Annotated in this window: 43 protein-coding genes and 1 pseudogene (2 of these 44 cut by a window edge); 32 read left to right on the top strand and 12 right to left on the bottom strand. The window is 62.4% G+C overall.

Annotation, left to right across the window (positions count from 1 at the left end; translation table 11 throughout):
* From AC07WT_RS37970 to AC07WT_RS37950, 5 genes are all read left to right on the top strand, one after another.
* A protein-coding gene (locus AC07WT_RS37970; protein WP_494950919.1) for a YadA-like family protein crosses the window boundary here: on the top strand, window positions 1-6,883 show its 3' portion. The gene continues 773 nt to the left of window position 1, outside the view; 6,883 of the gene's 7,656 nt are visible here — the last part of the coding sequence; its start codon lies off the left edge, out of view; it ends in the stop codon at window positions 6,881-6,883.
* Window positions 6,884-6,978: 95 nt separating this feature from the next.
* Window positions 6,979-8,109 (top strand): OmpA family protein, encoded by a 1,131-nt coding sequence (locus AC07WT_RS37965; protein WP_494950918.1) that lies wholly within the window; start codon window positions 6,979-6,981, stop codon window positions 8,107-8,109.
* A 433-nt stretch (window positions 8,110-8,542) separates the two neighbouring features.
* Complete coding sequence (locus AC07WT_RS37960; protein ID WP_494950917.1) at window positions 8,543-9,151, top strand: response regulator; 609 nt, start codon at window positions 8,543-8,545, stop codon at window positions 9,149-9,151.
* A 3-nt stretch (window positions 9,152-9,154) separates the two neighbouring features.
* Entirely contained in the window at window positions 9,155-10,852 is a 1,698-nt protein-coding gene (locus tag AC07WT_RS37955; protein ID WP_494950916.1) for a hypothetical protein, read from the top strand.
* Window positions 10,849-11,931, top strand: a complete 1,083-nt coding sequence (locus tag AC07WT_RS37950) for a hypothetical protein (protein ID WP_494950915.1) — start codon at window positions 10,849-10,851, stop codon at window positions 11,929-11,931. The genes AC07WT_RS37955 and AC07WT_RS37950 overlap by 4 nt, the downstream gene beginning before the upstream one ends.
* A gap of 119 nt (window positions 11,932-12,050) precedes the next feature.
* Here AC07WT_RS37950 and acnA read toward each other — a convergent pair whose 3' ends face one another.
* From acnA to AC07WT_RS37920, 6 genes are all read right to left on the bottom strand, one after another.
* The gene (gene acnA, locus AC07WT_RS37945; RefSeq protein WP_494950914.1) at window positions 12,051-14,768 is read right to left on the bottom strand and encodes an aconitate hydratase AcnA; all 2,718 of its coding nucleotides are present in this window, start codon (window positions 14,766-14,768) and stop codon (window positions 12,051-12,053) included.
* Between the two features lie 40 nt (window positions 14,769-14,808).
* Window positions 14,809-16,260, bottom strand: a complete 1,452-nt coding sequence (locus tag AC07WT_RS37940; protein ID WP_494950913.1) for a bifunctional 2-methylcitrate dehydratase/aconitate hydratase — start codon at window positions 16,258-16,260, stop codon at window positions 14,809-14,811.
* A gap of 23 nt (window positions 16,261-16,283) precedes the next feature.
* Window positions 16,284-16,790, bottom strand: a complete 507-nt coding sequence (locus AC07WT_RS37935) for a hypothetical protein (protein ID WP_492596247.1) — start codon at window positions 16,788-16,790, stop codon at window positions 16,284-16,286.
* A 103-nt stretch (window positions 16,791-16,893) separates the two neighbouring features.
* Window positions 16,894-18,081, bottom strand: coding sequence for a bifunctional 2-methylcitrate synthase/citrate synthase (gene prpC, locus AC07WT_RS37930; protein WP_494950912.1), 1,188 nt, complete (start codon window positions 18,079-18,081; stop codon window positions 16,894-16,896).
* A 193-nt stretch (window positions 18,082-18,274) separates the two neighbouring features.
* Window positions 18,275-19,291 (bottom strand): HpcH/HpaI aldolase/citrate lyase family protein, encoded by a 1,017-nt coding sequence (locus tag AC07WT_RS37925; protein WP_494950911.1) that lies wholly within the window; start codon window positions 19,289-19,291, stop codon window positions 18,275-18,277.
* A gap of 226 nt (window positions 19,292-19,517) precedes the next feature.
* Entirely contained in the window at window positions 19,518-20,501 is a 984-nt protein-coding gene (locus tag AC07WT_RS37920; protein WP_492596244.1) for a malate dehydrogenase, read from the bottom strand.
* A 641-nt stretch (window positions 20,502-21,142) separates the two neighbouring features.
* Between AC07WT_RS37920 and AC07WT_RS37915 the strand changes: the two genes are divergently transcribed.
* The 7 genes from AC07WT_RS37915 to gltA all read left to right on the top strand — a co-directional run bounded on the left by AC07WT_RS37915 (window position 21,143) and on the right by gltA (window position 27,139).
* A complete protein-coding gene (locus AC07WT_RS37915; RefSeq protein ID WP_494950910.1) occupies window positions 21,143-21,943 on the top strand; it encodes a GntR family transcriptional regulator in 801 nt (266 codons plus the stop codon).
* 157 nt (window positions 21,944-22,100) lie between these two features.
* The gene (gene sdhC / locus AC07WT_RS37910) at window positions 22,101-22,514 is read left to right on the top strand and encodes a succinate dehydrogenase, cytochrome b556 subunit (RefSeq protein WP_494950909.1); all 414 of its coding nucleotides are present in this window, start codon (window positions 22,101-22,103) and stop codon (window positions 22,512-22,514) included.
* Between the two features lie 4 nt (window positions 22,515-22,518).
* On the top strand, window positions 22,519-22,887 hold the full coding sequence (sdhD, locus tag AC07WT_RS37905) for a succinate dehydrogenase, hydrophobic membrane anchor protein (RefSeq protein WP_492594735.1): 369 nt from the start codon (window positions 22,519-22,521) through the stop codon (window positions 22,885-22,887).
* Window positions 22,888-22,891: 4 nt separating this feature from the next.
* Window positions 22,892-24,667, top strand: a complete 1,776-nt coding sequence (gene sdhA / locus AC07WT_RS37900; RefSeq protein ID WP_492594736.1) for a succinate dehydrogenase flavoprotein subunit — start codon at window positions 22,892-22,894, stop codon at window positions 24,665-24,667.
* 24 nt (window positions 24,668-24,691) lie between these two features.
* Window positions 24,692-25,396, top strand: coding sequence for a succinate dehydrogenase iron-sulfur subunit (locus AC07WT_RS37895; RefSeq protein WP_132383613.1), 705 nt, complete (start codon window positions 24,692-24,694; stop codon window positions 25,394-25,396).
* Between the two features lie 85 nt (window positions 25,397-25,481).
* Window positions 25,482-25,754 (top strand): FAD assembly factor SdhE, encoded by a 273-nt coding sequence (locus AC07WT_RS37890; protein WP_492594737.1) that lies wholly within the window; start codon window positions 25,482-25,484, stop codon window positions 25,752-25,754.
* Between the two features lie 83 nt (window positions 25,755-25,837).
* A complete protein-coding gene (gltA, locus tag AC07WT_RS37885; RefSeq protein WP_341317152.1) occupies window positions 25,838-27,139 on the top strand; it encodes a citrate synthase in 1,302 nt (433 codons plus the stop codon).
* Window positions 27,140-27,288: 149 nt separating this feature from the next.
* On the opposite strand, the gene AC07WT_RS37880 is transcribed toward gltA, so the two are convergent.
* Entirely contained in the window at window positions 27,289-27,552 is a 264-nt protein-coding gene (locus AC07WT_RS37880; RefSeq protein WP_494950908.1) for a helix-turn-helix domain-containing protein, read from the bottom strand.
* Here AC07WT_RS37880 and AC07WT_RS37875 point away from each other — a divergent pair.
* From AC07WT_RS37875 to AC07WT_RS37790, 18 genes and pseudogenes are all read left to right on the top strand, one after another.
* Window positions 27,543-27,683 (top strand): annotated as a pseudogene (locus tag AC07WT_RS37875) (DUF1479 domain-containing protein); the annotation flags it as partial. The gene AC07WT_RS37880 and the pseudogene AC07WT_RS37875 overlap by 10 nt on opposite strands.
* Window positions 27,684-27,880: 197 nt before the next feature.
* Window positions 27,881-29,290, top strand: coding sequence for a 3-isopropylmalate dehydratase large subunit (gene leuC, locus AC07WT_RS37870; RefSeq protein WP_492594738.1), 1,410 nt, complete (start codon window positions 27,881-27,883; stop codon window positions 29,288-29,290).
* Between the two features lie 5 nt (window positions 29,291-29,295).
* Window positions 29,296-29,454, top strand: a complete 159-nt coding sequence (locus AC07WT_RS37865) for an entericidin A/B family lipoprotein (protein ID WP_028196115.1) — start codon at window positions 29,296-29,298, stop codon at window positions 29,452-29,454.
* Between the two features lie 85 nt (window positions 29,455-29,539).
* On the top strand, window positions 29,540-30,193 hold the full coding sequence (leuD, locus tag AC07WT_RS37860; RefSeq protein ID WP_492594739.1) for a 3-isopropylmalate dehydratase small subunit: 654 nt from the start codon (window positions 29,540-29,542) through the stop codon (window positions 30,191-30,193).
* A gap of 65 nt (window positions 30,194-30,258) precedes the next feature.
* Window positions 30,259-31,326, top strand: a complete 1,068-nt coding sequence (gene leuB / locus AC07WT_RS37855) for a 3-isopropylmalate dehydrogenase (protein ID WP_494950907.1) — start codon at window positions 30,259-30,261, stop codon at window positions 31,324-31,326.
* A gap of 345 nt (window positions 31,327-31,671) precedes the next feature.
* A complete protein-coding gene (gene asd, locus AC07WT_RS37850) occupies window positions 31,672-32,793 on the top strand; it encodes an aspartate-semialdehyde dehydrogenase (RefSeq protein WP_494950906.1) in 1,122 nt (373 codons plus the stop codon).
* 140 nt (window positions 32,794-32,933) lie between these two features.
* A complete protein-coding gene (locus AC07WT_RS37845) occupies window positions 32,934-35,582 on the top strand; it encodes a motility hub landmark protein FimV (protein ID WP_494950905.1) in 2,649 nt (882 codons plus the stop codon).
* The gene (gene truA / locus AC07WT_RS37840; protein ID WP_494950904.1) at window positions 35,579-36,391 is read left to right on the top strand and encodes a tRNA pseudouridine(38-40) synthase TruA; all 813 of its coding nucleotides are present in this window, start codon (window positions 35,579-35,581) and stop codon (window positions 36,389-36,391) included. The genes AC07WT_RS37845 and truA overlap by 4 nt, the downstream gene beginning before the upstream one ends.
* Entirely contained in the window at window positions 36,388-37,101 is a 714-nt protein-coding gene (locus tag AC07WT_RS37835) for a phosphoribosylanthranilate isomerase (protein ID WP_494950903.1), read from the top strand. Before truA ends, AC07WT_RS37835 begins: the two co-directional genes overlap by 4 nt.
* 60 nt (window positions 37,102-37,161) lie before the next feature.
* Complete coding sequence (gene trpB / locus AC07WT_RS37830) at window positions 37,162-38,355, top strand: tryptophan synthase subunit beta (RefSeq protein WP_494950902.1); 1,194 nt, start codon at window positions 37,162-37,164, stop codon at window positions 38,353-38,355.
* Window positions 38,356-38,366: 11 nt separating this feature from the next.
* The gene (locus tag AC07WT_RS37825) at window positions 38,367-39,275 is read left to right on the top strand and encodes a DNA-methyltransferase (protein WP_494950901.1); all 909 of its coding nucleotides are present in this window, start codon (window positions 38,367-38,369) and stop codon (window positions 39,273-39,275) included.
* 35 nt (window positions 39,276-39,310) lie between these two features.
* Window positions 39,311-40,123 carry a tryptophan synthase subunit alpha gene (gene trpA / locus AC07WT_RS37820; RefSeq protein ID WP_494950900.1) on the top strand — a complete coding sequence of 271 codons (813 nt, stop codon included), beginning with the start codon at window positions 39,311-39,313 and terminating at the stop codon, window positions 40,121-40,123.
* Window positions 40,124-40,207: 84 nt separating this feature from the next.
* Window positions 40,208-41,080 carry an acetyl-CoA carboxylase, carboxyltransferase subunit beta gene (accD, locus tag AC07WT_RS37815; RefSeq protein WP_494950899.1) on the top strand — a complete coding sequence of 291 codons (873 nt, stop codon included), beginning with the start codon at window positions 40,208-40,210 and terminating at the stop codon, window positions 41,078-41,080.
* Window positions 41,081-41,437: 357 nt separating this feature from the next.
* Complete coding sequence (gene folC, locus AC07WT_RS37810) at window positions 41,438-42,748, top strand: bifunctional tetrahydrofolate synthase/dihydrofolate synthase (protein ID WP_494950898.1); 1,311 nt, start codon at window positions 41,438-41,440, stop codon at window positions 42,746-42,748.
* 29 nt (window positions 42,749-42,777) lie between these two features.
* Window positions 42,778-43,665 carry an SPOR domain-containing protein gene (locus AC07WT_RS37805; RefSeq protein WP_494950897.1) on the top strand — a complete coding sequence of 296 codons (888 nt, stop codon included), beginning with the start codon at window positions 42,778-42,780 and terminating at the stop codon, window positions 43,663-43,665.
* A gap of 7 nt (window positions 43,666-43,672) precedes the next feature.
* Window positions 43,673-44,167 carry a CvpA family protein gene (locus AC07WT_RS37800; RefSeq protein ID WP_492594751.1) on the top strand — a complete coding sequence of 165 codons (495 nt, stop codon included), beginning with the start codon at window positions 43,673-43,675 and terminating at the stop codon, window positions 44,165-44,167.
* 116 nt (window positions 44,168-44,283) lie between these two features.
* A complete protein-coding gene (purF, locus tag AC07WT_RS37795; protein WP_494950896.1) occupies window positions 44,284-45,834 on the top strand; it encodes an amidophosphoribosyltransferase in 1,551 nt (516 codons plus the stop codon).
* A gap of 288 nt (window positions 45,835-46,122) precedes the next feature.
* Window positions 46,123-47,313, top strand: coding sequence for an O-succinylhomoserine sulfhydrylase (locus tag AC07WT_RS37790; RefSeq protein ID WP_494950895.1), 1,191 nt, complete (start codon window positions 46,123-46,125; stop codon window positions 47,311-47,313).
* A gap of 128 nt (window positions 47,314-47,441) precedes the next feature.
* Here AC07WT_RS37790 and AC07WT_RS37785 read toward each other — a convergent pair whose 3' ends face one another.
* Both AC07WT_RS37785 and AC07WT_RS37780 read right to left on the bottom strand, forming a co-directional pair.
* A complete protein-coding gene (locus AC07WT_RS37785; RefSeq protein WP_494950894.1) occupies window positions 47,442-48,221 on the bottom strand; it encodes a helix-turn-helix domain-containing protein in 780 nt (259 codons plus the stop codon).
* Window positions 48,222-48,253: 32 nt separating this feature from the next.
* Entirely contained in the window at window positions 48,254-48,595 is a 342-nt protein-coding gene (locus AC07WT_RS37780; protein WP_027803023.1) for an FKBP-type peptidyl-prolyl cis-trans isomerase, read from the bottom strand.
* Window positions 48,596-48,783: 188 nt separating this feature from the next.
* Between AC07WT_RS37780 and AC07WT_RS37775 the strand changes: the two genes are divergently transcribed.
* Together AC07WT_RS37775 and AC07WT_RS37770 are read left to right on the top strand one after the other, a co-directional pair.
* The gene (locus tag AC07WT_RS37775) at window positions 48,784-49,590 is read left to right on the top strand and encodes a sensor histidine kinase (RefSeq protein WP_494950893.1); all 807 of its coding nucleotides are present in this window, start codon (window positions 48,784-48,786) and stop codon (window positions 49,588-49,590) included.
* Window positions 49,591-49,684: 94 nt separating this feature from the next.
* Entirely contained in the window at window positions 49,685-51,028 is a 1,344-nt protein-coding gene (locus AC07WT_RS37770; protein WP_494950892.1) for a hemolysin family protein, read from the top strand.
* 62 nt (window positions 51,029-51,090) lie between these two features.
* Here AC07WT_RS37770 and treY read toward each other — a convergent pair whose 3' ends face one another.
* The 3 genes in view from treY to treZ are tightly spaced (each overlapping or abutting the next) and all read right to left on the bottom strand, a layout consistent with a single transcriptional unit that may run on beyond the window.
* Entirely contained in the window at window positions 51,091-53,946 is a 2,856-nt protein-coding gene (treY, locus tag AC07WT_RS37765) for a malto-oligosyltrehalose synthase (RefSeq protein WP_494950891.1), read from the bottom strand.
* Window positions 53,943-56,138, bottom strand: a complete 2,196-nt coding sequence (gene malQ / locus AC07WT_RS37760) for a 4-alpha-glucanotransferase (protein ID WP_494950890.1) — start codon at window positions 56,136-56,138, stop codon at window positions 53,943-53,945. The genes treY and malQ overlap by 4 nt, the downstream gene beginning before the upstream one ends.
* Window positions 56,135-57,671 carry the 3' portion of a malto-oligosyltrehalose trehalohydrolase gene (treZ, locus tag AC07WT_RS37755; protein ID WP_494950889.1) on the bottom strand. The gene runs 380 nt beyond the window's last position, so the window shows 1,537 of its 1,917 coding nt (coding positions 381-1,917); the start codon falls outside the window, past its right edge; it ends in the stop codon at window positions 56,135-56,137. Before treZ ends, malQ begins: the two co-directional genes overlap by 4 nt.

Below are 57,671 nucleotides of genomic sequence, written 5' to 3'. Positions count from 1 at the left end.
TGACGATACTGTGTCGATCGGCTTTCTGTCGGCGGATGGCAAATCGCAGTACACGAGACAGATTACCAACGTGACAGCCGGCGCCGCGGGTACCGATGCTGTCAACGTCGACCAGATGAATGCTGCGATCGCAAGCGTCAGCGGTGGCGGCGGTGGTGGCGTTGCCGACAATGCCGTTACGTACGACAACTCCGCGTCCAACCTGATTACGCTCAAGGGCGCAACCGGCACAAAGATCACGAATTTGACGGCCGGCGACATCTCATCCGAATGGAGTACGGATGCAGTGAATGGTTCGCAGCTATACCAGACGAACCAGAACGTGACGAACGTTGTCAATAATGTCGCCAACATATCAGGCAACCTTGCCAACGTGACGAACGTCGTCAACAACATCGTGAGCAATGGTATCGCGGGCTCACCGCTCGTGGTGACGTACGATACATCGGCTCGCGACACGGTGACGCTCGGCGGTGTGGACCACACGAATGCGGTCAAGCTGACAAACGTGGCGCCTGGCGATATCTCGTCGGCCTCGAGCACTGACGCGGTCAACGGCGGCCAGTTGTACACGACGAACCGGAACCTGAACGCGTTGGCAGACAACGTGGGCGGAATTGGGGTGAGCATTTACAATCGCGGCGTCAAGTATTTCCACGCCAATTCGACGCTTGCCGATTCGTCGGCAGTCGGTACGGATTCGGTGGCGATCGGCGGCGTTTCCATCGCGACGGCAAACAACTCGGTGGCGCTAGGCTCGAATTCCATGGCCGATCGCGAGAACACCGTGTCGGTCGGTGCAGCCGGCTCGGAACGTCAGATCACCAACGTTCTCAGTGGCAAGCAGGACACTGACGCCGTCAACCTCGGTCAAATGAATACCGCGCTTGCCAACATCTCGGGCGGCGGTTCGCCTGACGCAGTTATCTATGACACGTCGGCGCACGACAAATTGACGCTCGGCGGCACAGGCGCAACGGCGGCAGTCGGTTTGACGAATGTGGCAGCTGGTCAGATCACCTCGAATAGCACGGACGCAGTCAACGGTTCGCAACTTTACAACACGGCGAACAGCGTGGCGCTTGCGCTGGGCGGTAGTTCAAGCGTGAGCCCGAGCGGCATGGTTACCCTTCCGAGCTACGAGCTCAGCGGCAAGACGTATGCCGATGTCGGCGCGGCACTTGCCGGCGTAGACGCGGCAATTGCCCGCGTAGACGGCACGGTTAGCACGATCAACAACACGATTACCGATACCACCAAGTACATCAAGGTGGTGTCGGGGTCGTCTGGGGCGATTGCGACCGCCGGCGAAACGGTGGCGATCGGCGGCGGAGCGTACGCGGGCGCGACGGGTGCGTTGGCCTTTGGAGCGGGCGCTCGCTCACAGTTCGCAAATTCGGTGGCGATTGGCTCGAATTCGTCGACGACCGGCGTGAACACGGTTTCGGTTGGATCGAAAGGCTTCGAACGCCGCATCGAGAACGTGGCTAACGGCGTTGCGCCCAGTGATGTCGTGACGTTGGCTCAGCTGACCGCAATGCAGAATACCCTCACGCAGCAGGTGTCGCAGCCGTCGATCGGCGTGAAGTCGATGCTTCTCGCGGCAGTGCCGGTCACCAGCTACATCTCGGTAAGCTCAAATGTCACGCAGGGTACTACGACGTCTACAGATAACGCGCTAGACGCGATGGCGATTGGTCCTACGGCGACTGCACTGGGCGAAGGCTCGCTGGCCGTCGGTGCCGGGGCTGGCACGGGGTTTGCCGGCTCTACCGCCGTCGGCACCGGAGCAGCAGCTCTGGCTTTGAACGCGACAGTAATTGGATCCGGCGCGACGACTAGCAACGACGGTACCAATGGTGTTGCGATTGGCTATATGTCTAAGTCACAAGGCGCAGACGCGTTGGCGCTCGGCTCTAGCAGCCAGACGAACGCCTCGAATTCTGTCGCGATGGGTAGCAATGCCTTCGTGGCGACGGTGGCCACGAATTCGATGGCTCTCGGTAGCAATTCCAGCGCCAGTCAGGCTAATTCCGTCGCACTGGGCGCCAATTCGTCGGCGGATCGCCCCAACACCATTTCGGTGGGCAGCAGCACGGCGCAACGTCAGGTTGTCAATGTGAAAGCCGGTACGGTAGCCGCCGATGCGGTTAACGTCGGCCAGCTGTCCGGCGTCCTGACGGCGCTCGGCGGCGGCGCGGCTGTCAATGGTACCGACGGTTCGATCACGAAGCCGTCTTATGCAATCGGCGGGAAGACATACACGGACGTTGCTTCGGCCCTCGCGGCGATTGCGACCGGTGAATCGCCCAACGGAGTGCAGTACGACACGTCGTCGCATAGCAAAGTGACGCTGGGCGGTGTCGGCTCGACGACGCCGGTGACGCTGGCCAACGTGGCGGACGGCAAGGCGAACAACGACGCGGTGAACGTGCAGCAGTTGAAGGAGATGGGCGCGAACATCGACAGCAGCGGCAACGTGACGGGCGCATTCGTTGCCTATGACGATACGTCGAAGAACACGATTACGCTGAGGGGCGTAAGCGGCTCGACGAAGATCACGGGCCTTACCGCCGGCACACTGTCGGCAGCGAGCACGGATGCAGTCAATGGTGCTCAGTTGTACCAGACGAACCAGAATGTGGCGGGCGTCGCGGGCAACGTGACGAACCTCGCCAACATCGTAAATAACATCACCAATGGCGGCACCGGCGTCAAGTATTTTCACGTCAATTCGACGTCGGCCGATTCGTCGGCAACGGGTAGCGACGCCATGGCGATTGGCGGCAATGCGAAGGCGACGGCAAGCAATTCGGTGGCGTTGGGTGCAAACTCGTTGGCCAGCCGCGCTAACACGGTTGACGTGGGTTCGCGACAGATCACCGACGTGGCAGCCGGCACGCAATCCACGGACGCGGTGAACCTGGCGCAGCTACAGGCTGTGGGTGCAAACGTCGACTCAAGTGGCAATATTACGAACACGTTTGTGTCGTATGACGACACGATGAAGAACACGATCACGTTGAAGGGCGCGAGCGGCTCGACGAAGATCACCGGCCTCACGGCCGGTACGCTGTCGGCGACGAGTACGGACGCGATCAATGGTACGCAGTTGTACGCGACGAACCAGAACGTGATGAACGTGACCAACACGGTGAATAACATCACCAGCGGTGGCGGCGTCAAGTATTTCCACGCTAATTCGACGCAGGCAGATTCGTCCGCAACCGGTACGGATGCGGTCGCGATCGGTGGGAACGCAAAGGCGACGGCAAACAACTCGGTGGCTCTGGGCGCGAACTCGGCGACGGTGTCCAATCTGTCTGCCGCCGCGTATCTGGCGACAAGCGGCACACTGTCTGGAACGACACCGGCAGGCGAAGTCTCGGTGGGTTCCGTTGGCAATGAACGTCGTTTAACGAACGTAGCGGCCGGTGCGGCAGCGACCGATGCAGTGAACGTGAGCCAGTTGCAGGCAGCTGTGACCGCAGTCTCCGGCACGGCTTTGGCTAACGCGGTGCAGTACGACACGTCGTCGCATAGCAAAGTGACGCTTGGCGGTGCCGGTTCGACGACGCCGGTGACGCTGGCCAACGTGGCGGCCGGCAAGGCGAACAACGACGCGGTGAACGTGCAGCAGTTGAAGGGGATAGGCGCGAACATCGACAGCAGCGGCAATGTGACGGGCGCATTCGTTGCCTATGACGATACGTCGAAGAACACGATTACGCTGAGGGGCGTAAGCGGCTCGACGAAGATCACGGGCCTCACCGCCGGCACACTGTCGGCAGCGAGCACGGATGCAGTCAATGGTGCTCAGTTGTACCAGACGAACCAGAATGTGGCGAACGTCGCGGGCAACGTGACGAACGTCGCCAACATCGTAAATAACATCACCAATGGCGGCACCGGCGTCAAGTATTTCCACGCTAATTCGACGCAGGCAGATTCGTCCGCAACCGGTACGGATGCGGTCGCGATCGGTGGGAACGCAAAGGCGACGGCAAACAACTCGGTGGCTCTGGGCGCGAACTCGGCGACGGTGTCCAATCTGTCTGCCGCCGCGTATCTGGCGACAAGCGGCACACTGTCTGGAACGACGCCGGCAGGCGAAGTCTCGGCGGGTTCGGTTGGCAATGAACGTCGTTTAACGAACGTAGCGGCCGGTGCGGCAGCGACCGATGCAGTGAACGTGAGCCAGTTGCAGACAGCTGTGACCGCAGTCTCCGGCACGGCTTTGGCTAACGCGGTGCAGTACGACTCGGCGACGCACAACAAGGTCACGCTGGGCGGTGCTGGCTCGACCACTCCCCCTGCTGTGTTGTTGACGAACCTCGCCAACGGCGCGGTCACCTCGACCAGCAGTGACGCAGTAAACGGTTCGCAACTTTACAGCACGGCGAACAGCGTGGCGCTTGCGCTGGGCGGTAGTTCAAGCGTGAGCCCGAGCGGCACGGTTACGCTTCCGAGCTACGAGCTCGGCGGCAAGACGTATACCGATGTCGGCTCGGCACTTGCCGGGGTAGACGGTGCGGTCACCACGATCAACAACACGATCAGCGATGCCACGAAGTACATCAAGGTGGTGTCGACGTCGTCTGCGGCGCTTGCGTTCGGCGCCGAATCGGTGGCGATTGGCGGCGGAGCGTCCGCGATCGCGAAGAATTCGTTGGCCTTGGGAGTGGGGGCTCGCTCACAGTTCGCAGACTCGGTGGCGATTGGCGCGAATTCGGCAACCACCGTGGCGAATACGATTTCGGTCGGCTCGAGGGGCGCGGAGCGCCGCATCATGAACGTCGCTGACGGCGTAACGGACACTGACGCGGCAACCTTCGGTCAACTGAAGGCGTTGCAGACTTCGGTGTCGCAGCAGCTTGCGCAGCCGTCGAGCGGCGTGAAGTCGATGCTTCTCGCAGCAGTGCCGGTCACCAACTACATCTCGGTAAGCTCAAATGTCACGCAGGGTACTACGACGTCTACAGATAACGCGCTAGACGCGATGGCGATTGGTCCTACGGCGACTGCACTGGGCGAAGGCTCGCTGGCCGTCGGTGCCGGGGCTGGCACGGGGTTTGCCGGCTCTACCGCCGTCGGCACCGGAGCAGGAGCTCTGGCTTCGAATGCGACAGTAATTGGATTCGGCGCGACGACTAGCAACGACGGTACCAATGGTGTCGCGATTGGCTATATGTCTAAGTCACAAGGCGCAGACGCGTTGGCGCTCGGCTCTAGCAGCCAGACGAACGCCTCGAATTCTGTCGCGATGGGTAGCAATGCCTTCGTGGCGACGGTGGCCACGAATTCGATGGCTCTCGGTAGCAATTCAAGCGCCAGTCAGGCTAATTCCGTCGCACTGGGCGCCAATTCGTCGGCGGATCGCCCCAACACCATTTCGGTGGGCAGCAGCACGGCGCAACGTCAGGTTGTCAATATGCAAGCCGGTACGGTAGCCACCGATGCGGTTAACGTCGGCCAGCTGTCCGGCGTCCTGGAGGCGCTCGGCGGCAGCGCGGCTGTCAATGGCACCGACGGCTCGATCACGAAGCCGTCTTATGCAATCGGCGGGAAGACATACACGGACGTTGCTTCGGCCCTCGCGGCGGTTGCGGGCGGTGGCTCGCCCGACGGTGTGCAGTACGACACGTCGTCGCATAGCAAGGTCACGCTCGGCGGCATCGGCTCGACGACGCCGGTGACGCTGACCAACGTAGCGGCAGGCCAGGTCACGTCCGGCAGCAAGGACGCGATCAACGGCTCGCAGTTGTACGGTACGGCGAACAGCGTGGCAGCAGCGCTGGGCGGTGGCGCGACTGTGGGAGCGGACGGCAAGGTCTCGGCGGCCTTGTCGCTGGATGGCAAGACGTACGGTAACGTCGCCACGGCACTGGACGCGCTGAACGCGAAGATTGCCACGGGTACGACGGACGGCGTGGTGTACGACTCGGTCGCGCATGACACGCTGACGCTTGGCGGTGCTAATTCGACTACGCCGGTCCAACTGAAGAACGTTAAAAACGCGACCGACTTGCTCGACGCGGTCAACTTCGGCCAGATGCAGGCGTACGTCGCGAACCATGCAAGTAGCGGTACTGCGAACGGCGTGGCCTATGACGACTCAGCCATGAACACCGTGACTCTCGGCGGTGCGGGTCATGATCCGGTGACGCTGACGAACGTGGCAACAGGTTCCAATGCGACCGACGCGGTCAACTTCTCGCAGTTCTCCAGTCTTCAAAGCCAGGTGAACAATCTCGCCGGCGGCGGTGCGGGCAACACGACCTACGTCAACATCGGCACGCCGAGCGCGGATGGTACGGCAGCGGCGGCGACGGGTTCGGATGCGATCGCGATCGGTAGCGGTGCTGTTGCATCGGGCACGGCGGCGATTGCAATCGGCAAGGACACGACGACGGCAGGCGACAACTCGGTGTCGCTCGGCGCGGGTGCTTCGGCTCCGAACACGAACTCGGTCGCGCTGGGTGCAAACTCGACGACTGATCGCAAAGACTCCGTATCGGTGGGTTCTACCGGTGCAGAGCGCCAGATCACCAACGTTGCGGCCGGTACGCAAGGCACCGACGCGGTCAACCTCAATCAGTTGAACAACGCGATGGGTGGTGTGCAGCAGCAGATGCACGATATCGACCGCAGTGCGGCCAAGGGTATCGCATCGGCATCGGCGCTGAACATTGTCACGCCGTATCTGCCAGGTCGTACCACGCTGAACGCGGGTGTTGCCAACTACCGTGGCTACCAGGCGGTTGGTCTGGGCGTCTCGCGCTGGAACGAGAAGGGCACGATCAACTACAACCTTGGCGTGTCCAGCTCGGGCGGCAACAGCACCATCGTCCGCGCCGGCATCGGCATCGTGCTCGGCAACTAAGCGTGGCCGCAAGGCCTTGAATAGAAGCTCGGGACGTTAGCTGTCTGGGTCGCACGGGAAGCTTCCGTGCGACCCTCTTTCCATGAGAAACAGACATGAAGTATTCATTGATTGCCATCGCGCTCGCCGCGATGCTTGCAGGATGTTCGTCGTCTGCGACGCGTGATCGCCTGCAAATCCAGGCCCCCACGGTTTTGCAGACTGGTTTCAGCACAACGCAGAGCCAGGCCGCCGGAGCGGTCACGCCGCAGTGGACCGCAACTTATGGCGGCGTGAAGAACGGCGCGATGCTTAGCGCTGTCCAGACCCGGCTGAACGCGCTCGGTGAGCGCAAAAATAACTATTTCGGCGACAAGGCGCAGTGCTGGCTGAACGCCGCCCGCGACGAACGGTCCAGTCACGACGGCTGGGGCTTTATCGAGGAAGCGCTGGTGGAGGCCAACTATCTGACCACGGCGCTCGAGACCGGTCAGGGACTCTCGGCGAACAATCCGGAGTTGCGGACCGCAGCGGTGATCCGTCCGGATCTGTGGAAACAGGTGCTGGCGGCGAAGACCTCGCCGCTCTTTCCGCAATGCCAGGAAGCGCAGCGCCTGACGGCGTGCTCGGAAGTCGAGTTGATTCATGCCGGCCACGAGGCATGGACCCGCAACTTCGTTGCGAGCCAGCGTCTGGTCGACGGTGTCGAGAAGGGCTTGCCGGGCATTGGCGCGGCGCTCGAGGCCTGCACGCCGCCGCCGGTTGCGGCAGCGGTGCCGGTGATTCCGCAGAAGATGACGCTGCAGGCTGATGCAAGCTTCGAGTTCGATCGAAGCGATTTGCCTGGCATGCTGCCGGCCGGCAAGGCAAAGCTTGACCAGTTGATCAGCGATCTGAAACACGTGGACGACGTGACGGGCATCCGCATCGAGGGCTTTACCGATCGTCTCGGTAGCGATAGCTACAACCGCCAGTTGTCGGCCAAACGGGCAGAGACGGTCAAGCGTTACCTGCAGAGCGGCGGTGTCGCGATGCCGATGATGGCGCGTGGCCGCGGCAAGGAAGAACCGATGGTGCAGTGTCACGACCGGAACCGGCAGGCACTGATTGACTGCCTGGCGCCGAATCGTCGCGTGGAGCTGGACTTTGCGCGCAGCAATGCACAGCCGCAGGCAATGAATTCACGGCAAATGCAGCAGCGCATGCAAGAGCAAATGCCGCAACAGATGCAACGGCAAGAGCAGTAACGGGAGACATCGCCGGACTTTGCCAGTCCGGTGATTCCATTTAATCGGTGGTACTGCGGCATGTACCCACCCGCAGTTTCCACGAGCGCGAATATCGTCGCGCCCGTTTCTTTATCCCGCTCTTTGCGTTTTGCTCGCTCCGAGGTGGAATCGGGTTCGACCCCGCCTCCACCGCTTGACTTGTTTCCACGAGATGCGCCCTCCATTCAGGCGATTCACGCAGTTGATCTCATTCACCATTTACTCGTAGGAAATCCCAAATCGCTGGGTAGGAAAAATCCTGCAAATATTGCGGAACTATCATTCCGCTACCGCGAAAAAATGTTCCGTAGCCGTTGATGCAATTTAATTTGCATTTCCCGGCGGTGGGCTATTCGGTACGATTTTTCGCTCATTAATGAATGATCAGAATGATCAAACAATGGAGTGGTAAATGAAAAGAATCATGATTATCGACGACCACCCAATGATTAGAGGGACGATAGCGAACGTATTGCGCGCCGACCCGGAGCTTGAGCTGATCGGAGAGTGCGGTGACGGTGAGGACGGTCTGAAAATGGTGCTGGATGAAAATCCTGATCTTGTCATTCTCGATCTTGATTTGCCCCGGCTTGACGGTTTATCAATGATTCGCCGTATTCGGGCACACAATAGAAAAATCTGTATCCTTATTCTTTCCGCCAAACCAGAACACGTCATGGCCGGTTATACGCGCGCTGCCGGTGCAAATGGCTATGTCGGCAAAGGGCGCGAGATCGGCGAATTGATTACGGCTCTAAAGACAGTGTTGTTCGGTTATGACTGTTTTCCGGCCGAAACGGCTAATTCGGCGGCAGATAGTGGACTCAGCACCTTGTCGGCGCGTGAGGTGGAGATTTTGCAATATCTTGCGCGTGGCGTAAGCAATCGGGATATCGCGAGCCGCTTATTCCTGAGTGATAAGACGGTCAGCACATACAAGAGCCGAATCCAGGAAAAGCTCGGGCTAACGTCATTGGCCGCACTGATTGAGTTTGCTTCGCTACACAGGCTCATTGACTGAGTCGTGCGGGTTATGAAAAAAATAAGGAAAAAAATAAGCCCGCCTGGTTCTTCAGCGACCGCGCGAAGCCGCCCGTCGCGTTTCTTTCGGGATGCGGGATCCAATTCGATACGCTTCGCGACACTGTTGGGCGGTCTGCTTGCATTTGTATTGCTGTGCATGTTGTCGGTGCGCGCCTACGCCGCACCGTTGGTGAGCGATCCGCGCCCGGCCGCAGCGCCGGCCGTATCCGATGCATTAGACCGGGTCGGCCAGTCGTTCCATGACACCCATCCGCATGATCAAACGGATGCTAGCGCCTCTTTAGCACTTGCCGGGGGTGAGGGCCGCGATACCGTCAGCCAACCGGCGGCGGACGCACGTGCTGCCTCGATCGAGTGGCAAACGTGGCTGTTGGTGGTCGCGGCTCTCGCAATCGTTGCGCTGGGCAATGCATGTCTATTTCGCGGTGTGCTGAGCCGCTCCGCGGAGACGCTGCGTCGCACCGAGGAAGAGTGGACGCGCCGGTGCGATGCAGCAGAAGCCGGGGAGCGGGCCGTACGCGCGGCGGCGTCCGCTGAGGCGAGCGCGGCGGCGACGCGGGAGCGGCTCAGGGTGCTGGCTGCGATGCGCATCTACGCGGAGGCTCCGTTGATCGCCGTGACGGGCATGCTGGAGTCGATCAAAACGGCGGCGATGCTAGCCACCGACCGTACGCAGCTGGCGGTGGCCGAATCCGCAATGCGCACGTGGTCGCAAACGCTGCGCGATTTGCTGGACGTTGCACCCGTGCAGTCGCGCGGTATCGTTCTCGACGAAAGCGTGACGAATCTGCGCGATCTCATTGACGGCGTCGTTGCACTGTTATCTATGAATGCCGCCCGGCGAGGCACATGTGTAGTGGTAACCGTTGATCCCACGGTGGCCACGAGGATTCTCGCCGATGGCGCCCGGCTCGGCCAGATGATCTTCCATCTGCTGAGCCGCGCCATCCAGCTTGGCGCGCATCAAGCGATTACGGTCGTCGTGCGGTCGGAGCCATTGAATCCCGGCTCCCAGCGTATTTCCGTCAGTCTGACAGGCACCGACTCTGGAGACCCTCCTGCAGCTCAACTGCAATTTTTCGAGCTGGGCGCTGATGAACCGTCTGCAGGAGCGTGGCCTGTCGACACTGACGTTGGCATGGCGCTGTGCGAGACAATCGCGCAGCGTATGCAAGGTGAACTCTCGCTCTCGAGCGGCTCGGACTGCGGCATCTACGCGAGTTTCAGTGCGCCGTTCCCCGTGGAGCAATGGGGCCTGTCATCAGAACCGGCTCGTCATGCGCAGGCGCCATCCGCGATTGCTGCTCAAGCGCAAGACGCTTCCTTAGGCGTCCCATCTGAACCATTCGAACGCCGTTACCTCGATGTGCTGGCCGAAGAGGGTATCGATCTGCCCGCGTTTCTGAGTGGCTGGCGCCATTCGATGGACGATGACCTCGCGCGCCTGAGCGGTTTGAGCCGCCAACGCGACAGCGAAGGTCTGCGTTCCATGCTGCACAGATTGAGCGGAGCCGTAGGTCTTGTCGGCGCACACAGTTTGATGGAGGCACTGCGGCGTGCCAGCGTTGCTCCGCTGGAGTTTGACGTCGGCGCTATCGATACGCTTGTGGAGCGCGCAAGGACTTTGGCTACGCAACTCGATACAGCGTTCGATCCACACCGGAGCCTCATCCAATGAATCAACCGCAGGCTTTGGTCGAAGGCGATCTGGCGTTCCCGAGACTGCGGCCGTTCGATGGTGTGCCGCCGCCTTTCGGTTCGAGACGACGTGCCCCGCAACAGGCGATGCAGGGCGCGCTACAACGCATGGCCAATCCGGCGCGCCGGAGCCCGTTTCCTCCGGGCGTGAAGCGCGTTCTGTTCTACAAGACGCCGCCGCAACGCGTGGATTCTCATCGCTTCGATGCGGCGATGGCTGAAGCAAAGCGCTATCTTGATCTCGAGACGTGCAAGGTCCGCGCGCGTTCGACCCGTTCTGATCAGGTATGCGGCGCGGCGATTTTCGTCGGCAGCAGTATTGCCTTGGCCTGGTTGCTGGCAACGTGCGCGATTCAGGATGCCGGAACACAGCCGGAGCTTGCGAAGAAGCTGCCGGAGGCACCGGCAATCAGCAGCCCAGCCGTCGACAATCCGCAACGACCCGCCAAGCTGGCTCGGCGGGACACCGAAGGCGTACAGCCGTCGTCGGCGCTGGCCCCTTCGGTGGCGAGCGCTGTGCCGCCGGCAGCGTCGGCGAAAGCGCTGGGATCTAACGCGGCAGACGTCGCGCCAGTGCGTTCCAAGGCAAGCGATGCTGTGCCGATGACACCGCCAGAGAGCCGCGCAAGGAGCGACGATTCCACGCCTGTGATGGCGTCCCGAAGCCCGCGCACGCAGTTATCGACGCACGTCTCGCAGCAGCCATCGGCGCGCGCAACGACTCACGAGCCCACGAGGCGCGCGGCAAAGGCGGACCGCAAACCCGCGGCCGCGCGTTTGACCCTGGAGCATGTCGACAAACGGCTTGCATTGAACCATGCGGTTCGCCCCGCCAATCGGCCCTCCGTGTCTATCCAACCGGAATGGACCGGGCGCCGGCCGGCGGAAGGCGACGCTATCGATCAGGCGCCGTGGCTCGACTGGTCGGCGCAACCGCCGCGCAGCCGCGTCACAACGCATGCAACGGTGCCCGCTGACACCAACTGGAACGCCCGCATGACCCAACGCCGCATCACCGACGATCCCACCGCCTTCCAATCCGGCACCACCCCAAAATAGGCACACCATAAAAAAAGCCCGACCATCGGTCGGGCTTCCAAAGTCGGCTGCGTCCTCCACAGGACGCAGCCCCTGCAAAACAACGCGCAGTGACTGCCTGTTAAGCGTAAGTGAATACCTTAAGCAGCCAGCAGCGAGCGCAGCACGAACGGCAGAATCCCGCCGTGCTTGTAGTAGTCGACTTCGATCGGCGTATCGATACGCAGCAGCACCGGCACGCGCTTCTCTTTGCCGTCCTTGCCGCGAATCACCAGCGTCACTTCCTGTTGCGGCTTGAAGTCCGCGCCCAGGCCTTCGATGTCGTACGTTTCTTCGCCGGTGATGCCGAGCGATTGCACGCTATCCGAGCCCTTGAACTGCAGCGGCAGAACACCCATGCCGACCAGGTTCGAACGGTGAATCCGTTCGAAGCTGCGTGCGACCACAGCCTTCACGCCCAGCAGTTGCGTACCCTTGGCTGCCCAGTCGCGCGACGAGCCCGTGCCGTACTCTTCGCCCGCGAACACGATGGTCGGCGTGTCGGCGTCGATGTACTTCATCGCTGCGTCATAGATCGACAGCTGTTCGCCGCTCGGCTGGTGAATCGTCAGGCCGCCTTCCACGCGCGTGCCGTCTGCCTTCGCCGGGATCATCAGGTTCTTGATCCGGACGTTGGCGAACGTGCCGCGCATCATCACGTCGTGGTTGCCGCGGCGCGAGCCGTAGCTGTTGAAGTCGGCCTTCTGCACGCCGTTCGCCTTCAGCCACTTGCCCGCCGGCGAGTCTTCCTTGATCGAGCCAGCCGGGCTGATGTGGTCGGTCGTGACCGAGTCACCGAAGATGCCCAGTGCGCGCGCGTTCGTGACAGCAGCGATGCTGTCGGCCGGCGTCATCGAGAACTCCTTGCCGAAGAACGGCGGCTCTGCGATGTAGGTCGACTTCGGCCAGTCGTAGACTTGACCTTCTTCGCCTTCGATCTTGCTCCACAGGTCGCCCTTCTTGGTCAGCGACGAGTAGTTCTTGCGGAACGCGTCGGCGTCCAGCGCGAACTTGAGCAGCGCGTTGACTTCTTCGCTGGTCGGCCAGATGTCGCCCAGGTAGATGTCCTTGCCGCCCTTGCCCTTGCCGACCGGTTCGGTCATCAGGTCGCGCGTGATGTTGCCGGCGATCGCATAAGCGACGACCAGCGGCGGCGAGGCCAGGAAGTTCGCGCGGATGTTCGGGTGAATACGCGCTTCGAAGTTACGGTTGCCCGACAGCACAGCCGCCGCGACGATGTCGTTCTTCGTGATCGCTTCGTTCAGTTCCGGCGTCAGATCGCCCGCGTTACCGATACAGGTCGTGCAACCGTAAGCGGCCAGCGTGAAGCCCAGCTTGTCGAGGTACGGCAGGAGGCCGGTCTTCGTCAGGTATTCGGTGACGATGCGCGATCCCGGCGCCAGCGACGTCTTGATGTGCGGCGCGACTTCCAGACCCGCTTCGACAGCCTTCTTCGCCAGCAGACCGGCAGCCAGCAGCACGCTTGGGTTCGACGTGTTCGTGCACGACGTGATCGCGGCGATCAGCACGTCGCCGTTCTTCACGTTGACGCCGTTCGTCGTGGTGTATTGCGCGTCCAGATCGGCTTCCTTCTTCGCAAAGCCGTTTTCTGCAACCGGCTTCGAGAACAGGTCGCTGAAAGTCGACTTCACGTTGCCGATTTCGATACGGTCTTGCGGGCGCTTCGGGCCTGCCAGCGACGGTGCAACCGTGCCGAGATCCAGCGTCACGACCTTGGTGTAGTCGATGTCGCCGTCCTTCGGAATGCCGAACAGGTTCTGCGCCTTGAAGTAGTTCTGGAACGCCGAGATTTCCGCGTCCGTGCGGCCCGTGCCCTTGAAGTAGTCGATGGTTTTTTCGTCGACCGGGAAGAAGCCCATGGTTGCGCCGTATTCCGGCGCCATGTTGCCGATCGTCGCGCGGTCCGGCAGCGACAGCGACTTCGTGCCTTCGCCGAAGAACTCGACGAACTTGCCGACAACCTTTTCCTTACGCAGCAATTCGGTGATGGTCAGCACCAGGTCGGTTGCCGTCACGCCTTCGCGCAGCTTGCCCTTCAGGTGCACGCCGACCACGTCCGGCGTCAGGAAGTACACCGGCTGGCCGAGCATGCCGGCTTCAGCTTCGATACCGCCCACGCCCCAGCCCACCACGCCGATGCCGTTGATCATCGTGGTGTGGCTGTCGGTACCGACCAGCGAATCCGGGTAGTAGACCGTGTCCGCGCCTTCGGCCTTCTTGTGCACGCCGCGTGCGAGGTATTCCAGGTTCACCTGGTGAACGATGCCGACACCCGGCGGCACGACCTTGAACGTGTCGAATGCCTGCATGCCCCACTTCATGAACTGGTAGCGCTCGTTGTTGCGCTGGAATTCCAGTTTCATGTTCAGGTCGAGCGCGTTCTTTTCACGGAAGTGATCGATCTGCACCGAGTGGTCGACGACCAGATCGACCGGGACCAGCGGCTCGATCGACTTCGGGTTCTTGCCGACGCGTTGCGCGACACCGCGCATGGCGGCGATGTCGGCGAGCAGCGGCACGCCGGTAAAATCTTGCAGCACGACGCGCGACACGACGAACGGGATTTCGTCGACGCGCGCAGCGGTCGGCTTCCAGTTCGCGAGTTGCTCGATGTGTTCTTCGGCGATCTTCTTGCCGTCATAGTTACGCAGCACCGATTCCAGCACGATACGGATCGAAACCGGCAGGCGGTCGATCTTGATGTTCAGTGCCTTGCCGAGTTGCGGCAGGGAGTAGAACTTGCCTTTGCCGGAACCGCTGTCGAATTCCTTGAGCGTTTTGTGGAGGTTGTGGGCCATGGTGTTTTCCTTGGTTTGATCGCGGAACTACAGTACTTGACTAGATGACGTACAAATCGACGTATTCATTGACCGGCATGGCTTCGAGCCTCGCCTGATCCAGCGACACGTCGAGAATCGCCAGTTGTTGCCTGACCGGAAAGCGGCGCGCGAGGTTGGTCTTGAACTTCTCGACCAGCAACGGTATCCCGTCTTCGCGACGACGCTTATGACCGATCGGGTATTCGACAACGACTTCGTCGAACTTCGACCCGTCGTTGAATTCGATCGTCAGTGCATTGGCGATCGAACGCTTCTCCGGGTCGTGGTAATCCTGCGTGAACTGCGCGTCTTCGACGCATTCCATTTTGGCGCGCAGCACATCGATACGCGCGTCCTGCGCGATCGAATCTTCATAGTCCGCGGCCGTCAGGCGGCCGTGGATCAGCGGCACGGCGATCATGTACTGGATGCAATGATCGCGGTCGGCCGGATTGTTCAGTAGGCCTTTCTTGTCGATGATGCGGAGCGCGGCTTCGTGAGTGCGGATCGTGATCTTCCTGATGTCTTCGACGCGCTTGCCTTGAGCGGCGAGTTGCGCGTGCAACGTCATCGCCGCTTCCACCGCTGTTTGCGCGTGGAACTCAGCCGGGAAAGAGATCTTGAACAGCACGTTTTCCATCACGTACGAGCCGTACGGGCGCTGGAACCTGAATGCGTTGCCTTTGAAAAGGACATCGTAAAAGCCCCACGTCTTCGCGGTCAGCACCGACGGATAGCCCATCTCGCCGGTTCTGGAAATCAGCGCGAGACGCACGGCGCGCGACGTTGCATCGCCCGCGGCCCACGATTTGCGCGATCCGGTGTTCGGCGCGTGGCGATACGTGCGCAGCGCATGTCCATCGACAAATGCCTGCGAAACCGCGTTGATCAACTCGTCGCGCGTCAGGCCGATCAGTTGGCCGACCACTGCGGTGGAAGCCAGCTTCACCAGCAGCACATGGTCGAGCCCGACCTTGTTGAACGAGTTTTCGAGCGCGATGCAGCCTTGAATTTCGTGCGCCTTGATCATGCCGATCAAAACGTCTTTCATCGTCAGCGGCTTTTTGCCCGCTGCGATGGCATTGCGCGAGAGCCAGTCGGCCGTCGCCAGAATCCCGCCGAGGTTGTCCGACGGATGGCCCCATTCCGCTGCGAGCCAGGTGTCGTTGAAGTCCAGCCAGCGGATCATCGCGCCGATGTTGAAGGCGGCCTGAACCGGGTCCAGCTGGAACGACGTGCCCGGCACCTTCGCGCCGTTGGGGACGATCGTGCCCGGCACGATTGGTCCCATCAGCTTGGTGCAGGCCGGGTAGGTCAACGCCTCGAGTCCGCAACCGAGCGTATCGATCAGGCAGTTACGCGCGGTTTCCAGCGCGAGCGTGCTGTCGATCTGATAATCCAGTACGTAATCGACGATATCGGCCAGGACTGGGTCCGGGTCGGGTCGTACGCTGGAAATCGGAGCGGACATCGGGGCTTCCCTGATGTAAATAATTAGTTGCTGGTCTTGTCGATCGCGTTCGATTGCGTCGGAGCAGGTGCACCTTGCACCATGGCTGCCGTCTTGCACTCGTCGGCCAGACGCGAGCTGTCCTTATCCGAGAACAACATCGCCTTGGTCGGGATCACAACCAGATCCATACCCGTTGCGGCGTCGTGGAAGCGGTCTGCGCCCGTGGTGGTCGCTTCACGCGGCAGATTGTAGTTCTTGTTCGCCCAGTGAACCGTGACGATCTGGTCACGCTTCATGTCGCCCTTCAGTTCGAATGCCAGACCTTCGTTGCACGACCACTTTTCCGAGCCTTCCGGAACCGGATCGACCTTCGCTTCCTTGGCCGGATTCGACTTGCGCTTGATCAGGCGTTTCGGTTGCGGGCGCTTCGCCACAGCCTTGGCAGCCGGCTTCGTGGTGGTCGCCGTTTGCGCGACGGCGTCAGTCGCGACGGTCAGCATCGTCGTGGACAGGGCGCCAATCACGGCGGCGATCATCAGCTTTTTCATGGAGGGGAACCTTTCTATCTAATTTCAGTTGAACATTGCGCGGTTGGCCGTCTGGAGAACCGCGAGGTTGAACTGCACGCGCTTCATAAGCGCACAGCGGCCGCTATTTTCTCCTATTTAGCGGCACGTACTTCAAATTCTCGGGGCCGGTGTAATTCGCGCTCGGCCGGATGATCTTGTTGTCGATCCGCTGCTCGATGACGTGCGCGCTCCAGCCAGCCGTGCGGGCGATCACGAAAAGCGGCGTGAACATCGCCGTCGGCACGCCCATCATGTGATACGACACCGCGCTGAACCAGTCGAGATTTGGAAACAACTTTTTCACATCTGCCATCACTGTTTCAAGTCGCTCGGCGATATTGAACAGCTTCATGTTGCCCGCTTCCTTCGAAAGCTTCTTCGCGACTTCCTTGATGACCTTGTTGCGCGGGTCGGCAATCGTGTACACCGGGTGGCCGAAACCGATCACCACTTCCTTGTTCCCGACGCGCTTCCTGATGTCGGCTTCGGCTTCATCCGGAGTCTGGTAGCGCGACTGGGTCTCGAACGCGACCTCGTTGGCGCCGCCGTGTTTCGGACCGCGCAGCGCGCCGATCGCGCCGGTGATCGCCGAGTAGATGTCCGAACCCGTGCCCGCGATCACGCGGCCGGTGAAGGTCGAGGCGTTGAATTCATGCTCGGCGTACAGGTTCAGCGACACATGCATCGCGTCGACCCACGTCTTCGACGGCTCCACGCCGTGCAGCAGATGCAGGAAGTGGCCGCCGATCGAATCGTCGTCGGTTTCGACCTCGATGCGCTTGCCGTTGTGCGAGTAGTGGTACCAGTACAGCAGCATCGAACCGAGCGAGGCCATCAGCCTGTCGGCGATATCGCGCGCGCCCGGCAGGTTGTGGTCGTCCTTCTCGGGCAGCACCGCGCCGAGCACCGACACGCCGGTGCGCATCACGTCCATCGGATGCGCGGCGGCCGGAATCCATTCGAGCGCGGCTTTCACGTTCGCGGGCAGCCCGCGCAGCGCCTTGAGCTTTGTCTTGTAGGCGGTCAGTTCGGCCTGCGTCGGCAGCTTTTCGTGGACCAGCAGATACGCGATCTCTTCGAATTCGCAGGCGCCGGCGATGTCGAGAATGTCGTAGCCGCGATAGTGCAGGTCGTTGCCGGTCTTGCCGACCGTGCACAGCGCCGTGTTGCCCGCGGTCACGCCGGACAGCGCGACGGATTTCTTCGGTTTGAAGCCGCTTTGGGAACCGCTCTCGCCTTGTGCACCGGCGGTTTGCGTCGTCTCGCTCATCTCCCGCAATCTCCTTTGTGCCGGTCGATCGTTTCTGATCGAACCGCTGGTCGAGCCGCAACCTGGGCCGAGCCTTGTGTCGCGTATTCAGCGCCAGTCTGCCGCCGCGGCAAACGCAGGCTGGGCGCCGCAGCACGGCGCGCGTTCGCACCGTCCGCCGCCAGCGCGCCGGCCACTGCCGTAATCGACGTCCTCATGATGCGGCTTGCCCGTTAGTACCCACTTTCGTGAAGAGCGGCGCGGCGTCTTGCGGGACTGCGCGGCCAGTGGATTGTGCGCGGCGCAGCACCGACCAGTAGTAGCGATAGCTGGCCCGGTCGTGCAGCGTGTCGTGATGGCGTGTCGGTCCCCATTGCGCGGACTGTGCGGCCAGCAGGATTTCGGTGGCCGTGACGATCTCTTCGTCGCGCGGTGCAAACGCGGCAACGATCGCTTCGATCTGCGCCGGATGGATGCTCCACATCCGCGTGTAGCCGAATTCGTTGCGGGCGCGCGCAGCGTCGTTGGCGACCACGCTCATGTCGCGCACTTCGGTACTGACGTTATGCGAGGGCACCCTGCCATGCGCATGACAGGCCGCTGAAATCTCGAGCTTTGCGCGCCGCACCAGCGGATGATCGAACTGGCCGGGCGAGCGCATCGCGGTATCGGGAATCGCGCCGTCGTGCGCGGAGATGAAGTCCATCAGGCCGAAGCTCAGCGCTTCGACGCCGGGCAGCGCGGCCAGATCGAACACGCGCGTCAGCGCACCGTGGGTTTCGACCAGCAGTTGCACCGGCACGGGCTGAGCGATGCCGAGTTCGCGCCGCGTCGCTTCGATGAACGCGACCATTTCGGCGGCATCGGGGACGTTGCGGATTTTCGGCAGGGTGATGTAAGCGGGCGCGCGCCTGGCGGCGCGCAGAATGAGACGCACGTCGTCGCGCCAGTGCGCGTGATCGAAGTCGTGAATCCGCACGCCGACGCGGCCGAAGCGGTCATGCTCGCTGCCCAGCAGCGACGCGACCAGCTCCGCGTGCTCTGCTTCGCGGCCGACCTGCGCGCCGTCTTCACAATCGAGCGTGATGTCGAACACCGGGCCGAGTTGCTGCTGCAACGCGAGCGATTTCAGCATCAGCTTCTCGCTGCCGGCGTAGTGATCGCAGGCAGGCAGTACAGCGGGCGGCACTTCGCCTTCAAACAGCACTTCGGCGGGTGTGAGGGCGCGCATCTTCGGCGTCAGGGCGTGGGTGGTCGTTGGAGAAATCTGATTCGGACGCGCTCTGCTGAACCATCAGCGAGATATGACGCAAAACGCGTTCGGATCAGATGCGGATGCTGGCACGACAAATTGCGAAGTGAACCGCAAAATGGAGCGTCGTACCCGCATTCGCACGTAAAAAACCGGAACCCGCCGCGATGATGCTTTGGAGTTCCGGTTGTTCTGCATCTGGTGCTTAGCCGAGCAGGTGTTGAACGCCGTCGCGCTCTTCGAGCAGCTCCTGCAGCGTGCCATCCATCTTTTCGCGCGAGAACGCGTCGATTTCCAGACCTTCGACGCGCTTGTACTCGCCGTTTTCGCAGGTAACCGGCACACCGTAGATGATGTCTTCCGGAATGCCATACGAACCGTCCGACGGAATACCCATCGTGACCCACTTGCCGTTCGTGCCGAGGACCCAGTCACGCACGTGGTCGATCGCGGCGTTGGCTGCCGACGCTGCCGACGACAGGCCGCGCGCTTCGATGATCGCTGCGCCGCGCTTGCCGACGGTCGGGATGAACGTGTTGCGGTTCCATTCGTCGTCGTTGATCAGCTTGGTCAGGTCCTGACCTTCTGCGGTTGCGACGCGGAAATCCGGGTACATGGTCGGCGAGTGGTTGCCCCACACAGCCAGCTTTTCGATCGAAGCGACCGGCTTGCCCGACTTGGCGGCCAGTTGCGACAGCGCGCGGTTGTGGTCCAGGCGCAGCATGGCGGTGAAGTTCTTCTTCGGCAGATCCGGCGCCGACTTCATGGCGATGTACGCATTGGTGTTGGCCGGGTTGCCGACCACCAGCACCTTCACGTCGCGGCTCGCGACTTCGTTCAGCGCCTTGCCCTGAACCGTGAAGATTTCGGCGTTTGCCGACAGCAGATCCTTACGCTCCATGCCTTTCGAGCGCGGACGTGCGCCGACCAGCAGGGCGACGTCGGCATCCTTGAATGCGACCTTCGGATCGTCGGTGATCACGACGCCCGACAGCAGCGGGAATGCGCAATCATCCAGTTCCATCACGACGCCTTTGACGGCGGCTTGCGCTTGCGGCAGGTCGAGCAGTTGCAGGATGACCGGCTGGTCCTTGCCGAGCAGATCGCCGTTGGCGATGCGGAACAGCAGGGAGTAAGCGATTTGACCTGCGGCGCCGGTGACGGCAACGCGCTTTGCGGGCTTAGCCATTGAGAAATCTCCAGGACGATGCGTTAGACGCTAGGGAAAACGCCATTCTATATGCGCGTTCAGCGAAGCGTTGTGAAACACGGCGGAATTCACTGTTCGCGTACTGCCCCGTAATTTTGCGGGGCCGTGCGGCGCGCTGCGGCAAGACCGCCATGCCGGAAACCTGTACTACTGAGTGCCCCCAAACCTCGCGCTTTGCGCCAGGTCCCCTCGAGGGGACAATCCCTCAATCCCCCAAGGGGACTTCCTTCGGGGCGGGGGACTTCCTGCCGGGCGGAAAACTTGGGGCGGCCCGGCGTTTTCTTGAGAGGGCGGGGAGCGGGGCATATCAGCGCCGGGTAGCCGCTGCACGGTGCGGGCTCCTGCAAACAGCGCGTTTCGGCAAACGTCTGACCAGCGAATGGCGGCGAATCGAAACCTGGACTGCGTGGGAACGGCATGGTGCAGAGTGGCTGCCGGTGCGTCGCGGCGCTGCACGGCACAGTGCAAAACAGCCGCCGAAAACCCCGCAAACCCTTGCTCGACAGGGAGTGTAGGAGTCGGCCGACACAAAGTCAACATTATCTTATGTCTTATATAAGACATATCTATTGCGGGGAAAAACCTAGACGCGCCCCAGCCCTTTATGATGAAATGCGCGGATGACTTCGAACCCGGTGAACACCACGAATCCCAATGGCCAAGGGGCCGCGGGCGGAGGTGTATCCGCTGCCACGCCCGCTGCGTCGCCCACTTTCAGCCCCTTGTATCAGCAGATCAAGGGGTTGATTACGCAGAGCCTCGAAAGCGGCGAATGGAAGCCCGGCGAGATCATTCCTAGTGAAGTCGAATTGGCGGCCAGATACAAGGTCAGTCAGGGAACCGTGCGCAAAGCGATCGACGAGCTTGCCGCCGACAACCTGCTGGTGCGCCGCCAGGGCAAGGGCACGTTTGTTGCAACGCACAACGAAGACCGCGCCCAGTTTCGCTTCCTCCGGTTACTGGCCGATGACGGCGCGGAGCATCCGCACGTCAGCCGCCTGCTTGAATGCCGGCGTTTGCGCGCTTCAGCGGACATCGCCCGGCAACTCGATCTGAAGCCCGCCGATCCGGTGGTGCTGATCAAACGCCTGCTGCAGTTCGACGGCGAAGTCACCGTACTCGACGAGATATGGCTGCCCGGCGGCGTGTTCCGCGGGCTGACGCTCGAACGCCTGTCGGAGTATAAAGGTCCCCTCTACGCGATGTTCGAGACCGAGTTCGGCACGCGCATGATCCGCGCAACGGAGAAAATCCGCGCGGTCGCGGCCGAGCCTTCGGTGGCTGATCTGTTGCGTGTGCCGGCGGGTTTCCCGCTGCTGTCGGTGGAACGTGTGTCCTATACATACGGGGACCGGCCGGTTGAAGTCCGGCGTGGTTGGTATGTCACAACCGGGTATTACTATCAGAACGATCTAAGCTGAGTCGGGCTGGATGAAGGCGCGGCGTCCCACACGCGCGCCTGTTTGAAGGCGCCTTTATCGCGCACGCTGTAACGGACCTGCGGTGGTTTTCGCTGCAGCGCGATAAAAAAAGGCGCTAAAATCGCGGATTAGTGTGACTACATAGTAGGGGTCTAGCATGGCTGAAGCCGTAAAAAAACCGAGGCCGGAATTCCGGAACATCGGTATCGGGCAGATTTTGACGGCATACCGTCTCCCGCTAGCGGGGCGAGTGTCGATCTTGCATCGCGTAAGCGGTGGTCTGCTTTTTGTTTTTCTTCCGTTCCTGCTGTACCTCTTCGATCAGAGCCTCACTTCCGAACTTAGTTTCGAAGTATTCAAAGGCTTCCTCTCCAACATCATCGTCAAGCTCATCACGCTCGTTCTCGCGTGGGCCTTCCTGTTTCACTTCTGCGCCGGCATCCGTCACCTGGTGATGGACACGCACCGCGCGGTCACCAAGGAAGGTGGCAAGCAAACCTCTATCGTGGTCCTCGTCGTGTCGTCCCTCCTCACGATTGCATTCGCCGCAAAACTGTTCGGAGTCTTCTAAGAAAATGGCAGCTAATAACCGAATCGGTCCGAAGCGTCTCGTCGTCGGCGCACATTACGGTCTGCGCGACTGGCTCGCCCAGCGCATTACCGCCTGCGTGATGGCGATCTACACGGTGATCCTGCTCGTGTGGTTCTTCGGCGCGCGCGATTTCTCGTACGAAGGCTGGGCGTCGATCTTCGCGACGCAATGGATGAAGCTCGCCACGTTTGTCACGCTGCTGTCGCTGTTTTATCACGCGTGGGTTGGTATCCGCGACATCTGGATGGACTATGTGAAGCCCGTCGGTGTACGCCTGTTGCTTCAGTCGCTGACGATCGTCTGGCTGCTCGCTTGTGCGGGCTACGCTGCGCAGATTCTCTGGAGAGTGTAAAAGAATGGCTGCAATCAAGAATTCTCTGCCGCGTCGCCGTTTCGACGTGGTTATCGTCGGCGCAGGCGGCTCGGGGATGCGCGCTTCGCTGCAACTCGCGCGCGCCGGTCTGTCGGTTTGCGTGCTGTCCAAAGTGTTCCCGACGCGTTCGCACACGGTCGCTGCTCAAGGCGGCATCGGCGCATCGCTCGGCAACATGAGCGAAGACAACTGGCACTATCACTTCTACGACACGATTAAGGGTTCCGACTGGCTCGGCGACCAGGACGCGATCGAGTTCATGTGCCGCGAAGCACCGAACGCTGTCTACGAGCTCGAACACTTCGGCATGCCGTTCGACCGTAACGCCGACGGTACGATTTACCAGCGCCCGTTCGGCGGCCACACCGCGAACTACGGCGAAAAGCCGGTGCAACGCGCTTGCGCGGCGGCTGACCGTACCGGTCACGCGCTGCTGCACACGCTGTATCAGCAGAACGTTGCTGCCAAGACGCAGTTCTTCGTCGAATGGATGGCGCTGGATCTGATCCGCGACGCCGACGGCGACGTGCTCGGCGTGACGGCGCTGGAAATGGAAACCGGCGACGTCTACATCCTCGAAGGCAAGACCACGCTGTTCGCCACGGGCGGCGCAGGTCGGATCTTCGCGGCGTCCACGAATGCGTTCATCAACACCGGTGACGGCCTGGGCATGGCCGCGCGTTCGGGCATCGCACTGCAAGACATGGAATTCTGGCAATTCCACCCTACCGGCGTGGCCGGCGCGGGCGTGCTGATTACTGAAGGCGTGCGCGGCGAAGGCGGCATTCTGCGTAACTCGAACGGCGAGCGTTTCATGGAACGCTACGCGCCGACGCTGAAGGATCTGGCGCCGCGCGACTTCGTTTCGCGTTCGATGGACCAGGAAATCAAGGAAGGCCGCGGCGTCGGTCCGAACAAGGATCACGTGCTGCTTGACCTGTCGCACATCGGCGCCGAGACGATCATGAAGCGTCTGCCGTCGATCCGCGAAATCGCGCTGAAGTTCGCGAACGTCGATTGCATTAAAGAGCCGATTCCGGTCGTGCCGACCATCCACTATCAGATGGGCGGTATTCCGACCAACATCCACGGCCAGGTCGTGGGTACGTCAAAGGGTCACGAAGTGCCGGTCAACGGTTTCTACGCCGTGGGCGAATGCTCGTGCGTGTCGGTGCACGGCGCGAACCGTCTCGGCACGAACTCGCTGCTCGACCTGGTGGTGTTCGGCCGCGCGGCCGGCAACCACATCGTCAAGCACGTGAAGGAAATCAAGGAGCACAAGCCGCTGCCGGCCGACGCTGCCGATTTCGCGCTGTCGCGTCTGGACAAGCTGGACAAGTCCTCGTCGGGCGAATACACGCAAAACGTCGCGAACGATATCCGCGCCGCGATGCAGGCGCACGCCGGCGTGTTCCGCACGTCGAAGCTGCTGGCCGAAGGCGTCGAGCGTATCCGCGAAGTGGCCGAACGCGTCGACAACATCCACCTGAAGGACAAGTCGAAGGTGTTCAACACCGCGCGCGTCGAAGCGCTGGAAGTGGCGAACCTGATCGAAGTGGCCCGCGCCACGATGGTTTCCGCCGAAGCGCGCAAGGAAAGCCGCGGCGCGCACGCGCAGAACGACTTCGAACATCGCGACGACGAAAACTGGCTGCGCCATACGCTGTGGTTCAGCGAAGGCGATCGCCTCGACTACAAGCCGGTTCACATGCAACCGCTGACGGTCGAATCGGTTCCGCCGAAAGCGCGGACCTTCTAAGGCACAAGTCAAAGGAATTCAGAAATGGCTAAGCGTACATTTGAAATTTACCGCTACGACCCGGATAAGGACGCAGCGCCGCGCATGCAAACGTATGAGATCGAAATCGACTCGCACGAACGCATGCTGCTGGACGCACTCGTCAAGCTGAAGGCTGTCGACGAAACGCTGTCGTTCCGCCGTTCGTGCCGCGAAGGCGTGTGCGGTTCGGACGCGATGAACATCAACGGCAAGAACGGTCTGGCGTGCCTGACGAACCTGAACGACCTGCCGCAAAAGATCGTGCTGCGTCCGTTGCCGGGTCTGCCTGTCGTGCGCGACCTGATCTGCGATTTCACGCAGTTCTTCAACCAGTATCACTCGATCAAGCCGTACCTGATCAACGATACGCCGCCGCCGGAAAAGGAACGTCTGCAGTCGCCGGAAGAACGCGACGAGCTGGACGGCCTGTACGAATGTATTCTGTGTGCCAGCTGCTCGACTTCGTGCCCGAGCTTCTGGTGGAATCCGGACAAGTTCGTCGGTCCGGCGGGCCTGCTGCAAGCCTATCGTTTCATCGCGGACAGCCGCGACGAAGCGACCGGTGAACGCCTCGACAACCTGGAAGATCCGTACCGTCTGTTCCGTTGCCATACCATCATGAATTGCGTCGACGTTTGCCCGAAGGGCCTGAACCCGACCAAGGCGATTGGCAAGATCAAGGAATTGATGGTTCGCCGCGCTGTTTAATATGAACAACCCCAACGCTCCCTGTCGTTCGCTGCCCCCCGAGGGGGCGGTCAGTACGCTTGGGAGCGGCCCGGCGCGTACTGACATGAACGAATCATCACATCAGTCCGACCCTCTTCGCCGCGCGCGCCTTCGCTGGCGCGCGCGGCGCGGCTTGCTGGAAAACGATCTGATCTTTGAGCGTTTTTTCAGCCGATATGAGCATGACCTCAGCGACGCCGATGTGGGCGCACTCACCCGCCTGCTCGAGCTGAGCGATAACGACCTGATGGACTTGCTGCTCGTGCGCAAGGAACCAGAAGGCGACCTTGCCGACCCGGATGTCGTCCGGGTGCTGGAACTGCTGCGAAACGCTTGAGCGGCTTGAGCGCGGCTTGTTCGTTGTTTCCAGGCGTGCAAATTATCGAAACCCTGTTTCCATACTTCGATTGAGGATGTGCTATGACCCCGTCAGATGTTAAAGCCACGCTATCGTTCAGCGACAATTCGCCGAGCGTTGAAATGCCGATTTACAAGGGCACTCTCGGCCCGGACGTGATCGACATCCGCAAACTGTACGGCCAGACCGGCAAGTTCACGTACGACCCGGGCTTCATGTCGACGGCGGCCTGCAATTCGGCGATTACGTACATCGACGGCGACAAGGGCGAACTGCTGTACCGCGGCTACCCGATCGACAACCTCGCGGAAAACGCCGACTTCCTCGAAACCTGCTACCTGCTGCTGAAGGGCGAACTGCCGAACGCGCAGCAGAACGCGGAGTTCGTGGGCACCGTCACGAAGCACACGATGGTGCATGAGCAAATGCACTTCTTCTTCCGTGGCTTCCGCCGCGACGCGCACCCGATGGCGATTCTGGTCGCCGCAGTCGGCGCGCTGTCGGCGTTCTATCACGACTCGCTCGACATCAACAATCCGCGTCACCGTGAAGTGTCGGCCATTCGCATGATCGCGAAGCTGCCGACGCTGGTCGCGATGGCGTACAAGTACAGCATCGGCCAGCCGTTTGCGTACCCGAAGAACGACCTGTCGTACAGCGCGAACTTCATGCACATGATGTTCTCGAACCCGTGCGAAGAGTACAAGGTCAACGACGTGCTGGTGCGCGCGCTCGACCGCATCCTGATTCTGCATGCGGACCACGAGCAGAATGCATCGACCTCGACCGTGCGTCTCGCCGGTTCGTCGGGCGCGAACCCGTTTGCGTGTATCGCAGCCGGTATCGCTTGCTTGTGGGGGCCGGCGCACGGCGGTGCGAACGAAGCCGCGCTGAACATGCTGGAAGAAATCGGCTCGGTCGACAACATTCCTGAGTTCATCAAGCAGGTGAAGGACAAGAACTCGGGCGTGAAGCTGATGGGCTTCGGTCACCGCGTCTATAAGAACTACGATCCGCGTGCGAAGCTGATGCGCGAAACCTGCCACGAAGTGCTGGAAGAGCTGGGTCTGCACGACGACCCGCTGTTCAAGCTGGCCATGGCACTGGAAAAGATCGCACTGGAAGACGAATACTTCGTGTCGCGCAAGCTGTACCCGAACGTCGACTTCTATTCGGGCATCGTGCAGCGCGCGCTGGGCATCCCGACGTCGATGTTCACGTGTATCTTCGCGATGGCGCGTACGGTCGGCTGGATTGCACAGTGGAACGAAATGATCGCCGATCCGGAGCAGAAGATTGGCCGTCCGCGTCAGCTGTTCATCGGCGATACGCAGCGTGAAGCGAAGCCGCTCGCACAACGTTGATCGAGGTTGAGTCTGCGTAGTTCGTGGTGATTGGTTCGCTGCGAATGGGCGCAGATTTGGCGCTGACTAGAAACAAAACGCCCCAGCGGGTTTGCCGTTGGGGCGTTTTGTTTTGTGGCGCGTCGTGTCGCTTGGTGCGCGTGGTGTTCTCAAGCGGGTGTCCGGCGGGCCTGACGCCGTCTTGTCCGTTCGAGCGCAGGCGATCGTGTCTCGAGGTTGACCTGTGCCGAAGCGACGTCCTTCGGCGTATGGCCATGGGTTTCGAAAAAGCGCCGGTACGCACTCGGCGTCATGCCGCGCGTCGACAAAAACTGCCGGTTGAAATTGGCGAGATTCGGAAAGCCCGCTTTAGTAGCGATCAGCGCGATCGGCCAGCCTGTATCGGTTAATCCAGGGCTGGAGTCAGCTGCCAAGCTTCCTGCGTGGCGAAAGCCCGCCGGATTTTCCGGCTGATCACTTCGAGACCGGCTTTATCGGGCGCGCACAGGAAAGCGATTTGACGCCTCTCGGCCGCGCGCAACTCGGCTTCGATCTCGAGCGCTGACCACCTGTAAGCGCGGCGGCGCGTGGGGCCGCCGTCACGCATTCCGCTGCCGGGTAACAGCGATACAGGTATCGGCACTACCACCCAACCCCCTGTTTTTTATCGGTTTTTCCGTGGTTTGATGGGCCAGAAGGCGGCTCTGCGTGGCATAATCGACCGGACACAGTCAGCCCGCAGTCATTACTACCCCGCATACCATGGCACAGACTCTCTACGACAAATTGTGGAACACGCATGTGGTCCACACGGAAGAAGACGGCACGACGATTCTCTATATCGACCGCCACCTGCTGCACGAAGTCACCAGCCCGCAGGCGTTCGAAGGCCTGAAGCTGGCTGAGCGTCCGGTGTGGCGTATCAGCGCGAATCTGGCGGTTTCCGATCACAACGTGCCCACCACGGATCGCAGCCATGGCATCGCCGATCCGGTTTCGAAGCTGCAAGTCGATACGCTCGACAGCAACTGCGACGCCTACGGCATCACCCAGTTCAAGATGAACGACCTGCGTCAGGGCATCGTGCACATCATCGGGCCGGAGCAGGGCGCTACGCTGCCTGGCATGACGATCGTCTGCGGCGATTCGCACACGTCCACGCACGGCGCGTTCGGCGCGCTGGCGCATGGCATCGGCACGTCGGAAGTCGAGCACGTGCTGGCCACGCAAACGCTCTTGCAGAAGAAGAGCAAGAACTTGCTGGTGAAGGTCGAAGGTCCGCTGCCGCGCGGCTGCACCGCGAAAGACATCGTGCTCGCGATCATCGGCAAGATCGGCACGGCGGGCGGCACCGGCTACGCGATCGAATTCGGCGGTTCGACGATTCGCGCGCTGTCCATGGAAGGCCGCATGACGGTCTGCAACATGGCGATCGAAGCAGGCGCGCGCGCCGGCATGGTCGCGGTGGACGACACCACCATCGAATACCTGAAGGGCCGCCCGTTCTCGCCGGAAGGCGTCGAGTGGAATCACGCGGTCGAGTACTGGAAGCAGTTCAAGTCGGACGAAGGCGCGCAATTCGATCGCGTGGTCGAACTGAACGCCGCCGAGATCGTGCCGCAAGTCACGTGGGGCACGTCGCCGGAAATGGTCACCGCTGTGGACGGCCGAGTGCCGGATCCGGAACGCGAAAAAGACCCGGTCAAGCGCGACGCGATGGAACGCGCGCTGAAGTACATGGCGCTCGAACCGAATGCGCCGATCGAATCCATCAAGCCGGATAAAATCTTCATTGGGTCGTGCACCAACGCGCGCATTGAAGACATTCGCGCCGCGGCTTACGTCGTGAAGAAGCTCGGCCGCCGCGTCGCGCCGAACATCCGCCTGGCGATGGTGGTGCCGGGCTCGGGTCTGGTCAAGGCGCAAGCGGAACGTGAAGGCCTCGACAAGGTCTTTACCGATGCCGGTTTCGAATGGCGTGAACCCGGTTGCTCGATGTGTCTCGCAATGAACGCCGACCGGTTGGATCCGGGCGAGCGTTGCGCTTCCACGTCGAATCGTAATTTCGAAGGTCGTCAGGGCGCCGGTGGCCGTACCCACCTCGTGAGCCCCGCAATGGCTGCGGCTGCGGCCATCGAAGGGCATTTCGTCGACATTCGCAAGCTTGGATAACTCGCATGATGAAGAACATGAATCGCACCACTCTATTGCGCCGTTTCGCGCTCGGTACCCTGGCTGGGTTGCTGCTTGGTCTGGCCGGTTGCAACACGGTGCACGGATTCGGCGAGGACATGTCGCACCTCGGCAATTCGATCAGCAACCACGCTGACAAATAAGCGGTTTTTGAATTTTGCCGGCAACGCGCGGGCGGCTTTGCGGTCGCCGCGCGCATCGTCCGGTCTTGAAACAGGCGCAAGCGTCATGGATAAATTCATCGTACACACCGGCGTCGTGGCGCCGCTCGATCGCGAGAACGTCGACACGGACGCGATCATTCCGAAGCAATTCCTGAAGTCGATCAAGCGCACGGGTTTCGGTCCGAACGCGTTCGACGAATGGCGCTACCTCGACCACGGCGAGCCGGGTCAGGACAATTCGAAGCGCCCGCTGAATCCGGATTTCGTGCTGAATCAGCCGCGTTATCAAGGCGCGTCGGTGCTGCTGGCGCGTAAGAACTTCGGCTGCGGCAGCTCGCGTGAGCACGCGCCGTGGGCGTTGCAGCAATACGGTTTCCGTGCGCTGATCGCGCCGAGCTTCGCGGATATTTTCTACAACAACTGCTTCAAGAACGGCCTGCTGCCGATCGTGCTGACCGAACAGCAAGTCGATCACCTGTTCAACGAAACGTACGCGTTCAACGGCTTCAAGCTGACCATCGATCTGGAAGCGCAAGTGGTGCGCACGTCGGACGGCGGCGCCGAATATCCGTTCGAAGTCGCGGCGTTCCGCAAGTACTGCCTGCTGAACGGTTTCGACGATATTGGCCTCACGCTGCGTCACGCGGACAAGATTCGCCAGTTCGAAGCGGAGCGGATCGCGAAGCAGCCCTGGCTGAATCACCGCATCGTCGGCTAAGGGCTTAAAGACCCGTTCGCTGATTCAAGCACGCAAGTCTCAAAGAACATCATCAAGGAATTCGCATGAAGATCGCAGTGTTGCCGGGCGATGGCATCGGCCCCGAAATCGTCAAGGAGGCCGTGAAGGTCCTGAACGTACTCGGCGAAAAGTTCGAACTCGAAGAGGCGCCGGTTGGCGGCGCGGGCTACGAAGCGAAGGGTCATCCGCTGCCCGATTCGACGCTCGCGCTGGCAAAGGAAGCCGATGCGATCCTGTTCGGCGCCGTCGGCGACTGGAAGTACGACTCGCTCGAACGCGCACTGCGTCCGGAGCAGGCGATTCTCGGTCTGCGCAAGCATCTGCAATTGTTCGCGAACTTCCGTCCGGCGATCTGCTATCCGCAACTGACAGGCGCTTCATCGCTGAAGCCGGAAATCGTGTCGGGTCTGGACATCCTGATCGTGCGCGAACTGAACGGCGACATCTACTTCGGCTCGCCGCGCGGCGTGCGCGAAGCGCCGGACGGCCTGTTCGCCGGCGCGAAAGAAGGCTTCGACACGATGCGTTATGCGGAACCCGAAGTGCGCCGCATCGCGCACGTCGCGTTTCAGGCAGCGCAAAAGCGCGGCAAGAAGCTGACTTCGGTGGATAAGGCCAACGTGCTCGAAACATCCCAGTTCTGGAAAGACGTGATGATCGACGTGTCGAAGGAATACGCGGACGTCGAGTTGTCGCACATGTACGTCGACAACGCGGCCATGCAACTGGTGAAGGCGCCGAAGTCGTTCGACGTGATCGTCACCGGCAACATGTTCGGCGATATTCTCTCCGACGAAGCCGCGATGCTGACGGGTTCGATCGGCATGCTCCCGTCGGCCTCGCTCGACAAGAACAACAAGGGCCTGTACGAGCCGTCGCACGGTTCCGCGCCGGACATTGCCGGCAAGGGCGTGGCGAATCCGCTGGCCACGATTCTCTCCGCTGCAATGATGCTGCGCTATTCGCTGAACAAGGCGGAGCAGGCCGATCGCATCGAAACCGCAGTCAAGAAGGTGCTGGAACAGGGCTTCCGCACTGGCGACATTCTGACGCCGGGTTGTCAGCGAGTTGGTACCGTGGCGATGGGCGATGCGGTGGTCGCCGCGCTGTAAAGCATTTAAGCCTAAACGGTCGTTAGGCCTCAAACGGCCTTTAAAACGCGGATTGGCCTCGAAAACAGGCCAATTCGCGCGTAATATGGACGATGGCGTCGCCAGATTCCGGTTTTCGTGTATATTGTAGCGATGGCGCAGATCTCCCAAATCTCCTCGATTTCTAACCAGCACGGCAAAACGGCCCGTGCGGTTGAGTTCGCCATTACCACCAAAACGCTCATTAAAGCGATTACCCCGAAAACGATCACGAAACGCTGATCGTCCGTCGTGCCCGCTCATCTTCCCCGCGCGGTCACTGCGGGCAAAGATGCGGGGAAGTTTCCACTCGAAGGGTATGAAGTCATGAACGTAGGTCTCGTAGGTTGGCGCGGCATGGTCGGTAGCGTCCTGATGCAACGTATGCAGCAGGAAGGCGATTTCGACTTGATCGAACCGGTGTTTTTCAGCACCAGCAATGCGGGCGGCAACGCGCCGTCGTTCGCCAAAAACGAGACCAAGCTCAAAGATGCGACAAGCATCGAAGACCTGAAGAAGTGCGAAGCGATCATCTCCTGCCAGGGCGGCGACTACACCAATGAAGTGTTCCCGAAGCTGCGCGCAGCGGGCTGGAACGGCTACTGGATCGACGCGGCTTCGTCGCTGCGCATGAAAGACGATGCAGTCATCATCCTTGATCCGGTCAACCTCGACGTGATCAAGAATGCGCTGGTCAAGGGCCAGAAGAATTTCATCGGCGGCAACTGCACGGTCAGCCTGATGCTGATGGCGTTGGGCGGCCTGTTCCGCGAAAACCTCGTCGACTGGATGACGGCCATGACGTATCAGGCTGCTTCGGGCGCGGGCGCGCAAAACATGCGCGAACTGCTGCAACAAATGGGCACGCTGTACGGCGCGGCCAAGGAAGATCTGACGGATCCGTCGTCGGCGATTCTCGACATCGACCGCCGCGTGCTGAATGCAATGAACAGCGACCGCATGCCGACCGACCACTTCGGCGTACCGCTCGCCGGCTCGCTGATTCCGTGGATCGACAAGGATCTCGGCAACGGCATGTCGAGAGAAGAGTGGAAGGGCGGCGCCGAAACCAACAAGATTCTCGGCAAGCCGGCCATGGGCACGCCGGGTTCGATTCCGGTGGACGGCCTGTGCGTGCGGATCGGCGCCATGCGTTGCCATTCGCAGGCGCTGACCATCAAGCTGAACAAGGACGTGCCGCTGGACGAAGTGAACAGCATCCTTGCGTCGGGCAATGACTGGGTCAAGGTGGTGCCTAACGAACGCGAAGCGTCGATGCGCGATCTGTCCCCGGCGGTGGTCACGGGCACGCTGACGGTGCCGGTCGGCCGGGTGCGGAAGCTGGCAATGGGCGGCGAATATCTGTCGGCCTTCACGGTCGGCGATCAGCTGCTGTGGGGCGCGGCCGAACCGCTGCGTCGCATGCTTCGCATTGTGCTCGACAAGTAAAGTAAACTACGCGCTCACGACGCGTAGAAAACTCAAAAAGCGTCGCGTTTCTCGCGACGCTTTTTTCATTGTGTGCCCCGATTATCTTGTCTCTTTCCAACCGCAAACAAGGGCTGCGCGCTGATGCGCCAGGAGTCCCGATGAACCTTCGACTCTCTTCCCTTCGGGCTATGTTCATTCATCACGGTGCAGGCCGGTTGGCGGCTGCGGCTGCTTTGGCTTTTGCGCTGGCTGGCGTCGGTGTCGGCGCAGGCGGCGCTGTGGCAGCCACGGTCGATGCCGCGAGCGCGCCGGAGGGCGCGTCGGCCGCCACGGCCACGTCATATGCCGCAGGCAGTCAGTACACGGTTCGGCTAGGGCAATCGCTGAACGACGTGGCGATTGCCGTCACGCAATCGCACGACCGGGCGACGCTCGCTCGTGCGTCGCGCGCGTTGTTCGACGCGAATCCGAACGCCTTCATGAGCCATGACCCGAGCCGGATGCGGATGGGTGCCGTGTTGACCGTGCCGGCGCTGGACGCGTCCGGGGCCTTGGTGGCTTCGTCGGCGAGTGTGGGGTCTGCGGCTGTTGCCGCATCCGCTCCTGCGGCGGCGCGGGTCTCCGCGTCGAGCGCTGCGACGGCGGTTGGCGCGGCGAGTGGAGTGGCACAGGTCAATGCCGTTGCAGCGAGTGCGGCAAGTGCCGCGGCTCGCGCTGCGGCGCCGGCGACGCCCGTGGTGACAGGCGCGGCCGGCGCGGCGTCTCAGGCAAACGGCGCGATGCCGGGTGCGAGCGGTGCAGCTGTGGCGGGTGCGGCTTCGTCCGTATTGTCGGTAGCGGGTTCGCAGGCGACCGCCTCGTCCGCGTTGCCGGGGAGCGGCGCACATGTATGGTCCGGGTCGATCCAGCCTTCCGCCAGCGAGTCGGCTGAAGGAGCCTCGGCGCTCGCTGCTCCGGCGTCGAGCGTCGCTCAGCCGGCTTCGCAGGCGCATACCCAGGTGTCCAGCTTGCAGCAATTGCTTGCGCTGAAAAACCGTGTGCTGATGGAACTGCAGAAGCACGGCATCGGCGGTTCGACGAAAGCGACGGGTACTGCGTCGACTGGTATGCCGCCGCCGGTGGGGGCGTCGTCCGCAGCGGCGGTTGCCGGTCATAGCGGTGCGGCGATTTCCACGTCGAACGAATCCGGGATTTCGCAAACGAATTTGAGCGTGGCGGCGGCAGTCGGCGCGGCGTTGGTGGTGTTGCTGGCGGCTTTGCGTCTGCGTCGCCGCAAGCGCGAGAGGATTGCAGCGACCGACGCCGCGTCTACGGATGATGTGACGGCGTCGGCGCGAGCCGCCGGTCCGCAGGAGATCGTTTCGACGCGTGAGCAGAGCCCCGTGAACGAACCGGCAGATGTGAGTGTGAGCGACGACGCTGCGATGCGGCGCGCGGCGGCACTAGCGGCGGAGCGTGAGGCGGAACAGGGTCACGCAGCAGCGAAGGAGAGTGAGGCGGCGGAACTTGAGGCGGCGGAACGTGAAGCGGCGGAACGTGAAGCGGCAGAACGTGCAGCGGCAGAACGTGCAGCGGCGGAGCGTGCAGAGACAGAACGTGCAGAGACAGAAGGTGCAGCGGCAGAACACGCAGCGGCAGAACACGCAGCGGCAGAACACGCAGCGGCGGAACGTGCAGCAGCGGAACGTGAAGCGGCCCAACGCGAAGCAGCTGAACACGCGGCAGCTGAACACGCGGCAGCGGCCCACCAACCCGACACGACCAGCACCCCCTTAGCGGCGCAGGAGTTCACCGCGTCTGAGCATCCTTGGCAAGAACGCCGCCCAGCGCCTGCCCCCGCCGAGCCAGCGCAACCGGCCCCCGACGTCTTGCCAGCCGCTCACAGCGACTTCACCTCCGAACCAGTTCCACCGGCCCATCACGAAAACTTCGACGGCGCGACCACGGCCGCGAGTCTTGCAGCCGCCGCCGAACTCGGCGCCGAAGCGCTGCCGGTGACGCCGCTCGAACCGGTCAGCGAGGTCTCGCGTCAAGAGCAGCCGCCCCATCGTCTGCAATGGGAAGACGAGCCGCCGGCGCCGCTCACGAAGCCGCACGACGATCCGCATGCACCGCAGCCGACACTCGATTTCACGCAGCAATCCGTCGAGCCGCACGCGACTTCGCCGTCCGGTCAGCCGCACAGCGACGCGTCGACGCATCCAGCAGCCGCAGCGCCGTTACTGCAACAGGACGCATTGCCAGCCACCGCGCCACACTTCGAGCCGGCTCCCGTCACGCAGGCTCAGCCTGTGCCGACCGCGCTGACCGAATTCCCGCGCGACGCCGTCGACGCCTTCGGCAGTCTCGACATGCCATTGCCGCCGCGCGTCGAATCGACCGCCGGCGCGGAAAACGACGACGCGCCCGCAGCGCACGCGCCGCAGCCGATTGTGCCCTCGGAAACCGCCGCGCACCATGCCGTTGCGCCTCACGACCCGGACGACGCCCGGCATATCGCCGATGAAATCGCTTCCGGCACCGCAGGCTCCGCAGCGCTCGCCGGTCTGGGCGCGGCTGGTTTTGGCGCGCTGAAGCTCGATTTCGACCTCGAACTGCCGCCGAGCCCCGCTCAGCCGCTGCCGGCCTTCACGCAGGCCGACCTCGCACGCATCGCCCGCAACAAGCTCGATCTGGCCGCCGAATATATCGACCTCGGCGATTTGTCGGGTGCGCGTGCGCTTATCAACGAAGTGATCGAAGCGAACGATCCGGCCACGCGCACTGAAGCCCGCGCGTTGCTCTCCACGCTCGCGCCGTTGTCGTGAAGCGTATCGCTTTAGGCGTTCAGTACGACGGCTCGGCATTCTGCGGCTGGCAGTCGCAGCCGCACGGCAAGACGGTGCAGGACGAGCTCGAACGGGCGCTTCGCGAGTTCGCGCAGACGACGGTGCAGACCGTCGTCGCGGGTCGTACGGATACGGGCGTGCACGGTCTCGGCCAGGTCGTGCATTTCGATACCGAACTCGATCGCGCGGATTTTTCGTGGATTCGCGGTACCAACGCGTTTCTGCCGAAAACCATCGCGGTGCAGTGGGCCAAGCCGATGCCCGACGAGTTCCACGCGCGCTTCTCGGCATTCGAGCGAACCTACTACTATGTGCTGTACGTCAACCCGGTGCGCTCGCCGATGCTGGACACGCGCGCCGGTTGGGTCCACACGCCGCTCGATGTCGACGCGATGCGCGCGGCGGCCGCCTATCTGATCGGCGAGCACGATTTTTCGTCGTTCCGTGCGTCGGATTGCCAGGCGAAGACGCCCGTCAAGCATCTGTACCAGATCGATATCCGGCAACAGGGCGACTTCATCCATTTGCGCTTTCGGGCGAATGCGTTCCTGCATCACATGGTGCGCAATCTGATGGGTTGCCTCGTTTCCATCGGCCGCGGCCGGCATCCGGTCGAATGGATGGCCGAGGTTCTCGCCAGCCGCAATCGTGAATGCGCCGCGCCGACTTTCATGCCGGACGGCCTGTACCTCGCGCAGGTGGGCTATCCTGAGCAATTCGCCGTGCCCGCGCCGCAGACCGGCAGCGTGCCGTGGAATACCGTATGGACCGAGCAAGCGCAATCATGAAATCAAGCGAAAACCTGGTGGCCGAAGCCCACTCCAACGCGCAGCAGCAAGCCGCGCCGCGCCGTACGCGCATCAAGCTTTGCGGCCTGTCGAAGCCTGAAGACGTAGCGCACGCGATCGATCTCGGCGCCGACGCGATCGGCCTCGTGTTCTATCCGCCCAGTCCGCGCTCCGTCAGCGTGGCGCAGGCGGTCGAGCTGGTGCACGACGTGCCGCCGTTCGTATCGGTAGTCGGTTTGTTCGTCAACGCGACGCCGGACTGGATCCGCGAAGTTGCAAGCAACATCGGGCTTACGCTGCTGCAATTCCACGGCGATGAGACCGCGGACCAGTGCGAATCCCTCGCCAGCCTTGCGGGTTTGCCTTGGTTGCGCGCGCTACGCATCGCGGCGGATACTCAGCCCGCTGATTTGGTAAAATCAGCGCTTAACTATTCAGCAGCCAGCGGTCTTCTGTTCGACACCCATGTCGAAGGCTATGGCGGCGGCGGGAAGGTTTTCGATTGGTCACTTATTCCAGCAGAGCTCGCGCGTCGGGCCGTTTTGAGTGGTGGGTTGAACGCGCAAAACGTCAGTGACGCGATCCATCGCGTGCACCCGTACGCGGTCGATGTCTCGAGCGGCATCGAAGTGCCGGGTGCCAGGGGCGTGAAGGATCACGCCCGGATGGCGGCGTTCGTACGCGCAGTGCGCGCAGCGGACGCCGAATGATTCTGGCGGCGCGGTTTTCTCGCATGAACTCCGCGCACCACACTGAGAAGAGTGATCGCTATGTATAACTTGCCTGACGAAAGAGGCCATTTCGGCCAATATGGCGGCGTGTTCGTCGCTGAAACGCTGATTCACGCGCTCGACGAGTTGCGTGTCGCGTACGAGAAATACCAAAAAGACCCTGAATTCGTCGCCGAATACGAGCGCGAGCTGAAGTATTTCGTCGGCCGTCCGTCGCCGATTTATCACGCGCAGCGCTGGAGCGAACTGCTCGGCGGCGCGCAGGTTTTCCTGAAGCGCGAAGACCTGAATCACACCGGCGCTCATAAAGTTAATAACGTGATTGGCCAGGCGCTGCTCGCCAGGCGCATGGGCAAACCGCGCGTGATCGCCGAAACCGGCGCGGGGCAGCATGGCGTCGCGACCGCAACCATCGCGGCGCGCTTCGGCATGGAGTGCGTCGTCTACATGGGCGCCGAAGACATTCGGCGTCAGGCTGCCAACGTGTACCGGATGAAGCTGCTCGGCGCGACCGTCGTGCCGGTCGAATCCGGCTCGCGCACGCTGAAGGACGCGCTCAACGAAGCAATGCGCGACTGGGTCACGAACGTCGAAAATACTTTCTACATCATCGGCACGGTGGCGGGGCCGCATCCTTATCCGATGATGGTGCGCGACTTCCAGCGCGTGATCGGCGACGAGTGCAAGGTGCAGATGCCGGAACTGGTCGGTCGCCAGCCGGACGCCGTGATTGCGTGCGTGGGCGGCGGTTCGAACGCGATGGGTATCTTTTACCCGTACATTGACGACGCTTCGGTGCAGTTGATCGGCGTCGAAGCGGCGGGTGACGGCATCGAATCGGGCCGCCATGCGGCGTCGCTGATCGCCGGCAGCCCGGGCGTGCTGCACGGCAACCGGACTTATCTCCTGCAAGACGAGAACGGCCAGATCATCGAGACGCATTCGGTATCGGCAGGCCTCGACTACCCGGGCGTGGGCCCTGAGCATGCGTGGCTAAAAGACAGCAAGCGCGCGCAATATGTCGGCATCACCGACGAAGAAGCGCTCAAAGCCTTCCACGACTGCTGCCGCATCGAAGGCATCATTCCGGCATTGGAATCCAGCCACGCGCTGGCCTATGCTGCGAAACTCGCGCCGACGCTGCCGAAGGATAAATACCTTCTGGTCAATCTGTCGGGCCGCGGCGACAAGGACATGCACACGGTCGCTGAGCGATCGGGTATCCAGTTCTGAGCGCCGCGACGATGCGCGACGAGTTCGACGAGCCCCAGCCCGCGGTTGAAACCAACCCGGCCGCCGGCGCAATGGCGGCCGAGGCGCCTGCACCTTTGTTGCCGCAGGTGCCTGCCGGCATCCAGCTGTTGAACCGCGATTTTCTGACCGATGTGTCGAACATCCCCGACGGGTCGATCGACCTGATCCTGTGCGATCCGCCTTACGGGCTCGGCAAGGATTATGGCAACGACTCCGACATGCGTTCAGGTGACGATTTTCTCGCCTGGACGCACGGTTGGCTCGAGCTGGCCATTCCAAAGCTCAAGCCATCGGGTTCGCTGTATATCTTCTGCACGTGGCAGTACGCGCCGGAAATCTTCTGTTTCCTGAAGACAAAGCTCACGATGGTCAACGAGATCATCTGGGACCGGCGGGTACCGAGCATGGGCGGAACGACGCGCCGGTTCACGTCGGTGCACGACAACATCGGTTTTTTCGCGGTATCGAAGGATTATTACTTCGATCTCGATCCCGTCCGCATCCCGTACGATGCCGTCACGAAGAAGGCGCGTTCGCGTAAGTTGTTCGAAGGCAGCAAGTGGCTGGAGCTTGGCTATAATCCCAAGGATGTCTGGTCGGTGTCCCGGCTGCATCGGCAACATGCCGAACGCGTCGATCATCCGACCCAGAAGCCTCTGGAAATTGTCGAGCGTATGGTGCTGGCAAGTTGTCCGAAGGGCGGGCGCGTGCTCGATCCCTTCATGGGCAGCGGCACCACCGCAGTCGCTTGCGCCCGTCAGCAGCGCGAATTCGTCGGCTATGAGATCAATGAAAGTTACTGCGCGATAGCGCGCGAACGCGTGAGCGCGGTCGCGGCGGCTCCCGCTGTTGCCCGGCCGCTTGCAGCCGAAACCGAACGGCAAACCGAGGCGCAATAAGCGAGCGCGCAGTAGCCTAAATCCGAGAATATTCCATGTCCCGTATCAAGAACACATTCGACGCGCTGTCCGCACAGGGTAAGAAAGGCCTGATCCCGTTCATGACGGCTGGCGATCCCGACCCGGCGCGCACGGTCGAATTCATGCACGCGCTCGCTGCCGGCGGCGCGGACGTGATCGAACTTGGCGTGCCGTTTTCCGACCCGATGGCTGACGGTCCGGTGATCCAGCAATCGTCGGAGCGCGCGTTGGCGCACGGGGTGTCGCTGCGCCACGTCATCGCCGATGTGAAGCGCTTCCGCGAAACCAACGATAAAACCCCGGTCGTGCTGATGGGTTACGCCAATCCGATTGAACGGATGGGCACCGAAGCGTTTGCCAAGGTCGCGAAGGAAGCGGGCGTAGATGGCGTGCTGGTGGTCGATTATCCGCCGGAAGAGTGCGTAAGCTTCGCCGAACAGATGCGATCTGCTGGCATCGATCCGATATTTTTGCTTGCGCCTACCTCCACGGATGAACGCATCGCGGAAGTCGGCAAGATCGCCAGCGGCTACGTCTATTATGTGTCGCTCAAAGGCGTGACCGGAGCGGCAAATCTGGACGTTTCCAGCATCGCGAGTAAAATCCCGGCCATCAAGTCGCGCGTCCCCCTGCCGGTGGGTGTCGGTTTCGGCATTCGTGACGCGCAAACGGCGCGTGCGGTGGCCGAAGTGTCCGATGCCGTCGTGATCGGCAGCCGTATCGTGCAATTGCTCGAACAAGCCGCACCCGACACCGCTGCCGAAACGCTCACGCGTTTCATCGCCGAAGTGCGCGAGGCGCTCGATAGCGTCGCGACTGCCCGATAACAACAGTTATTTTTGTCTTCTGTAGTGTGAACGGCGGGTTCGTCCCGCCGTTTGCTCTACCGTTGACCCCGAGAAGGATTCAATATGAGCTGGCTCGATAAGCTGCTGCCGCCGAAAATCAAGCAAACGGACCCGAAGAACCGCAAGGGGATTCCGGAAGGCTTGTGGATCAAGTGCCCGTCGTGCGAAGCGGTGCTGTACCGCAGCGACGTCGAGGCCAATCTGCATGTTTGCCCGAAATGCGACCATCACATGCGCATCGGCGCGCGTGAGCGGCTCGACGGCCTGCTCGATCCCGAAGGCCGTTATGAAATCGGCCAGGAAATTGTGCCGGTCGACGCGCTCAAGTTCAAAGACAGCCGCAAGTACCCGGAGCGCCTGAAAGAAGCGATGGACGACACCGACGAAACCGACGCAATGGTCGTGATGGGCGGCGCAATCCATACGCTGGCGGTGGTGGTCGCGTGCTTCGAGTTCTCGTTCATGGGCGGCTCGATGGGTTCGGTGGTCGGCGAGCGTTTCGCGCGCGGCGCGCAGAACGCGCTGGAACAGCAGGTGCCGTTCATCTGCTTCACCGCTTCGGGCGGCGCGCGGATGCAGGAAAGCTTGCTGTCGCTGATGCAAATGGCCAAGACCACGGCCATGCTGACCAGACTGGCCGAAGCCAGGCTGCCGTTCATCTCCGTGCTGACCGACCCGACCATGGGCGGCGTGTCGGCGAGTTTCGCCTTCCTCGGCGACGTGGTGATCGCGGAACCGAAGGCGCTGATCGGCTTTGCCGGTCCGCGCGTGATCGAACAAACCGTGCGCGAAAAACTGCCGGAAGGCTTCCAGCGCGCCGAGTTCCTGCTGACGAAGGGCGCGATCGACATGATCGTCGACCGCCGCAAGCTGCGCGAAGAACTCGCGCAATTGATGGCGCTGCTGAGCCGCCAGCCGGCTGACGCCGTCGCGTAAGCCGCGGGTGTATGAGCGGCCGTTGAGTGAACCGCCGTTGAGTGACCGCCGTTGAGTGACAATAAGCGGCTGCATCGATCTGTCAAAGCCTTAACCAGCGCCGCACCCTCGAAGCGCGGCGGCAGTACGAAAAGCAGCAAAAAATAGCGCGCCGCGAGAGTCATCAAGCGGCGCGCTGTCATTTCCGGGATAATCACGGTCTCGTGACGCAGCGCCGCATGATTCGCGCTGCCAGGCCCAGCTTTCTGCGCATAAAGTCCGCGGCGACCTCCAATGGCGTCGTACGCAGCGCACCGAACCGACGGCCCCCGCGCATATTCGCCACACTGCCTAACCGATTCACTCGCGATTCACCCGATGACCACATTCCCCACCCTCGACGCGTGGCTCACGCACCTCGAATCCGCGCATCCGGTCGGCATCGACATGGGTTTGGCTCGCATCTCCAAAGTACGCGACGCGATGCAGTTGTCGTTTGCGTGCCCGATCATCACGGTCGGCGGCACGAACGGCAAGGGTTCGACCTGCGCGATCCTCGAATCGATTTTGCTGCGCGCCGGTTTTACGGTCGGCTGCCACACGTCGCCGCATCTGCTGTCGTTCAACGAGCGCGCGCGCGTGAATGGCGCAATGGCGAGCGACGCCGATCTGCTCCCGCATTTCGAAGCGGTTGAAGCTGCGCGCCTGAGCCTCGCCGAACCGGTCACGCTTACGTACTTCGAATTCACGACGCTGGCGATCATGAGCCTGTTCGCTTCGCGCGGACTCGACGCGGTAATTTTCGAGGTGGGTCTGGGCGGCCGGCTGGACGCGGTCAACATCCTCGACACGGACTGCGCGATCATTACCAGCATCGATATCGATCACACCGATTATCTCGGCGGCACGCGCGAAAAAATCGCCTTCGAAAAGGCCGGCATTTTCCGTGCGGGCAAGCCGGCGATCTGCGCCGATCCGGTGCCGCCGCAAACGCTGATCGATCACGCCGAACAGATCGGCGCCGAACTGTGGCTGTTCGGACGCGATTTCCGCTACGAAGGGCAGGCGGGCAGCGAGCGCCAGCAATGGAGCTACGTGGGCCCGACAATGCGCCGTTCGGCGCTCGCCTATCCAGCGCTGCGTGGCGCGAACCAGCTGATCAATACGTCGGCGGCGCTCGCCGCTCTCGAAGCGCTGCGCGACCGTCTGCCGGTCTCGGCGCAGGACATTCGGCTCGGCCTTGCCAATGTCGAATTGCCGGGGCGTTTCCAGGTCCTGCCCGGTAAGCCGGCCATCGTGCTCGATGTCGGCCACAATCCGCATGCAGCGGCGGTGCTCACGCAAAACCTCGGCAATATGGGCTTTTTCCCGTACACGTACGCGGTGTTCGGCGCGATGCGCGACAAGGACATTGCCGGCGTATTGGCGCATCTGAAAGGCGAAATCGACCACTGGTGCGTGACCGATTTGCCGACTCCGCGTGCTGCTTCCGCTGAAGAGCTCGAAGCTGCGTTGCGCGAGCAGGGCGTGAGCGATGGCGCCGATAGCAGCGTGATGCGCTACGCGACGCCGGCCGAGGCTTTTCAAGACGCTCTAAAACGAGCGTCGGAGAATGATAGAATCGTGGTTTTCGGCAGTTTCTATACGGTAGCAGGTGTCATGGCCTACCGTAAATCGCAGCAACACTGAACGGGCGCCAGCCTCGAACCAAGCGATTCATGGGAATTTTCTCGTTCGGCAAGAAAGACGACACGCCCGGTCGGCGTGGCGCAAACACCAGTTCCACTCGTGCCGCCCGTGGCGAACGCGTGGAGCGGCGAACCCGCCGCACGGAGCGCGCCGTGGACGCCGATGCGATGCTGCTCGACCCTACGTTGCCTGAAAAGCAGCGTGCGCGGCGCCGGCTCGTCGGCGCGATCGCGTTGGTGGTGGCAGCGGTAGTCGTCCTGCCCATGGTGCTGGACTCGCATCCCAAGCCCGTCACCGACGACATCTCCATCGACATCCCGAACCGCCCCGCGCCGAGAGCCCACAAGGTCGACGAAGACACGCAGGCCGGCGTAGCGCCTGACAATCCGGCGCCCGATGCGGCCCTCGCCGCTTCCGGCCTTACGCCGGCTGCACCGGCAACGGCAGCTACGCAAGGTCAGTCCGGTAGCGCAAAGCAGCAGAGCGTGGCAACGAGCGCAGCGCCGGCCGTCGCGGCCAATACCGCACCAGTGGCTGCGGCGCCGACGCCAGCCAAGCCAGCGAAACCGCAGACTACGCATAGCGCCGCGAACGTTCCGGCTCCGAGCGAAGACAGCGCCAACAGCAACGCCGCGAGCGCGGACGCCGATTCCGGCACGCCTGCGTCGCCTCCGGGCAGCCGCTTCGCTGTGCAGCTCGGCGTGTTCCCGGACGATGCCGGTGCGCGCAATTGGGCCACCAAGTTGAAAGCGGCGGGCGTGCCAGCATATACCGAACGTCGGAAGCAGGCAGACGGCACGATCCGCACGCTATTGCGCGCCGGCCCGTTCGCCGACCGTGCAGCGGCCACCGCCGCGATTGCGAAGGTTCGCGAGGCTGGCTTGACGTCGGGCGCGAACAACGCCGCTGCACAGTAAGCGAGCGATGTTCACTGCCTTCGACTACGCTGTAATGGCGGTGATCGGTTTGTCGGCTTTGCGCGGCACGTGGCGCGGCTTCTTGTCCGAGGTATTCGGGCTGATCGGCTGGATTGCGGCGTTTTTCATTGCTTGCCGCTTCGTCAGTTATGTCGTGCCGTTTATTCCCGCCACGTGGCCGGGCGGCGCGTTGACCCAATGGCTGCTGGCGTTCGCGCTGGTGGTGATCGGTGTGGTGCTGGTGGCGAGCGTGCTGAATGCGCTGCTGAGCCGCATCGTGCAGGCAACGGGTTTGAGCGGCGTGGACCGCTCGCTTGGTTTGATGTTCGGCCTCGTGCGCGGGGTCATTCTGGTGCTGATTCTGGTCGCCCTCGCGGGCTTGACCGAACTGCCCCAACAGGAATTCTGGCGCAACGCCCTGCTTCGGCCCTACGCGGTCGACGGCGTGCACATAATGAAACCGCTGCTTCCCGAGACGCTCGCCGCCTACGTCCGTGTGTGACGATCAGGCGGGTGATCAGAGGAAGCCCGCAGTACTCCGGCGCAATCCGGCTGCTTTTACGTTCCATAGCAGGCACCGGTCGCCGTTACGAATTTCGTACCTTTGAAGGACATGCCATGTGCGGCATCGTAGGCGTAGTTTCCCACTCTCCGGTCAATCAGCTGATCTATGACAGCCTGCTGCTTCTGCAGCACCGCGGTCAGGACGCCGCCGGCATCGCGACAGCGAACGGCAGCAATTTTCACATGCACAAGGCCAACGGCATGGTGCGCGACGTGTTTCGCACGCGCAACATGCGCAGCCTGCCCGGCACCACCGGTATCGGCCAGGTCCGTTACCCGACCGCCGGTTCCGCGTCGAGCGAAGAAGAAGCCCAGCCGTTCTACGTGAACGCGCCGTTCGGCATCATCCTCGCCCACAACGGCAACCTGACCAACTGGCAGCAGCTGAAAGATGAGATGTTCCGCATCGATCGCCGCCACATCAACACCAATTCCGACACCGAAGTGATGCTCAACGTGCTCGCGCACGAATTGCAGCTGTCCAGTTCAGGCCTGCAACTCGATCCGGCCGCGCTGTTCAAGGCGGTGTCGGGCGTGCATCGCCGGGTGCGGGGTTCGTACGCTATCGTGTCGCTGATCGCCGGTTATGGACTGCTCGGGTTCCGCGACCCTTTCGGTATCCGCCCGCTGTGCCTCGGCAAGCAGGAAACGCCGGAAGGCGTCGAGTGGATTCTGGCGTCGGAATCGGTGGCGATCGAAGGTATCGGCTTCGAGTTCGTGCGCGATGTGGCGCCGGGTGAGGCGATTTTCATCGACCTCGACGGCAATCTGCATTCGCAGCAATGCGCCACGACCCCGAGCCTGAACCCGTGCATTTTCGAACTCGTGTACCTCGCGCGTCCGGACTCGGTGCTCGACGGCGTGCCGGTCTACAACGTGCGTCTGCGCATGGGCGACTACCTCGCCGAGAAGATCAAGCGCGAACTGCCTGACGTCGCGATCGACGTCGTGATGCCGATTCCCGATTCGTCGCGGCCGGCCGCGATGCAGGTCGCCAAGAAGCTGGGCGTCGAGTATCGCGAAGGCTTCTTCAAGAACCGTTACGTGGGCCGTACCTTCATCATGCCGGGCCAGGCGGTGCGCAAGAAGTCGGTGCGTCAGAAGCTGAACGCGATGGGCATCGAGTTCAAGGGCAAGAACGTGCTGATCGTCGACGATTCGATCGTGCGCGGCACCACCTCGCATGAAATCGTGCAGATGGCGCGCGACGCGGGCGCGAACAAGGTGATCTTCGCCTCGGCGGCGCCGCCGGTGAAATTCCCGAACGTCTACGGTATCGACATGCCGACGCGTGGTGAACTTGTCGCCCACGGCCGCACCGACGAAGAAGTCGCGCGCATGATCGGCGCCGACCATCTCGTTTATCAGGACGTCGATGCGTTGAAGCAGGCGGTGCGCGACATCAATCCGGCGCTGAAGGAGTTCGAAGCCTCGTGCTTCGACGGCAACTACATCACCGGCGATGTCACCACGGAGTATCTCGACCGCATCGAAACCGCACGCCTTGCGCCGTCCGCGCAATCGGACCGCGACGCCGCGAGCGAAGCGATCGACGGCGGCGCGCCTGCGCGTTCGCAACTGCACCTGCAATTGTCGGTAGGTTGAGCGGTCCCGCAACCGGCGTGGCGCGCTGCACGCCCGCCGCGAGCGTGTTAGCATGGCGGCTTGCGTCGATTTGATCTCAGCTTGCGGACGCGGGGCAACCCGAAACAGCTAAAGCGAATGGTGGAAAAGCCGCAGTCATCCGCCTCCGCTCCAGCTTCCCCCGCACATGAAGCCCGCTTATGCCGACGCAAAAGCGGGCTTTTTTGTTGCTGCCGTTCAGCGTTGCGCGCGCCTTCTCACGTGAGCCACGTTGAACGCAGCCATGGAACATTGGAAACCAGAACCAACATGGACAACTCCCTGAACTTCGACACGCTGGCAGTCCGCTCGGGCACTGTGCGCAGCGACTTCAACGAACATTCGGAAGCGATTTTCCTGACGTCGAGCTTTGTGTTCGCGAACGCCGCCGAAGCCGCCGACCGCTTCAAGAATTCCGAAGACTATTACACCTACTCGCGCTTCACGAACCCGACCGTCTCGATGTTTCAGGACCGTCTGGCCGCGCTCGAAGGTGGCGAGGCATGCATGGCCACGGCCTCGGGGATGGCCGCGATCATGTCGGTGGTGATGTCGGCGTTGCAGGCCGGCGACCATCTGGTCAGCTCGCAGGCGCTGTTCGGTTCGACGCTCGGCATGTTCTCGCAGATCTTCAGCAAGTTCGGCATCACGACCACGTTCGTCGATCCGACCGATCTGGACGCGTGGAAAAACGCCGTGCGCCCCGAGACGAAGATGTTCTTCCTCGAAACGCCGTCGAATCCGCTGACCGAAGTCGCCGATATCGAGGCGATCAGCAAGATCGCGAAGGCGGCCAATGCGCTGTTCGTGGTCGACAACTGTTTCTGTAGCCCGGCCTTGCAGCAGCCGTTGAAGCTCGGCGCGGACGTCGTGATGCATTCGGCCACCAAGTTCCTCGACGGCCAGGGCCGTGTGCTCGGCGGCGCGCTGGTCGGCTCGAAGCAGTTCATCATGGAGAAAGTGTTTCCGTTTGTGCGCAGCGCCGGGCCGACGCTGTCGGCGTTCAACGCGTGGGTGCTGCTCAAGGGCATGGAAACGCTGTCGCTGCGGGTCGACAAGCAGTCGGCGAACGCACTCGAAATCGCGCGCTGGCTGGAAACGCATCCGGCCGTGAATCGCGTGTTCTATCCGGGGCTCGAATCGCATCCGCAGCACGCGCTGGCCATGCGTCAGCAGAAGGCGGGCGGCGCGATTCTGTCGTTCGAACTGAAGGGCGAGACGCCTGAGGCGATGCGCGCGAACGCATGGCGCGTGATCGACAGCACGAAAATCTGTTCGATCACCGGCAATCTCGGCGACACGCGCACCACTATCACGCATCCGGCCACGACCACGCACGGCCGCGTGACGCCGGAGGCGCGCGCGGCGGCAGGCATCAGCGAAGGGTTGATCCGTCTGGCCGTGGGCCTGGAAAACGCCGGCGATATTCGCGGCGATCTGGAGCGCGGTTTGGCGGGGTAATGGGAGCTTGAAGCCGCGGAGCTCGAAGCAACGGAGCTTGAAGCAACGGAGCTCGAAGTAACGGAGCTTGAAGCAGGAAAGCGGGCCGCCTGATCAGGCGGCTCGCGTGGAAGGCTCGCGTTGAAAACTCAGTGGCGCAACGCGCGCCATTGACCGGGCGCCAGCCCGAAACGCCGCGTAAAAGCGTGCGTGTAAGCGCTCTGATCGCCGAAGCCGATCTCCAACGCGATGTCGGTCAAAGAGCGGCGCGGATCGGCGAGCAGCGTAATCGACGTATCGAGCCGCAGCCGCTGCAAATAGCGATGCGGCGTTTCGCCGAAGGCTTCGATAAAAAGCTGATGAAAGCGCCGCATGCCGAAGCCGCAATGTGCGGCGAGGTCGGCGATGCGCAGCGGCTCCGATAGATGCGCGCGCAGCCAGCGGTCGATACGCGCGAAATCGAGGCCGGCGCCGGGCGCTTGCGTCCCAGCTGTCGTGCCTGCGTCGGCGACCAACGCTGCGCCTAAGCGCGCCGCGGCGTCCCAATGAAAACGCCGGGTATCCAGATCGTCGCCTTGGGCGCCGCCCGTGGCATGCGCCGCAATTCGATGCACGAGCTCCGTGAGCGAGGCATCCACCGTGACAGCCCGCGCGCGGTCGAACAGACGTTCCGGCATGGCCAGCGAGGCGGCCGGCAGATCCAGCACCAACTGCCGGTTCTCGCCGACACCCGCATAATCGTGCCGCGCGCCCGCCGGAATGAGCCATGCGGAACCAGCGTCGATCTGCTGCGCGACGCCGTCCACGGCCATCACCATTGCGCCGTCGAGTCCGAGCACGACCTGATGAAAGTCGTGCACGTCCGACGCTTCGATCGCGCCGTATCGGCGCAACGAAACGCTAGGCGCGGTGACGGCGGCGTGACTCATTGGCAATGCCCGATTGCAAAGCTGCGAAAAACTTAGACGCCGAGCAATTCGACTTCGAACACAAGCGTCGCATTCGGCGGAATCACGCCGCCCGCGCCGCGCACGCCGTAGCCGAGTTGCGGCGGAATCGTCAGCTTGCGCGTGCCGCCGACCTTCATGCCCTGCACGCCTTCGTCCCAACCCTTGATGACCATGCCGCCGCCCAGCACGAAGGCGAACGGGTCATTGCGGTCCTTGCTCGAGTCGAACTTCTGGCCATCGGTCAGCCAGCCGGTGTAGTGCACGCTGACGGTCTTGCCGGCGACGGCTTCGGCGCCGGTGCCTTCAACGATGTCTTCATATTTCAGGCCGGATTCGGTAGTCACAGTCGACATGAGTCGCTCCTTAGGTCAAATCGTAAAACTCGACATTGTAGGCGCGTTGGCGCCGCATCGCCGAGGATTGCCGCGTGGCACGCGGTTTGCGGCCACCTTGGCCGTCTGGCCAGGGTGGTTGCGCCGGGCAGCATGCCTATAATTAGGCTTCTTTTAACAATTCATGTACCGGCTGAGAGGGCTCGATCGTGACAACGTCTTCTACCGGAGCCGGCGGCAGTCAGCCGGTTCGTCCCGGCTTCGCCGTATCCGAACGCACCGCGCATCTGCGGGCGGAGACCGCGCTGTTCATGCGCGACCACGTGCTGTCGCTGGTGTCGCACGATCTGCGCGGTCCGCTGAATGCGATTCATAGCTGGGCCTACGTGCTGGAGCGCAAGCTCGATGCGAACGACCCCAACTCGCAGCGCGCCGTGACCGGCATCCGGAATGGCGTAGACCAGCAGGTGAAGCTGCTCGAAACGATCGTCGACGCGACCCGCGCTGAAACCAAATCGTTGGCGCTCGCGTACGAACCGTTTCCGCTGCATCCTTTACTCGACGAAACCGCTGAAGAGGTGCGCTCAGGTTTGGCCCGCTCGCGCGGCGTCGAGATCGTCGTGAACTCGCAGCTTGCTACGGAGCAACTCAGCGGCGATCGGGAGCGCCTTGCCGCCGCCTTGTGGCTGATGCTCACCTTCGCCGTGGAAGCGAGCGCGGAGGGCGCAACCGTCGCGCTGGCCGCGCGTGCCGATGCTGCCACGTGGCACGCCACCGTCACCTTCAACGTGACAGCCGCTGCGCTGGACGATCCTTCGTTGCCGCATGTGCTTGAAGCATTCGCCCGCAAACAGGCGCGCGAACCGCGTGAAGCCAAACGGATCGCATGGGTATTCGCGCTGAGCAAGCGCGTCGCGGAAGCCCACGGCGGCAGTTTCGAGCAAAGCGACGCGCAAGACGCCGAAGCGGCCACGCTCGCGCTGCGTGTGCCGCTCAGCGCGACGGCAACCGCGTGAGGGCCGGCTGTCGCAGCGTTTTCCCGTACGCGATTAACTTTCGTCGAGCTTTCACCCTTTATACTGACAACTTTTGTTGCCGGAGCTTGCCGCTTTGATCCAGGTTGTCGCCCTTATCGGTGCGTTGTTTCTCGTTGCCCTCAACGGTTTTTTTGTCGCCGCCGAATTCGGTCTGGTCAAGCTGCGGCAGACGCGCGTGCAGAGCCTTGCCGTCAAGCACGGCATGCGCGGACGTTTGCTGGCGAAGGTGCATGGCCGGCTCGACGCCTATCTGTCGGCCTGTCAGCTCGGCATTACGCTGGCGTCGCTCGGGTTGGGCTGGATCGGCGAGCCGGCGTTTGCCGAACTGCTCACGCCGCTCTTCAGCCTGGCCAGCGTGGAGTCGGAGAAGCTGATCCACGGCATTTCGCTGTTCTTCGCGTTCTCGTGCATTTCGTTCCTGCACATCGTGGTGGGCGAACTGGCGCCGAAGTCGCTGGCAATTCGCGAAGCGGAGAAGGTATCGCTGTGGGCCGCCACGCCGCTCTACGGCTTTTACTGGGCGATGTATCCGGCGATCTGGGTGCTCAACTCCAGCGCCAACGCGGTACTGAAGCTCGCGGGACTGGACGCCGGCCACGGCCACGATTCGCACTATTCGACCGACGAACTCAAGCTGATCTTGCGCGGCCGCCGTGCCAATGTCGCGACTGAGTTCGGTTCGCCGGATGGCGCATACAGTCAGGACGAATGGAACACGATTGCGCATTCGCTGGATTTCTCGCGCATGACCGTGTCCGATCTGATGCGGCCTGCTTATGAAATGGTCGGCTTGCGGCGCGATTTGCCGTTGCGCGAGAACATGCAGGTGGTGGCGCGGCATCGCTTCAGCCGTTATCCGTTATTCGAAGACGCAGCTGGCGAGCGCGTGGCCGGCATGATTCACCTGAAGGATATGCTGCTGGCGCGCCACGCGGGCAGTACGCTCGACGATCTCTCCAAATATGCGCGGCCGGTGCAGTACGTCAAACCGGATATGCCGGCGCTTGAGCTGTTTCGCCGCTTCCGGAAGGGCGCGCCGCATTTCGCGCTGGTCGGACACAAGAACTCTAAGCCGATCGGTTTTCTGACGCTCGATAATCTGCTGGGCGCGCTGGTCGGCCAGATTCATGACGAATTCCGGCAAGGCGACGCCGACTGGTCGCGTATGGACGATGGCACGTTGATGGGCAAGGGCAGCTTGCCGGTGGTGTCGCTGGAGCGCGCGTTGGGGATCGATATCGACGAGGGCAAGGCCGAATCGGTGGGCGGTATCGTGATTCAGGCGCTCAATGATCTGCCTGTTGAAGGGCAGAGGGTCGAATTCGATCGTTTCGACGTCGTCGTCAAGAAGATGAAGGGGCCTCGCATTGTGCTCGTGCGGGTGTACCCGAAGGTTTTCGATGATGAAGGAGGGTGATAAGGTTTTTTCACCCGCGCCGCCTGAGGTTTCTTTTTTGCCTGCCCGCGCAGGCAAAAAACCTAAACCCTTGGTACGCCATCCTCCACCAGAACAGCCACCGGCATCCCTCCCAACGCATCGCGTAAAAACAGCAATCCGTTCTCAGCGACCTTAGGCGCCGCCGGGCTTAACCAGTCGAACAAAGCCCGCCCAGCCAGATCAGCTGGCATCTCGACCGCCGTATCGTCCCATCTGGCCGGATCGACCAAAGGCAAATCGCCGTCGTCACCCAGCAATCCAGTAGCGAGCCGGCTGGCAATAACCACAGCCCATGCATTCTCATGCCGCCGCGCGAACGCAATCGCCTGCGCCGCATGCCTGCCACGCACGGTTAATGGCAAATAGGTACTCTGACTCAGCAACTCCGGCAAATGCGCGCGCAGCGCCAGCACGCGCTGCACCACCGCGAGCTTCACGCGGCCGTCGCGCCAGCTCGGCAAAAATCCAGACGGCGGCGTCTGCACGAGCCACGCCTCGCGCTTTGCAAAATCCACCGGCCGGCGATTGTCGGGATCGACCAGACTGAAGTCCCACAGCTCAGTGCCCTGATAAAGATCGGGAATCCCTGGCGACGCCAGCCGCAACACCGTCTGCTGCAAGCTATTGAGCGCACCAGCGCGGTCAATCCGCGCGACGAACCCGGACAGCTCGCGCAAGAATCCGTCGCGCCGCTGCGGCGCGAGGATGTCAAACAGGAAGTCGCGGCATCCCGCTTCGTACGCTTCGTCAGGCGCGAGCCAGTTGGTTTGCTGCTTGGCTTCGCGCAACGCCTTCAGTTGCCATTGCGCGACGCGCCCGGCCAGTTCCTTGACGCCGGCTTCATCGTCCGGCGATAGCTCCGGCGGCCAGCAGCCCGCCAGCGTCTGATACAGCATCGCTTCGGCGGCGGGGCCGGGCGCCCAGTCGTAGCTAGCATTCTTGCTGACGCTGCTGATCGGCGTGCCGTCGAGCGCCCGGCGATGCGGCGCATTCAATGTCGACCACGCGCGCAATGTCGCGTTCCAGTCGTGCGCAATCTCGCTCAACACCGCGAGCCGCGCACGCACGTCTTCGCCGCGTTTGTGATCGTGCGTTGCGGTGGCGAGCATCGCGTGAGGAAAACGCTGCGAGCGCTCCAGATTCCCCGCATGAAACTGCTCGACCGACAACGCGAAGTCGCCCGGATCCGAGCCGACTTCGTTGCGCGACAAAAGGCGGCCGTAGCGATAGCACGCGGTGTCTTCAATCGCCTTCGCCGCGACCGGCGCGGTCAGTTGCGAAAACAGCGTTTGCGCGGTGCGCCGCGCGGAGCCGGCATAAATCGGCGGCGCGCTATTCTGACCCTGCGACGGTGCGTTAACCCGTGCATTCGGCACTTCTTCGGCGCTGCCGCCGAGCCATGCGTTCACGCGTTCGAGCACGACATGGTCCGCGCGCGATAGCGTTTCCTTCGCACCGGCCAGCGCCTGTTCGAAATAGACGTTATCGGCGGCGCTGCGCAAGCCGTTCTGCGGATAAATCCGATACATCGGAAAATGCACGACCAGCTCGGTCAACACGCGCCGCAGCGCGGTGAAGGTGAAGTCGCGCGTCGTCAGAGAATCGCGCGCAATGCGATGCAATGCACGCGCCGCGCGATCCAGTTCCGCGCAGAGGTTTTCCGTGAGGATCTTGCGCCGTGCGGCTAAGGCCTCGTCCACAAAACATGCGCTGCGGCCGGTGAGTTCGGCCCACGTCGTCGCGAGCGGCTCGGCGCCGGCCGGATCGTGCAGCAGTGCGCCTACGTCGTTCATGAAGTCGTAGCCGGTCGTGCCGTCCACCGGCCAATCGTCGCGCAACGGCTCGCCACGGCCCAGAATCTTTTCGACGACCACGTAGGGCGCGGTGTCGCGCAACTCAGTGAGGCGCTGCCGCAGACGCTGACAGTACTCGCGCGGCTCAGCGAGGCCGTCGATATGGTCGATCCGCAAACCGTCCACCACGCCTTCCTGGTACAGACGGAAAATCAGCGCGTGCACGGCTTCGAACACCTCGGGCCGTTCCACGCGCACGCCGGCTAGCGTGGAGATGTCGAAGAAGCGTCGCCAGTTCACTTCATCGGAAGCGGTGCGCCACCACGCCAGGCGGAAGTGCTGCCGTTCGATCAGGCGATGCAGCCGGTCACGCGTGACCGGGTCCTCCGGCGCATACGTTTCGAGCGCGATCTCGATCGCCGAGGCGCCCTGCTGCGCGGCGAACTCGCGTAGCAGGGCGCGTCCTTCGGCGGCGCGGGGCTGATCGGCGGGCTGCGTCGTCAGGCCCTCGAAGCGCTCGGCCAGCGCGGTGAGATCGGCGCGGTCGGCGCCTTGCAGAATCGACGCGTAATCGATCGGGCAAACGGGGAACACATGCGGACCGTAGCCGATATAGAAGCGCCCGGTATCGGCGGCGAAATGCAGCGCAATGCGGCCCGCCGCAAGTTCCTCGCCGTACGGCGCGCCGAGCGCCGGCGCCAGCACCTTGCCGCGCAAAGCCGGATCGGGCGAATGCCAATCGACGTCGAAATGCCGCGCATACGCGCTGTGCCGGCCCCATTCGAGGATATCGAGCCACCACGCGTTGCTCGAGCCGCCGACGCCCATATGGTTCGGCACCACGTCGACGATCAGCCCCATGTTGCGCGCGTGCAGCTTGTCGACGAGGCGCTTGAGGCCGGCCTCGCCGCCGCATTCGGCGTTGACCTGGGTGTAGTCGACGGTGTCGTAGCCGTGCATCGAGCCTGGCTCGGCGGTTGTGATCGGCGACGCGTACAGGTGACTGATGCCGAGCGCGGCGAAGTATTCGACGTGCTTTGCGGCGTCGTCGAAGGTGAAGCCTCGATGGAATTGGAGGCGAAGCGTGGAGCTCGGGACGGTCATGGCGTATCAGGCTCCGAAGAAGCGTGAGTCGTAGAACGGATAGCGGCGCTGCGCGCGCGATCGACTGCCAGCAGGCGATCGCAAAACGTCGTGTCCTCGAATAGCGCGTCGATCGGCAAGCTCATGCGGCGGCGCCAGTTCGGATGCTCGTCGATCGAGCCAGGCAGATTCGGTTGCTCGACTTGCGCGAGCAGATCTTCGAGCGGGTAGGTGACGAGCGGCTCAGGCGTCGCGGCGACAAAGGCCAGCGCTTCGTCCACGGGCGCGTCGTCGGGCGGCGGCGCAGCGACGTCGGACGCGGCGACGCCGGCCTGCTGGAACGCGCTCCATAGTTCGGCGCGATCCGCGGCGCGTTCTTCCTGCGCGGCTTCCTCGGGGTCGCGGCCGTCGGCGCGCGCCATCGTCTGGCCAATCCGGTTGCGCCACGTGATGTCGCTGCCGCGCCACCAGCCCGCTACGGTCGGCAGATCGTGCGTCGTCGTGGTGCCCACCGCGTTGCGATCCCATGCGTGCGGCGGCTTGAAACCCTTGCCATCTTGCGCGCGCTCGAACCAGAGCACGCGAATCCCGGCGATGCCGTGCTCGTCGAGCCGTTCGTGAAAACCGGACGGCACGGTGCCGAGATCTTCGCCGACCACGATCGAACGATGCCGCCACGATTCGAGCGCGATCAGCCGCAGCAGGTCTTCGAGCGGATAGCGCAGATAGGCGCCGTTGCGCGCGCTTTCGCCCTCCGGCACGAGCCACAAGCGCCGCAAGCCGAGAATGTGATCGATGCGGATGCCGCCCGCATGGGAGAACGCGGCGCGCAGCATGTCCATGAATGCGGAGAAGCCCTGCGTGCGCATCGCGCGCGGCGAAAAGGTGGTGAGGCCCCACGCCTGTCCCGCCTGATTGAACAGGTCGGGCGGCGCGCCGACCGACACGCCTTGCAGCATCTCGTCGCAATACGACCATGCATGGCTGCCGGCGCTGTCGCAACCGACCGCGAGGTCGGCGATCAGGCCGACGGCCATGCCTGCGTCGCAAGCCGCGTGCTGAGCGTGCGACAAACCCTTGGCGGCAAGCCATTGCAGGAAGAGATGAAACTCGACTTCATGGCGATTGGCTTGCGCAAATGCTTCGACTTCCGGACTGCGCGGATCGCGCAATGCTTCGGGCCAGTTGCGCCAGTGACCGTTGCCCCCTTGTTGCGCGAGTTGCGCGGCCTGCAACGCTTCGAATCGCGCGTGGTCTTCGAGTGCGCGGCCGGCGCGTTCGCAGAAGCCGTGAAACTCCAGCGCGCGCGGTGCGCCCTGCGCGTGTTCACGCGTGCAGAAGTTCTCGTACAGCGCGCGCAATACCTTCAGCTTCAACACGACCGCATTCGGCCAGTCGATCAGCGGCAAGTCTTCGAGCCTCGACCATGCATCGGCCGCTTGCGCGGCGTCGATCGCGGCGCGTGCCGCGTCCGCGCCGAACACCGCGGCAGGATCGATATGCGTGACGTTCAGCCACAAACGCGACGACGGCGAATACGGACTGAAGCGATGCGGCTCCGCGCTGAACATCGCGTGTGTCGGGCTGACGGCGAGCGCATGCGCGCCACGCTTCGCGCTTTCGATCGCCAGCTGTGCGAGCGCCGAATAATCGCCGATGCCGCCGTCGCCCGTGCGGCGCAAGCCGTATAACTGCGCCGCGATGCTCCACAGCGGCGGCGTTTGCGCGGAGCCGCCGTGCCGCGTGCGCCATGCATCGGCAACGGTGTAGCAGCGCGAAGGCGCGACGGCCAGCGTCATGCGCTGCTCGTTGATCACGAGCGTGTGATAGCCGGGCTCGCTGATCGGCGTGAGCAAGGCCTCTTCGCCTTTGGGCGCGGTGAAGCGGCCGTCGATGATCGAGCCGCTTTCGAGTTCGATCCGATAGTGGCTGTCGGACCTGATTGCGGCGGCAGGCAGCGCGATACCGCGTTCGACTTCGGCGGTCATCAGCGGCGGCAGTTTGCGGCCGGACAGTTCGGCCTCGAGCGCGGCGGCGCTTTGCCGAATCTCGGTGGCGTTACCGCACGGCAGCCCCATCCGTTCGAGCAGAACGGCGAGCGTATGCTTGGGCACATGCCGCGTCGCATGGTGCGCGTCGCGCCATTCCACCTCGAAGCCGGCGCGCGTGGCGAGGGCGGCGATCGTATCGTTCGGGCGGTGGGTCGGACTCACGCGTTGCGCTCCTGAACACCTGCGATGCGCGCATCGTGGCCGATGGCGTAGTCGCTGACGTTGCCGGTCAGCCATGCGACGAACGCGTGCGCGGGCAACACCCTGGTGTCGATCTGTTCGCGCACGCGCGGCGGCGTTTCGAAAATCACCTTGCCGGCGGGGACATCGGCGAACGGCACGCTGTCGTTAGACAGATTCAACGCGATCGATAAAGTCTCGCCGTCGCCGAGTTTCCAACGCGCGATCAGCGCATTGGCATCAGCGCCGCTTTGCGCTGTCAACACCGTCGCGCCGAGCGCTTTCGAATGCTTCAGACGCGGCGTGATCAGCTTCGCCCGCACAGTGAGCGCGGATTTGTAGAAGTGCATCCATTCGAGGCGCGCTTTTGCGTCTTCCAGTGCGCTCGCCTCGGCAAGCGCAGGCGGCGACGACGCAGCAAACGTCTTCGCATCGTTCGGGTCGGGAATCTGTGCGCGGCGCTGTTCGTCGGCGAACGCCGAAAAGCGGGCGAACTCACGGCGGCGTCCTTCACGCACGGCGTCGGCGAGTTCGCCGGTGTAGTCGGTGAAAAACAGGAACGGCTGGGTCGAGCCGTATTCCTCTTCCATGAACAGCAACGGGATTTGCGGCGACAACAGCAGCAGGCCGGTCGCGGCGCGTAACGCGTCGTCGGATGTCAGCTTGCGCAGACGCTCGCCGAACGCGCGATTGCCGATCTGGTCGTGATTCTGCAAGAACATCACGAACGAGGTCGGCGACAGATGCTTGCTCGGTTCGCCACGCGGCGCGCCGCCGTGAATCGGCGATGGGTCGCCCTGATACGCAAAGCCTTCCGACAGCACGCGCGCCAATCGGCGGATCGGCTGGTCCTCGTAGGCGTGGTAGTAGCCTTCGGTTTCGCCGGTCAGCAGAACGTGCAGCGTGTTGTGCGCGTCGTCGTTCCATTGCGCGTCGAAATGCGCTTCCAGCAGACTCGCGCTGTTGTGTTCGTTTTCCAGCACCAGATGCACGTGCCGCCCGTGCTGCGTCTTCGCGCGAATATGGTCGGACAAATCGCGCAGCCACGCGTGATCGCCGATCGCGTGCACCGCGTCGAAACGCAGGCCGTCGAAGCGATATTCATTGAGCCAGTACACCGCGTTGTCAGTGAAGAAATCGCTGACTTCGCTGCGGTCGAAGTCGATCGCCGGGCCCCACGGCGTATGTGTGCCGTCACGGAAAAACGAGCGCGCATACTGGTGCAGATAGTTGCCGTCAGGACCGAAGTGGTTGTAGACCACATCGAGAAACACCATCAGACCGAGGCCGTGCGCCGCGTCGATCAGCGCTTTCAGCGCTTCGGGGCGGCCGTAGGCGGAATCCGGCGCATACGGCAGCACGCCGTCGTAGCCCCAATTGTGCTTGCCGGAAAAATCGCTCAACGGCATCAACTCGATCGCGGTCACGCCGAGCGCGACGAGCGCCGGCAAGCGCTCCTGCACGCCCGCATAACCGCCTAGCGCGCCGACGTGCAGTTCGTACAGCACCGTTTCT

This window comes from Paraburkholderia sp. GW821-FHT02A12 (assembly GCF_059422005.1).
This window is presented reverse-complemented; position numbering and strand designations above follow the sequence as displayed.

Bases quoted from the DNA above. Each gene is read 5' to 3' on its own strand.
- accD (WP_494950899.1), top strand. From the start codon at position 40,208: ATGAGCTGGCTCGATAAGCTGCTGCCGCCGAAAATCAAGCAAACGGAC.
- AC07WT_RS37940 (WP_494950913.1), bottom strand. From the start codon at position 16,260: ATGTCCGCTCCGATTTCCAGCGTACGACCCGACCCGGACCCAGTCCTG.
- AC07WT_RS37935 (WP_492596247.1), bottom strand. From the start codon at position 16,790: ATGAAAAAGCTGATGATCGCCGCCGTGATTGGCGCCCTGTCCACGACG.
- trpA (WP_494950900.1), top strand. From the start codon at position 39,311: ATGTCCCGTATCAAGAACACATTCGACGCGCTGTCCGCACAGGGTAAG.
- leuB (WP_494950907.1), top strand. From the start codon at position 30,259: ATGAAGATCGCAGTGTTGCCGGGCGATGGCATCGGCCCCGAAATCGTC.
- AC07WT_RS37895 (WP_132383613.1), top strand. From the start codon at position 24,692: ATGGCTAAGCGTACATTTGAAATTTACCGCTACGACCCGGATAAGGAC.
- AC07WT_RS37925 (WP_494950911.1), bottom strand. From the start codon at position 19,291: ATGCGCGCCCTCACACCCGCCGAAGTGCTGTTTGAAGGCGAAGTGCCG.
- AC07WT_RS37805 (WP_494950897.1), top strand. From the start codon at position 42,778: ATGGGAATTTTCTCGTTCGGCAAGAAAGACGACACGCCCGGTCGGCGT.
- sdhC (WP_494950909.1), top strand. From the start codon at position 22,101: ATGGCTGAAGCCGTAAAAAAACCGAGGCCGGAATTCCGGAACATCGGT.
- prpC (WP_494950912.1), bottom strand. From the start codon at position 18,081: ATGAGCGAGACGACGCAAACCGCCGGTGCACAAGGCGAGAGCGGTTCC.
- AC07WT_RS37920 (WP_492596244.1), bottom strand. From the start codon at position 20,501: ATGGCTAAGCCCGCAAAGCGCGTTGCCGTCACCGGCGCCGCAGGTCAA.
- AC07WT_RS37845 (WP_494950905.1), top strand. From the start codon at position 32,934: ATGAACCTTCGACTCTCTTCCCTTCGGGCTATGTTCATTCATCACGGT.
- leuC (WP_492594738.1), top strand. From the start codon at position 27,881: ATGGCACAGACTCTCTACGACAAATTGTGGAACACGCATGTGGTCCAC.
- trpB (WP_494950902.1), top strand. From the start codon at position 37,162: ATGTATAACTTGCCTGACGAAAGAGGCCATTTCGGCCAATATGGCGGC.
- acnA (WP_494950914.1), bottom strand. From the start codon at position 14,768: ATGGCCCACAACCTCCACAAAACGCTCAAGGAATTCGACAGCGGTTCC.
- gltA (WP_341317152.1), top strand. From the start codon at position 25,838: ATGACCCCGTCAGATGTTAAAGCCACGCTATCGTTCAGCGACAATTCG.
- treY (WP_494950891.1), bottom strand. From the start codon at position 53,946: ATGACCGTCCCGAGCTCCACGCTTCGCCTCCAATTCCATCGAGGCTTC.
- AC07WT_RS37965 (WP_494950918.1), top strand. From the start codon at position 6,979: ATGAAGTATTCATTGATTGCCATCGCGCTCGCCGCGATGCTTGCAGGA.
- AC07WT_RS37950 (WP_494950915.1), top strand. From the start codon at position 10,849: ATGAATCAACCGCAGGCTTTGGTCGAAGGCGATCTGGCGTTCCCGAGA.
- folC (WP_494950898.1), top strand. From the start codon at position 41,438: ATGACCACATTCCCCACCCTCGACGCGTGGCTCACGCACCTCGAATCC.
- AC07WT_RS37835 (WP_494950903.1), top strand. From the start codon at position 36,388: ATGAAATCAAGCGAAAACCTGGTGGCCGAAGCCCACTCCAACGCGCAG.
- AC07WT_RS37780 (WP_027803023.1), bottom strand. From the start codon at position 48,595: ATGTCGACTGTGACTACCGAATCCGGCCTGAAATATGAAGACATCGTT.
- leuD (WP_492594739.1), top strand. From the start codon at position 29,540: ATGGATAAATTCATCGTACACACCGGCGTCGTGGCGCCGCTCGATCGC.
- AC07WT_RS37890 (WP_492594737.1), top strand. From the start codon at position 25,482: ATGAACGAATCATCACATCAGTCCGACCCTCTTCGCCGCGCGCGCCTT.
- AC07WT_RS37790 (WP_494950895.1), top strand. From the start codon at position 46,123: ATGGACAACTCCCTGAACTTCGACACGCTGGCAGTCCGCTCGGGCACT.
- AC07WT_RS37915 (WP_494950910.1), top strand. From the start codon at position 21,143: ATGACTTCGAACCCGGTGAACACCACGAATCCCAATGGCCAAGGGGCC.
- sdhA (WP_492594736.1), top strand. From the start codon at position 22,892: ATGGCTGCAATCAAGAATTCTCTGCCGCGTCGCCGTTTCGACGTGGTT.
- AC07WT_RS37785 (WP_494950894.1), bottom strand. From the start codon at position 48,221: ATGAGTCACGCCGCCGTCACCGCGCCTAGCGTTTCGTTGCGCCGATAC.
- asd (WP_494950906.1), top strand. From the start codon at position 31,672: ATGAACGTAGGTCTCGTAGGTTGGCGCGGCATGGTCGGTAGCGTCCTG.
- purF (WP_494950896.1), top strand. From the start codon at position 44,284: ATGTGCGGCATCGTAGGCGTAGTTTCCCACTCTCCGGTCAATCAGCTG.
- sdhD (WP_492594735.1), top strand. From the start codon at position 22,519: ATGGCAGCTAATAACCGAATCGGTCCGAAGCGTCTCGTCGTCGGCGCA.
- AC07WT_RS37825 (WP_494950901.1), top strand. From the start codon at position 38,367: ATGCGCGACGAGTTCGACGAGCCCCAGCCCGCGGTTGAAACCAACCCG.
- AC07WT_RS37960 (WP_494950917.1), top strand. From the start codon at position 8,543: ATGAAAAGAATCATGATTATCGACGACCACCCAATGATTAGAGGGACG.
- AC07WT_RS37800 (WP_492594751.1), top strand. From the start codon at position 43,673: ATGTTCACTGCCTTCGACTACGCTGTAATGGCGGTGATCGGTTTGTCG.
- AC07WT_RS37865 (WP_028196115.1), top strand. From the start codon at position 29,296: ATGATGAAGAACATGAATCGCACCACTCTATTGCGCCGTTTCGCGCTC.